We start from the raw sequence: 57,671 nt of genomic DNA, 5'->3' as shown, positions 1-57,671 counted from the left end.
TGGCGTTGTGTGGCGACGCGAGCAACGCACCGACCGCACCACCGAGTGCTGTGGCCTCCCGGTCAAACGGGTTGGGACCGATTGGGGCTGCAGCCTGGATGGCGAGGTCTTGTTTGCAAATTGCTGTCTTCGGCGAGAGCCCAGCGGGTTGTTCACGAAGCCGGCTCCGAACCGTCCGGACGGCGTCACGAAGTTCGTCACGTGACTCCGCTCGAACAGTGATGAACATGCCTTGCTCGAACACCCGACTCCCGTTCTCGACGCTCTTGTACGTCGAGAGCGCCTCGTTGGCTCGCTCCTGAAGATAGCTCCCGCGAACAGTACTCTCGAGGTCAGCATCGGCCTGAAGGTCGTCGGCCACTCGCTGGAGTTCGTCTCGAGCTTGTTGCTGGCTCTTCGGAGTGATATGGACCGTCAGATCGAACTCAACGTCCGTGAGCTCGAAGAGTTCGGTCAGATAGCCGTCTTTCGGGTAATCCGGATAATCCGCGACGTAAAGCGTGGACGTCCACTGATCGCCGACGCGAGCGGTACGTGTATCCCACTCGATCGCCGCCGGCGCCACGACGTGTTGATGGTGTTCGGCGATGTGGTCGAGGATCTGACCCTCTTCGAGGCCGTCTTCGACGGTCGTCTCCTCGAGGAGATCTGCAAGTTCGACTTCTTCGACGTCTTCAGCTCGCCAACGATCCCATCCCCACTTCACGAGAAGTGTGAGCAATGCCGTTGCACCGATGTAGAGGGCAAGCCCAGCCTGTGTCCCTGGATCAGGGAGTGCCTCGATCATTGATCGACCCTCCGTTGATGATCGACGACCGGACGATCACGGATCGCATCGGCTCCATCTCCATACTCGTGTTCCTCGCCGTTCCAGAAGTCCATCGAGAGAACGAACAGTTCGACCGTCGTCAGTCGATGAGCCGACCAGCCTGCTGCCTTCTGGATGAACTCCGTCTGGAGACCGTGACAGCGGTTCTCGAGTTTCTCGAACATGGCCGCCCGGATCTCCGCGTCGGTCATGTCGTTGCGACGGGTCACGAACGGGTTGAACAGGAAACCGACCACCGGAAACGAGGTGAGTTTTTCAGCGGGCGACTGTTCGTCCTGATACCGATCGTAGACCTCGAAGGGATCGACTTCGACGCCGATGAAATACCGTACCTGTTGAGTCCCCTCGAGGTCTCGCGGACGTTGCTCGCGATACTCCTCAAGTAGCTCTTTGAAAATCGGGTTCTGCTTGACATCACTGTCAGTGAGCCGCCCATCGATTCGCTCGATCAGCTTCTCGACTGGGAACGACCGAGTCGTGGCGTGGAATTTGAGCGTAAAGTCGAGTTCCTTGTTCGCGAACTCCTCGCCAAGTTGCTGGATCTGTGCCCAGTCACCGGACATCGCGAAGTCCATGTTCCCGGGATCGATCTCGAGATAGGCTTCCATCGCGCCATCCGAACGCTCAATTGCCCCGGCACCAGGCCACGCTCGCCTGATGTTCGTGAGATCCTGTGTTCGCTCGTCCGGTTTGAACGGCGTGTAGCTCACGAGTCCGCCTTCGGTACTCGTTTCAGTGGACTCTGCTGTGGTCTCCGTACTGTAGGTGAACCGAGGCCGCTTGCAGTAGTGGCGATAGACGTCACCCAGCCACGTCGATGCCGGGAGATGGTTGGGTGACGCGTAGACGATCGATCCACCAAGGACGACACCAAGTAGGACGAACGGTAAGATCGCACCATCGAGTCCCGTGAGGCCACCAAAGAGGAGACCGGCAATCGGGAAGCCGAGAAGCACGTAGACGTCTCCCTCCCCGATGTTCAGGATCGGTATGCGACTCTCTTCACCCAGTTCGTCCATGATTCGACGGCCCGCTGCATCGTGATCTCGTGTCATTCAGTAGTACCCCGGATCGTTCTCAGTTCGACGGTACGCCGGGACGCCTTCCTGGCCGTACGCGTCTGTCGCAACGTTATCGTGGTCGGTTCGTCCTCCGCTGCCGCCGCTCGAGTTTCCAGACTGTTGGGATGAGCCACCGCCTTGGCGCATCTTCGACGCAGCCGTATAGCCAGCAGCCGCTTTCGGTCCCCACGCCGCAGTCGTGGCTGCTGCAGCAGGGCCTGCAACAACACCGGCCCCAACGGCTGCGCCAGCTGTTACTGCGCCCTTGGTCGTCGCTCCGATGATCTTCGTCGTCATCGGGCTGGCATACTTGAACAGCTTCCAGACGATGAGGATCGAAAGGAGTGGCAGCGTAACCGCGATGAGGTAGCTCAGGAACGAACTATCCGGAACGAGCGCCGAGTCCGTCCCCTCACTGAACAGGAGTTCATACCCTTTGAACAGCAGCGCCACCGGAAGCGGCATGATCGCAAGCGGCACGAACTTCATACAGACCGTGCGGGCGATGTGAGAGACGACGGGGAGATTCCCATAGGCCAATGCGATACCGATTGGCATCGCATAGATCAAAATGTACAACAGAATCTCCCGAAGGAAGAACAGCGCCTGCAAGATCCACATGGCGACAGCTCCAACTCCAGTGAGGAAGAGAGCAAGCGCTGGGTTGGAAACAGTCAAATAAAGCAAGTCGACCATTGTATCGGTTACCGTCGAGACGTCTGGGAGAAGGGCAATGGTGAAGCCGTCGACGAGATAGAGCGCTAACACAGCGACCCAGTACCACGTTACAATCAGGAACGCACCTGTCCAGGCACTGCGCTTCGTCTTTCGCGTCTCGTACGCACTGCCGATATTGAAGATCCGGATCGTATGCCTGCCCTGGACACACATCACGAGCAACAACAGGGAAACGAGCATGATTTCCCCAGCAACGAGATTACTGTGAATCTCTTCCCACGGTGTGTTCGACGGTTGACCAAACACGAAGGCGCCATCCGTCTCCGGTGTTGGCGTGCCGAAAACCTGTGCCGTGACGGCCTCATAGCCATCTGTCAATCCCTCCTGAAACCATTCGATGAGCTTGTCAACCGCGTCTTCGAACCACTTGATCCCGATATCAGAAAGTGACCACGACATTACGAGGACCTCTCAATTTTGATCCCACAATCATCGGGAGAGGAACCGAGATAGTGGATAACGTAGTCAAGAGTGAGACCTATGGCATGGCTTGTAGAGAGGCGGACAGTGAACTGACCGTCCTGTCCAACCGAATCGCATTTCGATCGTGTACCCGCTGGCGAAAAGGGTCGCGTGTTGCTGTAGATCAGGACTGTCTCCCCTGCAGGGAGAGCTATTGACTCTGCATCCGCTCCAAAGTCGCTCTCCGGATCGTAGATACCACTCTCTCCAGCCTCATCGTAGCTCTCGTGTGTCGGGAACGGGACATCACCTTCGAACCGAAGCGCGGTAGCTGCGGTTGGTCCAGTTCCCCGATTCGTCACAGAAAGTATCGCCTCTGCTTCCGTACTCGAGTCACTCGCACCCTCGTACATCTCCTCGGGATACTCTCTGGCCAACCGGAGCTCCGTTAACTCGAGATCAGGCTCGAGAGTAACTGTCGTTGTCTCGACTGTCTCGTCGTCGTTGAGACCGAGGAGTTCGTACTCTCCTGGTGGATAGTCCGTTCCAACCTCGATGGTCGTGTGAGACACCCCTGATTCAATCGTTCGCTTGGCAAATAGCTCACCAGAGGGGGCGACGACGTTGAGTTGGTCGATCGCGTCTCGCTCGAGGTCAATCACTAACTCGACCCCTTCGACCGCAACGCTCTGGAGAATGTCTCCACCGGTGTCTGTCGATGGGTCGTCATCAGAAGGACTCAACGCAGAACAACCAGCAAGTCCAGTAGTGATCCCGACGAGTATGCTTCCGAGAACGGTGCGTCTATCGAGTGGTGTCTGTTGAATTGTCATAACGTATCTCTCATTTTCAAGAAAGAGCCGATCCGCTTCGCTGCGTACAGTGCGACAGCAAAGGGAATCGCATACCGGATAAGATCGACTAACAGTGTGAACCAGCCTGTTGGGGTGGCTAACGGATGCCACGTTTCTGTGACTGTATCACCGATATAGGCTGGATTGTGCGAGCGCCACGAACCGGGATGGTACTCTGCGGTGTAGATGCCCGGCTGGTGAACAGTTATCTCTGCGATGCCAGCTGCGTTCGTCCGCACCACCTGATCGCCGATTGTGATGTAGCCCTCACGCGAAGCAGCGCCAATCAGTGAGAATCGAGGATTGTCGAACGGACTCTCGAGCATGATCGGCGCCCCCGTCTCAGCATCACGAAGCTCGATCTGCAACGTTACTGCAGTCGCATTCGATTCGATGATTTCGACAGAGAGGTCACTCTCGCGTATCTCTCGTTCCGACCCTCCATCGGGTTCAATGATTTCTGCTGAGACACCGCGAACAATCCCGTCGACCCTGATAGCATCTCGATCGATGCCATCGTACCGGAGAGCAAGACCGGAAGAACGGGTATAGGACTCGGAGACGACGTCGATGTCGACGTTCTCGTGAATCGAGGGTTCTGGAGACGTACTCTCTGACCCCCAGACCTCGAGAATGTTGGGACCATCGCGGATGGGTTCTGAACGCGGGCCTAGCTCGGATGGATACGCGTGGACGTATACGGGTAGAGCGTCGGAGTGTGTCGTCTCTTGGCCATCCCGGCTTGAGTGTATGAGATCGTCCCAGTTGGTGTCTCGAGCCGTGTAGTATCGCCACACACCACGGACGTTCGCCTCACCATCATCCGAAAGCGTGTACCCATGCCACGGCTGGGTCTGATAGATGGCAACACCGCTGTCGCCGTTTGGATACGATGCGTGGTAGATCGACGCCCGCAGATCGTAAACCTCCACATCGAGGTCCTGAGAGACGGTCACCTGGTCGGTGATGACCTCCGTCTCGTTGCCACGATCGCGTTCGACTCGAGCGCTGATATCCGCCTCGAGTGTGAGTGTTGCCGGGCCACCACGATCGAACGCATATTCGAATGTCGGAGTGTGTGTCCCTCCTGTGGTCTCGACCACGTCGCCATCGTGTAAGAGGCGGACTTCGTCGATTTCGTGGTTCTGGATCGACGAGTTGCTGTCGAGGCGAACGCGATAATCGACGAATCCACTGAGTTCGCCTTCCGGTGCGATGTAGTGAACGGTCCTATTTTCGTCTATGTGTGTTCTCGTCGACGGCTGGATCGAGAACGTCGTCGCATGGGCATCGGCGATGAGGACAGAATCCGAGAGTTCTGCATGTGTGGGATAGATCGAGGTTTCTGTACTGCCACCCTCGAGTGACTCGTAATCGTATGCCGTCCAGCGTTCAGCAGTATCTGGGGGTTCTTTGAACGTGATATCCGTGCAGTTGCCGAGTACCTGCATGGCCGTTCGCTGCTCATCGTATCGTTCCTCGTACTCGGCATCACTGAGACACTCATTCGGAGCTTTCGACCAGAGCGTCGCCGTCTCGTTAACGTCTAACTCACTGTCGTCAGTGCCCGGTCGTGGTGGAGAATCGGCACTCACGGCAGTCACCCCTGCAAACGCGAGCGTGACGGCAACGAGAGCGAGCACCGCAACCATGTGAGGACGAATGTGATGCACGAGCGGAGTGAATCAGAGACGATCCAGAGTGTAGCGTTGAGTTACCACGGGACGAGGTCGACACACTCAGCGAGTGGAAGCCCCATCGCCGATCCAGCAACCGTATACAGCGGTCCGAGGATCACGAGGATAACTGCAGACTTCATCGCCGTCCGCTTGTGCTGTTTGAGGCTCTTTTTCTGCTCGATGTTCATCGTGAACATCTCGACGAGTGAATCAGCCTGCCATACCACAACCAATCCCATAATTCCGAGCGCAGTGGTAATCTGGAAGAATCCAGAGATCATATCTGGCAAGCCTTCAGCGTCACACACGACGCTGTCTTGAGCCAAAACGGGGTCTACAGCGACAAGTGAAAGGATAAGGAACGAAGCGAATCCGCTACGTACCACTCGCTGTCGAAGGGCAATGGAATTCTGTTGTTCACCAGTAGGACGATCTCTTGTCGTCATTGGGAGAGCAGACCTCTACTAGATCTGTATCGGGCCATCTCGCTGTCCGGATTTGCGGTGAAGCCACTGTTCAACGGATTGTATCGACTGCAACCTGTTCGTGAGAATTTTCGATTTCGGTTCCTCGAGTCGCTCATTTATTACCAAACGCTAGCCTGTCGGGATAGGGCATATATCTTCTGTATTTCTTAAATGTTTCTAGAAATAAATTGTTTTAGAAGACATTCTTCTATCCCTGTTTAAATATACAGGGAGTAATGAAAGTCATGTTCTCATATGAAATTCGAGTTCAAATGATGCAACGCACTTTGAAACTCCGGAATGGATACTAAGATCGGACTATCCGGACTAATCCCATCGATCTGGATACTGATGATCGCCTCAATATTTGATAGAGGTCCTCAGCGGGCCAGCTTTGATCTCAAAACCGCTCTGGCCGAGGGATATGGACAGCCAGACAGCTGTAGCTTCCTATTCAGAAATATCCTCTTCGTCGAGTTCTTCATTCACAAAGTCGATCAGTTTCTGCAGTCGGTCGTTGAACTCATCCTCAAACTCAGTGTGGAGTGCGTCATCGTACATCTGAAGAGTTCGCCCTAACCCAATCGCAGCGAGCCAGTCTCGGAACTGATTGCTGTTCATGTTGTCGACGGACATACTCAACGAATCCGTGTTCGATCTGGCTGCCCAGAGATGAAGCAGATCGAGATCATTGACCATTGCAAGACGAGCGAAATCCGCAAACGCAGCACTCACCTCTCGGGATAACTGCGTGTAGGACACAGAATCATGATCAAGTTCTCGCTCTCCCTTCAGTAGCTCATTGACGTATGAGAGCGATCGCAGTGACAGGAATCCTTCCCTATCGACCGCCATCGGTGGATCGCTCTCTGACTCTGCAATCTCGGACAGCACCTGTCCACAGGATCCGCAGTAATGGTGGACCGCCTTGACTTGGCTACCACAATTCGGGCAGTAGGGCATACTGTGAGCTACAATATGAATGCTATAAGCCGAATGGGGGGCATGACAACATTCTATCTAAACGATGAGCCAATCGAACCTAAATCGCTCAAATCATCGGAACAGCGACTTTGGGAGTTTGAGCGTGAATGGTTCTTACCAGTTGTTGGGCTGGTGCTCCTCTGGATCGGATTCACAGTGCAATTCATGGCGGCTGTATTCCTGTGACGAGATCAATCGAAAGCTGCGATTGATCAGCTGACTTTCATTCAAAATAATATCATTAACCAACGCTAAGGGCACCTACCATCCTCTGTTGGTTAACCCTTTGCCTTTAACATTGATTTGGCTGTTCGATTCAAAGATTCGCACCGGAACGGCCATAGGCCAGTAGTTTACCGGGAATGGGGTGGCTTCAGAACTTGACGATGAATCTGGAGGGAACAACAGTTAGCCGCTCGCCCTCAGCCTCTTCAACTTCCGGAATATCATCGAAAACCGTTGTGACGCTTGGATCATCCAGCGCATTGATGACTCGAACGACGAAATAATTGCCATGCTCTTTCTGGGCGACCTGATGCTCATGCCTTGTCATTCCAAACTGGCGGTCCTGTCGTTTCGTTGCCTTCACTTCGATACAAGCCTCTAAGCCGTCGCCAATTGATTCTACTGCGAGAGTGTCCCCATTCCAGACAAGAGCAGCACCACCAACGTGAATATCATAGCCACGCCCGCGCTCGCGCGATACATCACGAATCTTGACGTTACATCGCTCGCAATCGTACTTGCCTGAGAGTTTGATGACGGACGATGATTCGTCGACTGTTGGTTCGGAGTCGAAATAGTCCGTAATGACCCTTTTCAAATGAGTCATCGCAAAGGCCTCACCCTCATCTCCAATTTCGTTGGCTTGTCCCCCACCTCCACCGGGCCACCCGCCATGGGATCCGTTCTGTTTTGCCTTTGCCGTGGTTTTTCGGTGGTTTCTGGGCTTGTTCTTCGAATTACTTGTATGGGCTTGTTTTGTACGAGTTGAGTCACCCGATGACGATGGATTCCCGTCTCGTTCAGTCTGAGATGAAGTCGAGTCCGCTCCCTGAGACTGGCGCAGAGACGACCTCTTTTCTCCTGTTCTTCCGTTCGTGGAGGAATGTGATTCCGGCAAACTGGAAGACAGTCCCGAACCAGTTGCTCGATCGTTTGTCGAACTCGGCTTCTTGGATTGGTTCAGAGAACTGGTTGGTTGTGGCTCAGAACCTTGTCTATCATTGCTTGTTCCGGCTTCTGAATTATCTCCATCATTCTGGTTGGCATTCTGCGTATCCTTCACACTGTTCTCATCAGGCGTAGTTTGGGGGGAGCTATGACTCTGAGAGAGTGCTGGATAATCATCCACAATCGAAGAATGTTGAATCGCTTCTCCGTCGAGATAGGCTTCGATGAGTCCTTCTGGTTTACCGATCGCCCCCTTGGATAACTGAGTATACCGATTTTTGTCGGCACCAGTGAGGTCGAGAGAGGCGGCCAGCGAATCGATGAGATCGAGCTGTGCGACGTCCTCGTTCGCAAGGAGCACATGCTCGGCATCTTCATCGATGAAAATCGTTTCTTCGTGATTTGAGACTGCTCGCCGCCCATTGAGATAGTAATTACATGCAACACGTGATGGACGTTGAACCGTGTACATGGAAGTCGATGCGAGTAGATCCGCTGCGGCTCCTTGTTCCCTGGATTCTAGAACGCTGTAGCCAACATCGAGAGACTCCTTAAATTCGTTATATAGGCACTCACCACCGATTTCGTATTCCGGATATGCGACCTCCTGTGTCAGAGCTGTCTCAAGTGGTTCAGCATCGAGAACCGCCACTAACCGATTGATAGCTTTCCCACGGCTGTATCGAGCGTCATACCACGGGAAGACTACTTTTGCCGCGATTTTATTCGGTAGCATTTCTGTAAACCCTGGTCCTCGCGCAACGAATTCAATGTCGTCGTACTGGACAAGTTCCTCGTTAGCATTCGGAAGTGCATCGGCTGCAGCAAGCTCATTGGCGATGTCGTCTAGCTCGCGGTCTATTGACTCGTTGTGAGCGACTTGATTCACGATAGATCGCCATGCCTCTTCGACGGTGCTCCACGCGTCGTCATCTGCCTGTGCGAGAAACTCGATATACGTTTCCAGTGCAGGGTCAATTCCGATATCGAAAATGTCGACGAAGAGGTCCTGGAATCCTCGATACTCGTCTTTAATCGGGACGACATAGTCGCCTAAGTCCCCACTCCATGTGACCTCAGCGGGTGTTCGGAACGCAGGATCGGCATTTGGGATGTAGATAAATGCGCACTCTCGAAGACGATCAATTACCTCGTTTCGCTTTCCTTCGGGTGCGGTCTTGATCTGCTTCGCAAGCGAGTGCAGGTGGGAGCGAATCTCCCGGTTCAATTCGTCGGCATCACGTTCCTTGCGAGACTCGACCAGTCTTTCAATACCGATTTGGTGCTCCGTAATGCCGACATCATCACGAACTCCAAGTGTATTGAGAAGATCCGCCGAAACAGATTCGATTACTTCGGCAATGTGAGTCACGTCAGCCTCCTCGGTGACAGAATTCCGTTGAAATAGATGAGCTGGTCGATGGAGTTCTCCATCGCCTCCCGGAAGCCATGAGACGGATCGAAGTAGCTGCCCAAACGTCGTCGGGCATGCACTGTCCTCAGTTTTTACCTCATACCCGTTATTTGGAATAGAATAGCAGTAGTCGCGATAGAAGCAATCGCTGTAGGTGTCTTCCCAGTACGTATCGAGCATTCGGGCGAACTCCCGACCAAATCCAGTGTTTGTCTCGGTTGCGTCTCTGAACGCTTGTGTAACCTCCTCGTCCAAGGCGTAGTCGACGAGTCCATGCTGGGCATTCTCTCGTTTCATCCAACTGCATCCTCGGCCATTGTAGGGCGCTAGATCGGTATCGATTCGAATAGCTGTGCCCTCATCGTCATGCTCGTCGAGGAAATCCTGGATCTCCTCCTCAGAATCAAAGGTAACTCTATTGCAGTGTTTAGGGTTCTTATGGACGTGAATGCAGTCTTGGACACCAAGTTCTGCAAGAAACTCACGCCAAGATTGTTCACCGCCATCCACGCCACCGCCGGTGTCGTCACCATCGATATACGAGGGCGTTACCGGTGTTTTAGAGGTGAGCGTGCCTAAGACAAGACTTGAATCGTAACGGCCTTCGTTATACTCCGAGGGGAGATAGAGGTCCTCTGGTCGTGCGTATTCGCCATCCTCTGTTCTGAGCTGAATCTTTGCGATCTCGGTTAGGGTTCCGGATCGTTTCTTGATGTATCTGAGATAGTCATCCAGAAGCTCATTTCGGTGGGCTTCTGGCTCCGAGTATGCCTCATTGATGACATTACGTACAATATCCCTGTGTTGGAGGGAATCGATTCCCAACCGCTCCGAAAGGAGATCCTTTGCACGTCCGGCTGTGGATTTAGAGACCGTCTGGGTCGATTCCAACTCCGCTACGAACTCGCCACTCAGTAGGTCAAGATCCTCATAGAATGGTTCGTATGCAGATTCGTTCTGTTGCGCTGGAAGGTAGATGTTGTCTCCAACATCCGTTAGTGCTTCCCGGACACCCGGTTCATCTCCACCTTGGAACGGGAAGATTGCAAGTGATCGGAGTGCTGACTCGATGCGCTTGATTTCCTTTCTCTCCTCGGTAGACGGATATCTCGAAAACGAATTCCCACTAAGATATTCCTCGATTGCCCCTAGCAATTTGATAATCTCTGGAATTGTTAGGTCATCGAGGACGACCATATCCTGAAGTTGTTCGAGCGTCTCGGCAACAGAGAGGTCTGTCGTCCCATCGAGAGCACAGAGTCGGTCGTAAATCTCGTTACCTAGGTCGGGAGTCGGATGAGCGTCGACATCCCCATATGCATTCGCGAACTCCTGTAACGGAAGTACCGACCGTAGTGCCTCCGGTAGAATGACGATCTCTTTTGGCTGAAAGAGGTCCCCCGACTCATTCGGGACGATTGCCTGCCCCTCTATCTGCGTGTAGGCATGGTCAAGAAGCGGAGTGAGATATGCAGGGCGATCTTGCGCCGGATTTGGGTCCGGAATAAGTTCGAGGATCGTCTCTGAGGCGACCTGTTCGGCATGGAACGTGGTAATTGCAGTGTCGAGTATCTCGCCTGCAGCTCTCAGGAATCGGTCATTCAGTGGATGTCCCGGCCGAATCTGTTGGCGGTTAGACTTCAAGAGGAAATCCGCCTGCACATCGAACGGCAATCCAGTCGTTTGACTCGCGGGGAAATAACAGAAGAGTCGGCTATCAGAATGGGATATCGGTCTTCCTGACTCGTCGACAGGGATCGCGATAGACACTGTAAGTTCAATGGATCGGTCGTTGAGATCCGCCGTTTCAAAATCACGTTCCTTGGCGATCATCTCGAGTGTCTCCTTATCGGAGTCTAAAACGGTAGTAAACAGCCGATACCGATCGATACTCGAAGACTCATCACTATTTGGTGAGGATTTCCGTACCTCGTGGACGTTCTTCTGGGTCTCCCTGCGTTCGTAAGTAGTCGTCTCCCCCTCAACCTCGACACGAATCGTTTCTAGATTGTTCAGGAATGGGAGTAACCGTTCGATCGATTCCAGCTTTGATTTGAGTGCCTTCCTGCGTGTATCTGGGAGGTCCGGTTTGAACGGAAGTCGAACCTTGGTTCCCTCGAACGGGAGGTCGTCACCGGGTTGTTTTTGAGGCAGTTCCGGGTCATCCCTGTCATACTGGAACGCGAAATAGCCTGTCTCAATTTGTGGATTGTCGGTGACGCTGAAAATCGTCTTGAATCCAATTCCGAAGTGGCCAATATACGAGAGGTCGTGCTTCGTACTTGCTGTAAACTCGCCGAGTGCGGCGACTTGGTCAGCCGTCATCGGCTCCTTGTGATTCTCGATGTTGAACTCCTCCTCCGTGAGGCGAAGTGTGGCTGCAGTACATTCACCACCGACGTCATCAGCATTCTGGAGGAGTTCAGGGACGACTTGGGAGGCATCATCAAGATTCTTCAAGATCTCATCACTCATCCGCCGTAGCTTCTGCTGTTGGTCCGTCGGCGTCTCCGCTTTCAGATGCTGTTGGCGTTCCTGAACCCGTTCGAGAATCTCTTGGGCCACTTCCTTGGATTCTGGAGGGGCATTTTCGAACTCCCACTTTTCCGTCGTACTGCTCATTGTACCTGTCAATGTACTCTCGATTTTTAAACCCCCCTACTATCGCGGATTGGGGTCTAACATTTTTTTTTGCTCGGCAAATCAGAACAATAGGAGCAACTGTAGCTGCGAACGACATGGAACATTCACGACCTTCATTTAGTACTTTCAGTCTGAGTCATGTTAGGAATCTCCCAAAAGCACTTATCCGATAGATGAACAGTATCACAGTAACCATATGCCGTATGATAAAACACACCCCCCGACTTCCCCAGAACAAGAAAAAATATATCATGCATTCTATGAGGTCGTTGAACTCTGCTACCCGGATTGCCGGTGGATTGATGATTCCACCTCTGATAACATCCACGTCAAATTTTTTTCTGAAATCCAGATAGAAGAAGAGGAAGGGACGGACAAGGAAGGGAAACGTGCTGGTGCTCTGTACGGTGGCTTAGACTCTGGAATCGATGATCTTCATTTACTAATTAGCATTGAGAAGTGGAGAGCAGTCTCATCAGAGGTCAACCTGCTCCTGCTAATTCACGAGGCAACACACATCGAGTATCGAGAACACCCAGATGACTTCTGGGAGACCCTGGTGGAGAACATTCAGACGGTCCTAAACAAAGGACAACAATACAATTCACTACCTGAATATACTGAACGTGATCTTTGTATCGCAGCCGTTCATCATCCGAATCCACACAGTTGTGATGGGGACTGGACGATGTTCGAGCGGAAGAAGTGGATGATGAATCAGTTACCCTATTCTCAGGCGGACTATGAGAAGTTCGAGGAACTTGCACATCCGACCAGCGACTACCCCGAATTTTGTGAATTTAGACAAGTCTTCGAGCAAATTATCGCATCTAATTCCGAAAAGAAACCTGCTATCGCCTTCCTACCCGTCCGAGATGGAAAATCTACGAACATGTCGATCCCCCCAGTATATATTGAAGACCCAAACATACCTGACCTCCAATTTAGGGCATTTCTCACCGATCTCGGTGAAAAGGGCTATCCACCTATTCCCGCTCCAATCGTAGAGCTACGTCCGTCTGGTGAGTATCGCATTGTTGATGGAGAACTAGCTGTCGCGGTTGCTCAACGAATCGGATACCTAGAGATAGGGGTAATAAATACTGACCGAGAATATAAAACAATTGATGAGATAGAATCGGAACTGCCAGCAGGGGTTTAGCTCATCGGGCACTGGTAGATCTACTCGGAGATCTGTAAACTCGCAGTAACTGGGAGATCTCGTGAACGCTTCCGGCGTCATTCACAACTGACTACGAGAGTAGCGTTGCGAACGACAGAATCTGTGCACGGGATACATCGATACACTGACCGATGGGGGACGAACAGTCCCCCGAGTGGTCACAAATCGGTCAGATTGGGTCGCGGCTGCTGAAGACAGCCGCGACCCACGATCCGTTGATGAGCGCCTCCAAAATAACGATTCCCTCTCAGGCGGTTGGCATCCGTTGACCAAGCAGGCCGCAGAGGTCGTCGACGAGACGGCCTCTGCGGTTGATCTCGTCTCTCATCTCGATCTCAGTTCCTACACACGAGACGACGCATACCCAGAGTGGCACGAGTCCAAGCCGTTCGAACCAATGCTTCGGACGGTTCTCCTCCGTGAACTCGAGGACGCGTCCGATGCTGCCGTGCATCGGACGCTTACTACCGATTCGTCGGTCGCCATTGCGCTTGGATTTGATCCGACTGATATCCCTGATCGAAGCACGATCACGCGTGCGCGACAAAGCCGTTTCCAAGGGTTACAGACGACGATCGCGGTGTGTGTACGCCAAATTCGGACACTTGCCGCTAGGCGAGGCAGTCCGATCGGTTCGCCATACACAGAGGACGCTTGCGAGGAGCCCGCGGGCTCCTCGAAGCGTACGGTCAACCGACTCATTCGAGGAAAAACTCGCGAACTCCTCAACGAACTCACAACCGTCGTGTTCCCAGCGTTCGACTTTGACCGTCCAAGCGGATCTATCTACGACGACGAGGAATTGCTGCGGTTAGAGACGTTACTCGGGATCACAGGCACCGCCGCCAACGGCGGTGCCGAGACCTACGGCGATCAGGTTAATCCTGATCCTGACCTCGGCGATCCGTTCTTCGAGGATGGACCGACTGGAGAAACCCTGTTAACGGCGATTAAAGACCTCGAACCGTCGGAGATTGCGGAGATGGTCAATCACGGCTTGACCCGCGTCTTGACGCGGGCCAAGCCATCTGTTGAGTTCGAGCGGCCGATCATGCTCGCGATCGATATGACCTACGTCGCCTACTCGGGTGAGCGCGAGGAACTGGTTCGAGTGCAAGGAGCGCCCGAAGATAAGGAGTACGACTGGTGTCACAAGTTCGCGACTGCGAACGTTGTCGGGGACAACGTTCAGTTCGCGGTCGCGATGGTCCCAGTCGGGAACGCCGATAATCACGATCCTGAAGCGTATCCTGGCGAAGACAAGTCTCACCGAGCCGGCGGGATCGTCCGCCGGCTCGTGGACATCGTCGAAAACCGAGCTCGTCTTAGCGTGTGGCGAGTCTATGCAGATCGGTGGTTCCACGCGACAGACGTCGTATCGGCGCTTGAGGAGCGGAACCTCTTCTATGTGATTCCAGCCAAGCGCGATGACCGCGTCAAGCGGTTCATCGCGCGAATGGGCGACGAAGTCATGGTGAAAGAAGAGCACGCAATGCACGGTCCAGTGAAAAATGGAGTAACCAATAGCAGGGCAGAGACGACGTTGGTTGGACTGCCACCGGACGAGGATCGTGATGAGTGCCAGGTATTCCTGACCAATCTCGCCGTGAACGACGAGATTGGTCTCGATCGTCGCCAGACTCGCAAGAAGATCAAACGATATACCCGGCGGGGCGGAATCGAAAACGCCTACAGCAGCATCAAAGAGTTCGCACCGTGGACGACTTCGAGGAACTTCTCAGTGCGGTTGTTCCACTTCGGCTTCGCCGTCCTGTTGTACGATATGTGGCTGCTGGTAGACTTCCTCGTTCAGACAGTACTCGATATCGTCGAGTTCCGCACGAAACCGCGGGTCACGGCCCCGCGGTTTCGTGGCTTTCTCAATCGGAGGTTGATTGAATTGCTGTGAAACCCACTCCGTGTCTGCCCCTTGTGAGAGGCATCGCTGTCCAAACGACCAACTTTCTTCAGAATTCCTCACACAACTGCCACTCGACAAATGAGTGGCAGTTGTGAGTGTCCTATTTGTGTTCGAAATCTAGATGTAGACCCAGATTAGCGGAGATCTCGTGCACAGATATGGGAGTATTCGCAACGCTCAACGAGAAAAATAGTATAGTGGCATAGAGTTTATTCCCTGAGAGCATCAGAGTCAGGAATTTTGTGTTGTTGTGGTTTTCTGGACTGGAAAACAACACCACACAAAGTATAAGTGGATAAGGAGTAACGGTGTATCCACTGAGAACACCCGGCTTAGAATCAGGGGTGCACGCAGCGAGTCGCGTTCCCCATCGCGGTTTCACTCGTCCAACTGAGAAACGCGGACACTACAACATTCGATTCAGCGCCCCGTCAGGACCGCAATCACCCATGTCCACAGAAACTACCACCGACTCACCACGCTACAGCACGATGGATCTCGAGGACTGCGAGACCTTCTACCAGGAGGAAATCGTCCAAGAGATGCGGGCAGATGGACTCGACCCCGACTGCGAGACACCGACCTACGCGTGGCTCAGTGACCACTATCGGGGCTTCATCGCACATCTCACCCGGAACTTCGACCTCTCACCCGGGGACTTCTACGCCGAGATCGGGGTTCCACCAAACGACGACGAAGATAAGAGCCCCTTCGCGTTCGTCGACGATCAGGATACACGCCAAGCACTCGAATCCTACCTACGTGAGCTCTGGGACCGACAGGGGCGTGCCGAATCAACGGTCGCGACCCGGCGCTCGGTCCTTCGCCGCTACATCGAGACCTACCAGCAGGTGAACGACACCGCCGATCTGCTCTCACCACTCCAGTCTGAACAGGGAAGTTCCGAGGAAAAAAACCGGGTCGCGGACACATTCGACGTCCTCCGACGGCTCGACGAGACGCTGAACACGCACGCGTCGCGACGAAAGTACGTCCAAGAGGTCCGGCAGTTCTACCAGCACCGCGTCGACTTCGGGAGAGCTGACTACGACCCGACGACGCGGCTGGAACGTCGATTTGGGTGGGATTCAGCACCCGACTGGGATAATCCTTCCCTCGACGCCAACCAGATTCAATCGCTCTACCAGACCGCCGAGACGCCGGCTGACCGCCTTCTCGTCGTTGGCGTCTGCGGGTGGGGACTGCGGCCGAGCGAAATCTGTGGCCTTCATACACGCCAACTCACGCTCACACCCGCTGAGGACGACCCCGAGGGGCCGGACCCGTACATCGACTTTGGTGAGGATGACCGCAAAAACGGACCAGGAACGGTCGCGTTGCTGGTCGGCGTCGAGGAACTCGAGTCGCGGATCGACGATCTCCACGACGAGCACAGTGACGACTGGAACGGCTACCTACTGCCATCATCCTCGTCGAAATCCGGTCATATATCAACGGAGACCGCCCGACGGCACTTCCGCGATCTCGCTGAGGAAGCAGGGGTTACCGTCGACGGGACAGCGCCGACGCCGAAGATGGGGCGTCGATACTGGTACACGGCGTATGGGGCGGCGGTCAAACGGGTGGCTGAGCGGTTCGAGGATATCGCGGAAGAGCAGGGATCGAAATCAGCCGAGGTTGTCCTCGATAACTACCTCGCGAAGCCGGAGCGACGTCGCCATCGACGGGATGAAATGCGTGATGACCTGGTCAGGCTCTTCGATTCGTGATACTCTATCGCTCCCTTACTGGATAACAGTCCCCAGTACAGTCAGTGAGAGAGCCAGCAACAGGGTGGTTCATCGGTCTGTCGAGAGTTACTCGTCGGCGATGTCGGAGAGCCGATCCTGGATTTCGTCGGCGTCGGCATCTGAGAGCGCTTCGAGGCCGAACTGGACGAGTAGGGGGTAAAAATGCCGGTTCTTCTTGAATTCGTTACGACCTGCTTTCCGAAGTTTTAGCTGGGATTCGAGGTACGTGTCCTCCAGGTCGTCGAGGATACCATCCGGGATGTAGATGGTCCGGCCGTTCCACTCATCTTTAATGTTCGTTTTGTTCGTTTCCTTCGTTTTGTTCGGTGAACTCGTTTCCTGTGTTACAGTCGATGAACCGGTTTCAGTCGTCTTGGTCACTTCGCTCGTCTCGTTCGTTTCCTCCGCCTCCTCGTCGTCATCGTAGTTACCCTCGATACCCGAGGCGCTTCCCCAATCATCGCTCATGCTTCAACCTCCGTCGGCGGGGTTTTCTCAAAGGTCTCGTCAAGCAGGTCAGCGATGTCGTTGAATAGCGAGCGGGCGTCTTCGACCCGCTTGTTCTCCTTGCTGAAGCCGAAGATTGACACGCCTTCACCAATCGATTGTGAGAGGTCGGTCCGCTTCGGGATCTCGAAGAGAGGCAACGAGTAGGCAGATTCAATTTCCTCGATCGTTCTCCGGTGTTCGGCGTTCTGCTCGACCCGGTTGCACACGATCGCGAGGCGGTTGACGTCTCCGTAGGCTGGTTCGAGGGACTGGAGCTGTTTCGCGAAAATCTGGAGACTATTGGCGTTGAGCTTCTCAGGGAGTACTGGGATGATAACGTTGCCCGTCGCGACGAGAGCATTATCGGTGAGAACATTGAGCGACGGAGGAGTGTCGACGACGATGTAGTCGTAGTCCTTGTCGAGTTCGTCGAGAGTCATTCCTAGACGCTCTCGACTCTTGGGCGCTTCGAGCAACGTCTGGATGTTCTTATTGTTAGCGAGCTTCTCACTGGCGGGGAGAATATCGAATTCCTCGTGCTCGACGGTGATGTCGTTCACCGACTCCATCTGATCGAAGTCCAGCACATCAAATAGCGTGGTTCGGTCGGTGTTGTAATACAGATCGCTGTAGCCAAGCGAGCATGTAAGTCCACCGTGATAGTCGATATCGACGAGGAGTACGTCGTGTCCTCGCGCGGCAAGTGCGCCGCCAGTGTGGATGACGTCCGTTGTTTTCCCCGCACCACCTTTCTGATTCGCTACGGTGATTCGTGAAGTGTTCGTGTCGCTCATATCGTTCGTGCCTTGTGGTGAGTTCGTTTTGTTCGTTTCGCTCGTTATGGTCGGTGCGTTCGGTGCGAGTGTTTCGCTCGATGAAAGGAATACCACCCTGTTAAATCCCACCGTTCGTTATTCTCACTGAACGAAACTCATTCGTTTTAATCAATGCGGCCGTTACGCTCGTTTCATTCGTTTCTTGTGAGGAAGAGCAAGTCAGCCGTGAGATTCACTAAACTCGTTTCCCGGTGTGTTCGTTTCATTCGTTTTGTTCATTTTTCTCGGTGCGTTCGTTTCTGTCCAACGAGTCGACGTTCCGGTATGCCACTGGTCAATCTCAGCTTTCGGAAGTGGTGACTCCACCCGCTGCGTCGCGCAGCACCTCCGTACACACTACGAAACGGTCAGGTAGGCAGTCAACAAGCTCGAAGAAGCAGGATACGTTCGCTACGACGATGGCCTCGCGGTCAGTAGGCGATCGCGTGCACGACGCAGCGCGCAAACTAGTACACCACTCGCTATGCTCAACCGGACGTACGAAGACCTCGATATTGGCATCGATTATGGATAAAGCGAGTGGGTGCAGCCATGAGTTTCAGCAATCGGAGTGGCGTACTCATCAATACTAAAGGAACTGGCCAAAGGCGATCACTAAATACGTTCTAGCGGTCATAAAAGAGATCAGTTTGGAGAGATTCACACTCCTTTGTAGCGAGAAAACGAGCTTTGGGCGATAAACTGGTGGCAGCGCAGCTATTAACCAACATCTCGTGAAGTCATCTGTTTTGTTGGTTAATTTCTACCGCGAACCATACAGTTCGAGGGCATAATTCCTAGCCGCGATCAAGAAGCCGATCACGAACACTCGGCTGGAAAGTATGTAATCCTCGTTATACAGTTCTCGCCGTTCTAGGGCACCAAGAGCTCACGCCATATGTTAAACCAACTCTTTGATGCAGTCCAATATTTCCTTGTCCCCCAGTAACCCAATGGCGATCATAAGAACTTCTTACTGTCACCAGCTAGCATCCAATTTAGAATGTGTAAGAATCGGAGGTTGGCGGAAATTTGATACCAATCGGCCGTAATAGTCAGATATCGTGGTTACGGAACAGATTTCAGCAGCAGATATTCGGGCCTGGAATTCACTAGATGCGATTGCAGATTCATTAGTTGGCCGTGGATTGGAGCTAGTCGATCGCTCCGACGAGAAGGTTGAACTTGCGTTTACCGGAGACGCCACAGCTTGCATTATGGGTGTTGAGGAGAGTCAATCACCCGAATCAGTACTCTCGATAGACGACCTCACTGAGCAGTTTGATCTCATTGTAGTGGCCACATGGAATACTGGAAGATTTGACCTATACTCAAAACCAGTCGCCACAACAGGGCTCGGTCAGACCACAATAGTTCACCTTGGATTTGAGAAATCGGATTTGGATACAGAAGCTAGAACATCTCGACGGCTGGTAGAGCGATTAAACCAAATCGATGGCTATGACTCTAGCTCTCTTTCCGAAATGTTTGATGATGAATATATTATTGAGAGTTTTGCAGCCCGTTATCAAGAGCTGGTAGATACCGTAGCTGAAGCAATTGACGCAGACCCCGACGTCAGTGTGCAAGCGCGTCGTCGCTACGGGCAACGGCTCATCAATCGCCTCGTCTATCTTTACCTGCTCCAGCACACCGGCGTATTACCGGAGACCTATCTGGAACAACAGCAGGGACCAGCGTCTGTGGCAAGACAAAATGTTTACGAGGAGTTCTACTCACCCCTTTTTGACGGCGATATTCCAGAAGGAGCTCGTAGTGATCTACGTCCATATCTGCAAACCTTCCTTTTCGAAGAGACGCCTAGCGAAGCTGCCGATCAGGTGAGGCCCCCAGCGTCAACTCCTGAAGCAAATAAGTTGTTCTCTAACATCCTCAAATTCTTGGCAGATTGGAACTGGCAAGTTGGCAGCTCTTACGATATCCGGCATACGACAAGCGTGACACCGCGTGTCATCGGACACGCGCTTGAGCGCTTTATTAATAAACAACATACTGGAGCATATCACACCCCAGATCAGCTCCGACATTCTCTCGTCATTAACACACTTCGTGATTCACTTCTTAAGAACCTCAATCGAGAGGCGGATGTAGAATATGAATCACTCGATCAACTCTTCGAATCGGATCCAGATGATTCTGAACAGGATCCACATCTGGACGCTATCAACCAGTTGTATTTTGAAGTTCTACCCAAGTTTCGCATTATAGATCCAGCAGTGGGCAGTGGCTCCTTCATCCAAGAGGCACAAGCCTACCTATCGGACGTTTACACAGAATGCCTCCAACACCTATCTCTTGCCCAAATAGACGCTCAGGCTGAATTACCGGCATTCGATACTGCTAGTGAGCGTGCACAGTTTACCCGCCTACTCGCGACCCGTCGAAATTTGTTTGGAGTTGATTTGAATCCGGAAGCTATCGAACTAACACGGTTTCGACTGCAACTATCCGTTTTTGACAGTGATAGTGACGAACCACTCCACGAACTTCGTGCAATAGAATACCATACAGGGCTAAATTTCTTTAATGGGAACAGCTTGATTGGATTTGTAGATAGACCAAATAGGCGGCCTGATAGCACTCAGATTAATCTATCAACGTTCTCCAACTTGGATGAAGAGTATCGAGATCTAGTTTGGGAATATCGGCAGGCTGTTCGGGGAGATATAGCGGAAATAAGGAACAGCATCAAAGACAGAGCTACTGAGTTCAACAACGAACTAACAGAGGCACTTTCAGAACAGTTTGCATCCTTCCTAGAAGAAGAATCTCATACTGTTCGGATAGCGGATGAAATAACACCGTTTCACTGGTGGGTCGGATTTCCTAATATCATGGCCGATGGGGGATTCGATGCAGTCATCAGTAATCCACCGTGGCAGACTCTTCAAGAAGTTGATAGTGGTACTCAGGGAAGTTCGTCTGCAGGGCGCATTACAGAGGAACTTGATGGTTCAACGGAAGGCGAAAGGGGGAGCATCGATCAGCAGCGAATATATTTCGAACACACGTATGAATTCGGAGGCAATCGGAAGCTGAATCTAAGCGGGCTCTTTATCGAACGGGCAATGGAAATTGCGGCACCAACCGCAATTGTTTCGATGTTGACTCCAGGGGCACTATTCCGAGAGCATTCCTTTAAATCGACTCGTCGATCGCTCGTTGAAGAGAAGGAACTGCAGCAGATAATTGGGTTTGAAAATCATGAGATTTTTCCAGATATCCACAGACGGTATGAGTTCGGTCTAATTCAATTCAATAATTCTGGTACAACAGATGCATTTCGATCGAAGTTCCGCCAAACTTCTCTTAAGGTCCTCTCTGAAGAGGAGTCATCGTTTCCGGTAGTGCCCCGAAATCTGCTCGACGCATATTCACCGTCACTACTGGCATTTCCACCAGTAGAAACACAAGACGATGTTGAAGCGTATGAGACTATTGTCCAGCATCAGCGCCTTGACTCTGAAAATGGATGGGAGTTCGCTCCTTCCCGAGGCATCCACCAAACGCGCCAGAGCGAGACTCTGCTTGAAGAGCCGGGTGATTATCCAGTTTATCGAGGGCGAAATATCTACCAATATACATACGATTCAACCTATTTCGACATTGATTCTCCGAAGTACTGGGGAGTCAACGAAGGGGATGACCGAGCAAGCGCTAAAAGCAAAATTCGAAATCGAGAGATTCGAGGACTGACCCAACGATATCCCGTAAACAGAGACAGAGATATGATCACTTTCGAGGACGGAGAGACGATTCCAGTCACAGATGTCCCGATGCCTTATGAAGAGTATCGAATTGCATATCGGGATATTGCGACATCGTCTAATGAGCGAACAGTAATTGCTGCCGTCCTCCCACCGAATGTTCTCAACGTTAACACGATTCACACGGTCCATCCATACACCTGGCAGGACCCAGGGCCACAACCCGATGCTGCGACGAAACCAGCACTCTTTGAGCCACGGTACAATCTGAAGGAGCTCTTCTGTTTACTTGGAATACTCAATAGCACCCCCTTCGATTATCTACTCCGATCAAAAATTGAGACGCACCTCTCGAATTACCTAGTTACAGAATCCCAAGCGCCAAAACCACCTGTCGAGAGTGATATCGGAGAGGCCATTTGGAAGCCCGCTGCTCGGCTCAATTGCTACGGAGAGCACTTCCAGCCGGTTCGTGCTGAGCTCAATATCAACGTGATTGAGGACGTTGAAACGCGGGCAGATGCACAGGCAAGTATTGATGCGGTCGTGTTCCACGCGTATGGGTTCGAAGATCCAGAGGCAGTGTGGTCGGTTCTTGAATCTCTACCTCGAGTACGAAACCCACGCATCCTCGATGAAGAATACTTTGATACGGTAATCCGTCAATTCGAGCAGTTCCGGGGTGATTTCTGATGGGGGCTGAAGAACTCTCTCTTTCAGACTGCGTAAAGCGGGCCGTGGAGTTATTACCTGAAGACGATGAGCCAATGGTGAGTACCGGGGCTGACGAATACGCCCTCTTTGTACGACGGATTTGTGCTGAAAAACAATCGCCGAAGCAAGACGAGACTGTCGAAGAACGACACATTGCGGACGTCGTAGATCAAGCTCTCAGTCGGGCCCAATACGAAGATGACGAATTTGCTGCCTTTCAGCGCGAGTTCGGACGGTTATCCAACTCGAGTGACCAATACCAGTTTCGGATTCTCTTTCCGCTGAATATGCGTGCAGGGCGTAGTGAGAGTCCGCCAGAAACAATCGAAGCCAATAGAACCATAATTCGAAAGATAAAGAGTGAGAAGTGGGAGACTGCCGTAGAGGCAGCTCAAAGCGCGGACATCGAATCGACATCCACAGTTCCAGAGATCCTCCAAGAAGATTCTGAGACGGTACTCAGTACTCGACAACACACGTTCTACGTCTTCGAAATAGAGGCAAGAGAGGCAGCGCTAGCTCACTCAATGCTACAACGGGATTTAGACATCATTCTCGGAAAACTCAATTTCACCGCCGTAGATTGGCAATTAGAGAAGGATACGATGGATGAATTGCGGTCGCTTACACGGACACCACCGGATGCGATCAGCCGCCCACCAGTGTATCTACTATTCAAAGAGGGAGAGTATGATACCTTCCAGGAGACTCAAGTTACTCTCTCAAGTACAGGGTTCAGGTTACCACGGGGATTTAATGCTGATTTCAAGCGAATTCGACGGTTTCCACCCGCTGGAGTCGGAGAACCATGCGATGGTGAGTTAAGTCGGGGGTTCCGAGCACTCCAAGCGGGGCTAACGGCTGAACGAAACGAAAGTGCTTTTCTCTACTATTGGCGTGGTATTGAGGAGATTACGTTCCACGACCGCGGTGACAGCTCAAAAAATGCACTCGAACGTAGTCTTCCTCTAGTCCACGACTCGTTCAATCTCACGATTCTGATGTCTGTTCTAGAGAGTTTAGCTGACAAACGGAATGATATCGTCCATAGCGGGATTGAGTCACCAGTCTATGATCGAGACGTTATTTTACTTCGGCAGATGTTATATCACTCCCTCAATGAAATGTTAGGATTACGGGAAGATAATTACACAAAAAATGAGATTATTGGTGTGTTAGACTATGGACTCCATGAGACAGGTAGTTTAAACCAGAAGGAATTTAGTCACAAAGAAGACTACTCTAAGTTAGAGGATTCTCTCGAGGAACTGGAAGGGGCTCGGCGGTGGCGCAAAGAGCGGGCTTCGTTTGAAGACGTACAGCGGATCAAGCAATACTCAGATTAATTGAGTCATCGCATGACGATAGAAACGTATTAGGATCGCTGGTGGAAGGATTGTTATTCGGGGATTTGAAAGATTAGATCTTCATGCTCGACAGTCCACTGAGCCAATTTTTCAGTCATATACTCTGTAGCCTCTGTAACGGAGAACACATCACGATCAATCAAGTCACCGACAATCGATTTCAACGCCCCGAATTCGCCCTGAATGTAGCCATCATTAATTGGTTTGCCGTCATGCCAACGGACTGTTCGGAGCGCGCCATTGCCGACGCTCTGACTTTCGGTGATTGATTCACAGTCGTATTCGAGTCCAAACCATAGAGTTCGGTATGCAGAGATATCGAAGTCTGGATTGACAACATAGAGTGCTTCGTAGTGTAGAAAGTCAAGATGAGCCATCAGGAGATCCTCAAAGGGAACGTTGCACGCGAGTGGGTCGAGTTCTACCGCAGTTCGAGAGAGGTTGTCAAATGACAGATTCGAGTCAAGGTTAGTTCCGTTTTCCATATCTAGTAGTTCCGCAAAATATTCGTGGACGTCATCTGAACCCGATTCTTCTCCAAAGGGTGTTTCAGGCGTGAGTTCGCACTTTAATCGTAAGTGGAGTCCACCGTTGTGGCTGTAATGAATGTTGTACTTCCCATTCGGCCGTTCGTACGCAATGAGTGCTCTATGTCCCATTATTGAAATCTACAGGACTATTGGTCCCGCACCCATCAGGGGCCATAAAAATTCCTCAGAAGTGAAGACTCAGTGTAGATGTATCGGGACTATTCGGAAGGAAACAAGCTGCGGATCTGTGACTTCACGTTCTTAAACGTCGTTTCGGCCGTTTCAAGATCTGGACACCCAGTGAGGACGATTTTCCCGGAAGCGAACAGCAATACGACACACGGTGCATCGGGTGGGCGGAAAATCAAGCCCGGGAACTGCTCAGGTTCGTATTCAGTCCGTTCAAGACCGAGGCCGATTGCGAGCGCATTCAGGTTGAGCGATCGGTCGAGGTCAGCAGTGCAGACGAAGTTCTGGAGTGAAAACCAGTCATCATCTGGTGTATCGAGTATTCCCGTCTCTGCAAGCAGCTCCAAAAATCTCGCACGGATAACTGACGCGTCATCCTCAGAATCTGCACCAGTAATGATGTACTTGCCTGTCCGATAGAGAGTGATAAGTGATGTAACATCATCTAATCTGAAGTACGCACCAGGATATTTGTCTGGGTCGTAATCGACAACGTCGTCTAACTCCGTCGCAATTGCTTTCAGATCTAGTTCCACATTCAGCGACCCAGAAGCGACGACGTTGACGATCTGTACCATAGACACTCTATGGAGAACAATTCGGCGTCTTCAGTTATAGCCTTCCGATAGCCGCTCTTCGGAGTCGGGAACGAGAATTTATATTCGGTGTCGGCTGGCATGTATCGACAACCAACGGGAGCGTGTAATGGAAATAGTGAGCACAATGGGGAGTGGTTCGCTCGGTCGTGAGATAGATCTGGAAGTCCTTGTCACTGAACTCGAAAACCATCTAGACGTCTCCGTCGAACCGAATTTCCACACGACAGCAATGGTCACCGTGCGGCTAAAAGAAGGCGGCCCAGCGTACACAATCTACAGAACAGGGACGTTCCAAGTCCGGGGTGCTCCAACAGAAGAACTGCTTCATACCGCTGCGGAGAAGTTTCGAGAGGTTCTCCAAGAGATAGGGATGGACATACCCAAGTGCGAGTTCAAGCAGGCAACAGCGGTATTCATGGAAGATCTCGACCGTGAGGTGAACTTAGAGGTCCTCGTGATTGCACTGGGGTTGGAAAAAACAGAATACGAACCAGAGCAGTTTCCAGGGCTCATTTATCGGCCTACTCAATTCGAAGTTACTCTCCTGATCTTCGCCAGCGGAAAGGTGATTATCGGTGGAACCTCTGACCGTAACGAAGCCAACAAATCGATACAGCACCTTCGAGGGGAACTCTCGGTTATCGATGATATCTGAGCGACCCGGGTTTTTATGTAAATATTGAAGTGGGTCAATTGCGCAGGTTATCATGTGAGCATTAACGGCGACGACGGGGAATTCGAGGAAAGCCTCTGGCAGTCTGCAGAGGGGCTTCGTGGCCCGGTTGAATCTGCGGAGTACAAGCACATCGTCCTCGGTCTGCTTTTTCTGAGATATATGTCAGATGCGTTCGAGCAGCGGCGTGCCGAGCTGCACGAACTCACCAATGAAGAGGGGACAATGTACTATGCTGAGGATGACGAAGAGCGCCAATTCATCCTCGAGGACAAAGACGCGTACCACGAGAAGAACGTTTTTTACGTTCCCGAAGAATCGCGCTGGGAACTCCTTAGGAAGAACGCAACGGACCCCAACATCGGCTCCCAGATCGACGATGCGATGCGAGCACTGGAGAACGAGAACCAAGACCGACTTGATGGGATGCTCCCCAAGCGGTACTCCCGAATACCGCAGGACACACTTGAGGGGCTTCTCAACGATTTCTCCGAACTTGACCTCGGGAACGGCGGAGATACAGAAGATGAGGACGTCTTCGGGCGGGTCTATGAGTACTTCATCAAGGAGTTTGCTCGCCAGGAAGGGCACCGCGGCGGCGAGTTCTACACACCGAAGCACGTCGTCGAGTTACTCGTCGAGATTCTAGAACCGTTCGAGGGGCGGATCTTTGACCCATTCTGTGGCTCCGGGGGGATGTTCGTTCAGAGCCATAAATTCCTCCAGCGGAAGGGTGGCGACGATAGCAATATTTCCATCTACGGCCAGGAAGTCAACGAGGCGACTTTCAATATCTGTAAGATGAATCTCTATCTTCGGGGTATCGACGGGAATATTCAATTAGGGGATAGTATACGGAACGACCAGTTCTCAAACCTCGACGGTGGACGAGTGATGGCAGACAAGATCATCACAAATCCGCCGTTCAATATGAGCGAATGGGGGAAACAGACTGTCTCTGATGAGGATCCGCGATTCGATTACGGGATGCCTCCGTCAAACAACGCGAATTTCGCGTTCATGCAGCACATGCTTTATCATCTCGATGAAGATGGCATGGCTGGGACTGTAATGGCGAACGGGTCAATGTCAATTCAAGGAACAGAGGGAGACATTCGCGAGGAAATTATTGAAGATGATCTTTTAGATGCAATCATCTCTCTACCACAAGATCTCTTCTATACCACCCAAATTCCTGTTTGCCTTTGGATTCTGAGCAAAGGCAAGGACTCTGATCAGTACCGAGACCGTAGCAACGAGACCTTATTTATAGACGCTCGCGATCTGTACAAGTCCATTGATCGGACAACTAATATCTTAACTGAGGATCATATTGGGAGAATCTCAGACACAGTACGTAGCTATCGTGGAGAAGACGACGTCGGTGATTATGCAGACGAAACAGGTTACTGTAAAGCCGTTACTACGGAGGAGATCGCTGAGCAGGAATATGCGGTGACTCCCGGGCGCTATGTTGGTGTTAATCACGAGGAAGTCAGTGATGTTCCGTTTGAAGTCCAAATGGAAGAGGTTTCTGCGGAGCTCCGAGAACAGTTCCAACGATCAAATGAGCTCCAAGAAAAAATAGAGGAAAACCTCCAGGAGGTTGGATTTTGAGCGAACAATTTGACCTCTCTGAGTTTGACGGAAATAGTGGCCAGGAAAAAGACCACAAAAGGTTGAAAGAGGATTGGGAAAAGAAGACATTCTCAGATATCATACAAATAAATAATTATCCAAGCCTCGAAAAAGGAGTTGAACAGACTCATGTCGGAATGAGGCAACTTGGAGAAAATGTTCGGAAAGTACAGGCAACAACAAAAAAAGAATATAAGTATTCTAAGCCTCGATTTCAGAATGGAGACACTCTCTTTGCACGTATAACGCCATGTCTAGAGAACGGAAAAACGGCCTATGTTGATTTACTTGAAGATGGGGAAGCGGCAACTGGATCTACTGAGTTTCTGGTAATGTCATCAACAGAGGCAACTATTCCAAAATTTGTGTATTATACTGCTAGGAGACCAACTATCCGACAATTTGCTATTAAACGTATGACTGGATCGTCTGGCCGACAGAGAGTCCCTACAGATATATTTGACAATATAGAAATACAGGTTCCACCGAAGGCAGAACAAGAAAGAATCGTAGATGTTCTAGACTCTTTCGATAGCAAGATTGAGTGCAATAATAAAATGAGCGAATTACTTCATGAAACTTGTGACACGATATTCAACAATGAATTTGAAGGTGCAGTTGAATATATACGTGGAAATAGGGACGAGCTAGAGGATTACGAGATAGAAAAGTTGGGAGAAATCACAGAGAATTACGATAGTGAACGAGTTCCTCTTTCTCAGGCAGAACGTGATGAAAGGCCAGGAAAACATCCATATTATGGAGCAACGGGACCACTTGATCAAATTGACGACTTCAAATTTGATGGTAAATATATACTAGTTGCGGAAGATGGGCACAGTGTGAAAACTGATAAAGGGTATCCATATATACAGTTCTTAAATAAGAAATTTTGGCCTAGTAATCATGCCCATGTTCTTCAGGGCAAGGGAACTGTATCAACGGAATACATCCGCTGGGCACTCTCCAAAATAAAAATAGACCCCTACATCACTGGATCTGCCCAACCAAAGTTATCCCAAAGGAATTTGAATTCAATCGAAATTCCAGTACCTTCTAAAAAGAGGCTAAATGAGTTTACTGAGACGGTACGGCCAATGCATAAGCAGATTTGGCACAATGAGCGTGAAAACGATTCTTTGGCAGATTTGCGCGATATGCTTCTACCAAAGCTGATGACCGGTGAAATCAGACTTGACGCATAAAGACACAAGGTTCTGTACTCCGTCCGACAGACTAAATGGCGCTTAATGAACAAGGTCTCGCCGAGAAGCCAGCTATCGAAATTTTTCAGGATCTCGGCTACGACTACATATCTGCGTCTGATCTGAGCTCTGAACGGACCTCTACCTCCGATGTCGTTCTTCGAGATCGACTCAAAGAACGTATCCAAGTAATTAATCCAGAGATTCCCGAGAAAGCACGAGAAGAAGCTTTTCAACAGCTTATCAGAACACAGTCCCCCAATTTGCTCGAAGACAATCGACGCCTCCACAAACATCTGGTTGACGGTGTTCAAGTGGAATACGAACAGAACGGCGAGCAAGTCGGCCGATTCGTCGAGCCTATCGATTTCGATACGCCCGAGAACAATGACTGGCTTGTCACCACTCAGTTCACTGTTCAGGTCGGCGATAAGCCGAGTCGTCGCCCCGACATGGTCGTCTTCGTCAACGGTCTCCCTATCGGTGTCCTCGAGTTCAAGAGCCCCACAGATCCGAAGGCAACGCTGGAGAACGCCTATGAACAGGTCAACAACCGCTACCGGAACGATATCCCTCCTCTCCTCCGATATAACGAAGTCATCGGGTTGACAGACATGAACGAAGCCCGCGTCGGCTGTCTCAATGCGGGCTGGCAGTGGTTCCGACCGTGGCGGTACATCCAGGAAGAGGGTCACGCACCTGACCTCCCGGAACAGGAAGTGCTCCTCCGCGGCGTATTTGAAAAGGAACGCCTGTTGGATTTGATTGAAAATTTCGTCGTCTTCAGTGAAAAAGACGGGCAGCTGGTGAAGATGCTGACTGGCTACCACCAGTTCTACGGCGTCCGTGAGGCTGTCGAGAGTGCCAAAAATTCGATAGGGAGTGAACTCGGTCGTATCGGTGTTTACTGGCATACTCAGGGCTCGGGTAAGTCACTCTCAATGGTCTACTTCGTACGGAAGATCCGCCGTAGCGACGCGTTTGGGAATCCGACGTTCGTCGTCGTTACTGACCGGAACGAACTAGATGAGCAGATCGTTCACACGTTCAGTGACGCCGGCTACAACGTAAGCTGGGCAGACAGTATCGACGACCTTCGAGACGAACTCAGCCGGGAAAGCGGTGGGCTCGTCTTCACTACCGTTCAGAAGTTCCAGACTGGTGATAACGAGCGAGACCACCCCACAATAAACGAACGCGAGGACATCATCGTGATGGCCGACGAGGCACATCGATCACAGACGGAGAGTTTAGGGCTGAACCTGCGAGATGCCCTCCCGAATGCATCGTTTATCGGCTTTACTGCGACACCGATTCACGACGGAGACAAAGCCACTCGGGCAACATTTGGACAATACGTTAGCCAGTATACTATCGACCGCTCCGAAAAGGATGGCTCCACCGTTCCGATCTACTATGAATCTCGCTTTGCGAAACTGCAACTCAACAAGGAAGCGATCACGGACTCGGTTCGTGAACTCCTCGATAGCGGGTCAGAGGAACTCGAGAACGAACTAGTCGAGAAGTGGACGAACCTCCGGCGTATTATCGAAAACGCTGATGACCGCCTCAAGAAGATTGCTGACGACATCGTCACCCACTACAACGACCGTGAAATCGAAGGGGATGCGATGGTTGTCGCTATCAGCCGGAAGGCCGCTGTCAAGTACAAACGCTACATCGAGGAGCAGCCCGATGCGCCAGAAGTCGGTGTTGTGATCTCGGAGCCCGAGGAGTATATCGACGACCCCACGAGAGAAGGTGAACTCAAACGCCGGTTCAAAGATCCGGACGACCCGTTGAAAATTATTGTCGTCTGTGACAAATGGACGACAGGGTTCGACTGCCCACCACTTCACACGCTCTATATTGACCGGCCGATGAAGAACCATAACCTCCTACAAACAATCGGCCGCGTGAACCGGGTCTACAAGGATAAGCCCGGTGGACTAATCGTCGACTATATCGGAATCGCTGAAAACCTACGCCAAGCCCTGGACAAATACACGGCCGATATTCAGGAAATGGCGATGGTTGATCTCGAAACTGCCGTCGAAGTGATGTGGCAAAAATACCATCGAGTAACCCGTTTCCTCACGAAAGTGGATTACGAGGGATGGCAAACCCTTAGTGACGCAGAGTTACCCCGATTGATCCATCGAGCCGAGAGTGAGGTACTCGAAACAGAGGAGAAAAAAGAAGAATTCATGCAGGCCGTTGCTGAGCTGAAGCGTGCATTTAGCCTCGTGACACCGCATAACGCCGCCGGTGAGATTCGGTCGGATATGCTCTTCTTCGAGGCAGTCCGCGATAGTCTTCGGTCATTGGAGGTCGACGGTTCGCGGACGAACGAGGAAGTCGATTCTGCGATGAAGAAACTCATTGCCGAAGGGGTGACGGCTGACGATGTCGTGTCGATCGCGGGCTTCGACGAATGGAAATCAGAGAAGCCGATCGTCAGCGACGAGTTCCTCTCTGACGTTGATCGCGTCGAAGAACCGGAGCTCCAAGCGAAGATGCTGGAATCCTTGCTTCGGAACGAGATATCAACACGGAAACAGCAGAATCTCGCAAAGTACGAATCCTTCGAGGGAGAGATGGAGGAAACGCTTAATGAGTACAATAACCAGTTCCTGACGACCGAGGAGGTCATCGATGAACTCAGAAGTTACGCCGATGATCTCCAACAAGAGGACCGACGGAAGGAGCGCCTCGGGCTCACGGAAGAGGAGTTAGCATTTTACGATGCTGTCGCGACGAACACCGAATCGGAAATCTCGGACGAGCAACTCCAGGAGATCGCAGCGGAACTTTGCGAGATGTTAAAAGAGAATGTCAATATCGACTGGACCAATCGAAAAGCTATGCGTGCTAAGCTAAAGATCCGCGTGAAGGGCCTCCTTCGAAAGAACGGACTTTCACATGGAGATTATGATCCGCTGATCGAGCCGATTGTTCGTCAAGCCGAAGCACTCTATGGCAACGTGAACGCATAGCACATCGTATTCAGGACGTCAGGCATCTTAACGGTGAAGTCAACTCTTTCTTCGGTGTTCTCCGCTCAAAACTCGGCCAACAACAAAGAGCTCTGACTACGGTTCGACCGCCGACGCGGCGTATTTCTCCTTGAGCGCCTCTTTCATCGCAGATTCTCGTCGCTCGACGAATTTTTGGTAGTTTTCTAGCGTCGGGGTGATGCCCTCGGGGTAGCGATTCACAATGCGATAGTGATCCGCTTCGGCCTCACCAAGTCCGCTGAGCCATTCTTCGGGGAGTGTATCGCCCTTCCGACGGTTCTCTGCAGCGTCGAGGAGCTGAAGGTTACCAATGCGGTGGATCTTGACGCTGTCACTATCGGAACCCACCGTTGGGATATCATCAGCACATGCTTGCGGATAGATATGATCCACGCTGAGCCGCTCAATATCAAGATCAGCGTGCCCTTCATCAAGCAGCGCGAGGATTGCCGCGACGCCTTTGTGGGTGAACGTATCACCCTCGCTCGCCCCATTGTCGTAGCGTGCGTTCTCGACGGCTTTGTCGACGTGTTCGGCGGTGAGGTGGAGGTCAAGATCATCAAGCAATTGGTCACCTGGGAAGGTCTCAAAGCCGTCTTCCGGCCGAAGGTCAGACAGTGATTGGGCCATAGATCGGGCTTGTGAGCCGGTTAACGCATTGAGCAGCTGGGACTTGGCAACAAAGAGGAATGCAGCTCGTTCGTTCGCTTCGTTGACTTCGGCGTCAGGATTCTCATAGTAGAATTTTGCCAGGAGGGCGACGAGAAGTATACTCGGCATCGACTTTGGCGCCAGTCCTACGTTACCGACCGTTTGAAACCCTCTGTCGATGGCCGTTTCGAAGCGGCCGTGTGGGTTCCCCATGTCATCGGGGGCGATCCACTTGTTGCGCATGTCCTTCACCTCCTCGTCTTTCGAGAAGGCTTCGACCGTAGTCTGAAGGAGATCTTCGTTAATCAGATAAATCAAGCAGCGGGTGAGGAACTGTCTCGTAATCTCCGTCTCGAAATCAGGATGACGGTCGGACAGTGTTTCGATATGTGATTTTAATTTCTCGCGTGGATGGAACGCATCTTCTTCAGTGTACGGACAGTAGGTGGCTAGCAACGATTGGGTGTACTGGTAGGGTTGGGGACTCTCACCGGCTAAGTTGATACGCGAGAAGATCGTATGAACCTCCTGAGAGGAGTACTTGACCGTCGTACTCGGAAGTTCGTAGCCCAGCACATTTTGGCGGAATTTCGTGACGACCCGTTGCGCCACGCGGTGCAGCGCCCGCCTCTGTGGTCCCGTTGCACTCAGTTCTAGGTTCTCAATCTGTTGTTCCACTTCGTGGTCCACCGTGCTTGTCTCCCGTTCCGCGCCACCCTCGGTGACGAATTCGTGAACGGGAAACCACAGACGATGGATGTCACCGTCGCTCATTGACATCTTTTCGTAGCCGATCTCGCTTTCGGGATCTAGAGCATCCGTCGCCCGGAATTCGAATTCATAGTCTCCTGCGAGCCCTAGCCCATCGGCGTCGTGGTACTCGGGGCTGCCGAGTAGGTTGATACAGAGAAATTTCTCGCTCCAGAACCGTTCGTCTGCCCGGCTGCCGGCACTCCCACCCGAGTACGTGTACAACGAACCACAGAGGCCAACATATGCCGAATTAAGCCGCTGTTGCCCATCAATGACGAGATAATCGCAGATAATATCCTCAACTGCAACGCGCTTGTTATAGCGTCGGGCGTCACGGTCGCGAACTCGTCGAGGTACCCGTCCATCGCCATCAATGTACTTACGAATGAATTCGTACGTGGTGAAGTTGTCTTCAGCACTATCGATATCCCATAGGGTTACCTGACCGACAGGGTACCCGCGGATGAATGAGTCGAACAGCATTGCAATCTGCTCTTCGTCCCAGACGAACTCTCGCTGCAGGCCTGGAAGAAACGCCCGCTCGTTAAGTTTTGAGACAAAGTCCTCAAGCGTCTCCATCATATGTACTGTCAATAGAATCTATTGAGATAAAACTTTCATACTATGTTATAGGTTGAACAGCAATCAAACGAGCGCTTAATTAGATGTCGATAGCAACCCCCCCATCGGCATTCCAGTTACTCCCGACACTGGGTCAACGATGATACCTCACTCGTACGTGTTCACCCCGAGGTTGCAACAGCTGGCACGGCGTGAGCCCGTGAAATCATCTCGTTGTTCCGAGCGACTCGCTTGAGTTCATCGTATGGATTGCGTCCCTGCTGGCGACTTGGAGCCAGCAGAGACAGCAGTGTCTCGTGAACAAACATACCCCCGGTCGTTCCGAAGCGTTCCGATGAGCTTCCGGAGGACGATCGGTTCACGAAGCGCGTTTTCGGCAGCGTTGTTCGTTGGAGAGACCGCTGGCTCACCGACAAAGGTGAGCCAGTGGTCAAGCCCTCCTTCAATTTTTCCGAGGAGTGCTGCCACTGGTCCGTCGTAAACTGAGCTATCAATCAGCGATTCAAGCTCTCTCCGTCCTACACGCTGTAGTTCTGCTCGCTCGCACAGTGTCAAGTCGATCTCCAGCCGAGTCTGGAGAGCAGTGATCCGCTCAAGCAATTGCTCCACTTTCTCGTCAGTGACCATCACAACTCCCCCTCAACCAGTGCAGACGACACGGGACGGTCTCCGGCAGGGAGACCGTCCCTCGGAAAACACCCTGTCGTCTGCATTGCTATACCATCAGGTCAGGAGCAACTTACGAGAGAGTGGCGAAATCGTTCTGGGGGTAAACACGTACGGCGATGGTAAGGGATTTAGATCTACTCCAACTTTGGGCGGCTGGTTCAACTTCTACCGCATTAGACACGCCTGTTGAAGATATGAACAAACATCAGTTCCGCGACTGGCTGGCCGCCATTGGTCTTTTTCGCACCCTACGAATGTACGACGAATCTCTCCACACCGAGTTGGAAGACGAACTCAACGGGCGACTCCAGAAGCTACTCGAAATTGCTGAGGAGGAACTCGATAGTTAGGATTATACCTTTCAGGTAAGTCAACCGCAGATTTACATCAAAGAACCAACTACGCACCCATAGATCAGATGGCTTCACTGGCGGCACAGGCGTATCCACATATTCGTGACGCGGTTGAGTCTTTCGTCGCGGACGTTCAGGACTACACTAAGGATACCTACGACCAACACCCCACAACGACAATCACCGAGTCCAATACGTTTCGCGACCGGAAATACGAGTACACCGTCGAACAGCCCTCGAAGATTGTCCGTGACACGAACCGATTCAAACACTTCTATTTCAGTGATCTAGCCGGGTCACTCATCGACGACGAACTTTCATTTTGTCCGCATCGTCGCGACGACATCGAACAAAGCCTCCACCGCAAACGCATCTTCAAACTCGCGAAGCTCACACTAGATTACGCCGGCGCCGTGACGTTCGACGAAGACGCATTTGACACCGCCTACGAGGATCACTTCGCTCCGCTCTACGAGAGTACCCACCTCCACCGAGTCGTGTTCCCACTCCCGCGAGTGATTCTGCGACCCAACGATTTCAGAAATAGATTTCAGCTAACGCTTGAACCCCTCGATGACTCGATCGATAACGGCGAGTATGTGGCGTCCCTCACCGACGATCTACTACTCTCACGGATCTCTGACTTCGAGATGACGGCGATGCAGACGTACGGCACGCCCGGTATGATTACTAGACCGGATCAAACCCAGAAACGACTCGGGTGGGCAACGACTCTCGAGGTTGAGTTCGAAGTCACCTACCGTCCCACGAAACACAACTCCGAGCATACGGGCCTCGACCTCAGCTGGACTGGAAACCAAGCGCTTTCCGAAGCAGCCGAAATCGCGAAGCAAGTCGTCACAGCGCTCCGGCTTTGGGCTCCGAAAGACTACGCCGGGCTTGGTCCGGGGTACCTCCTCCGTGATTCTTGGAAGACGTATCGCGGTATCAGTGTCGACGTCGATCGGGTGATCATTCCAGATTTTCGGCAACGCGGAAAATCTTTTCATCGTGACCCGGTCGAACTCCCGGAAGCTGAACAAGATGCTCTCCGTGAGCATTGGCAGCAAATCGGGCCGTACTGTACGTTGGAAGGTGAGATGGCTAATACGCTCTATCGGTGTCTCACTCGATTCAACCGAATGTACGAGCGGTCGTCGTCCGAAGACCAGATCGTGGATGCTTTTCTCGGATTCGAGACCACGCTGATCCGGGGTGATCCAGCCTTAGCTCTTCCGAACCGAGCTGCAGCTCTCCTCCGTGACCAGGACGATTGCAACCTCGATGAGGTGCGATCGTTCCTAGAAGGAGTACGGCACATCCGAAATCGAATTGTCCACAACGATACGAGTCTTTCGGAGGAGTTGTCTGTAGACCACCCTGGTCCGGATAAATCTCGAGCGTATCTCAAAGACGTTCGTTGGTACTTGGCGCAGGTTATCATCGCCTATTCGGCGTTACTTGACGCACCCAACGACTCAATTCAGACTGTCAATCAAACGGTAATCGATTCCAGGGTTGACGAGATGGTTTCTGGTGATTAGAAATCAGCTCTGCGTACGTTCCTTCGTTCGTTAGTTGGTCAATAGTACTTTAGTGATTGCTCAATATTACAATTCGGGCTCACAGTACGCGATGATCTTACCAAACTATTCGGAACAATTTTTATATTTGTTTTGATAGGATTGCGAGTACGAGACATTACAGAATTATGTAGGGGTAGTGAGGAAGCCTGTATGAGAACGAGTGTATGAATGATCGGAATTGGGGAGGAATGCTCCTGACATGGGCTCACCCTCTCATAGTTCGATATGCCCTCCTTGCACTAACTACGGCTGCGGTGTTCGCGACGCTGGCTGCTCTCCTCAACCCCGCTGTCGAAAGCGAGAATATCAGAGCATTGCTGACCACCTTGGCGACGGCAGAAGCCTCAGTTCTGGCAATCGTATTCTCCGTGACCGTCGTCGCCCTGCAACTCGTTGTAACGCGGTATTCAGCCCGCCTCACCTCGCTGTTCGTCAAGGAGCCGTTGTTCCGCACGACGTTCGTGCTCTTCGTTGGCGCCATCGCGTTCAACCTCCTCGTCGTATATCTGCTCCCGGTACAGAACAGCCGCCTAATGAACGCAGCCGTCGGGATCGCATTTGCGCTTGCTGCCGTCTCAACGTTTGCGCTCTACCAATTCATCCAGTTGATGATCCAGCGCAGTTCTCCCGACGATCTCATCTCGGTGTTGGTTGAGCGGGAACTCGCACCGGACGAATACCTTCCAGCGACGGCTACGGCGTTCACCGAAATCGAGGTACATCCAATTCGGCCACTGTACCGAACGATTGCTCGAGCCATCGAGCTGGGCGAATACCAAACCGCAGAACAAGGGATCGACGGACTTCGGACGGTTCTCACCCGGACGTTCGGGTACCTCGAGGGTGAGCACTCCGAGGAAGACGCCGCCCAGTACGCATCGGCCGTTTCGACCGAGGTTCTCACGGAGTATGTCCCGCCGATCTTGGAGCAGGCATACACTCACGAGCAATACGATCTGATTTCGGATGCTGTCGACGATGTCGAGGCGGTCGCTGTCGACGGGCTCGACCGCGGCTTTACTGACATCGCCAAGGACACTGCTGAGGGACTCGGAGACGCGTTCGATGCGGCGCCCCTGACATGGGAGGGAAACCGCCTTCGAAGTCCGGTCAAAGAGTCACTGCTCGAACTAACGAAAGCCACAGCAAGCGACGCCGATAATTCGACATTTCGAGCGGTCTTCCATCCACTGAATTTCCAAATGAAGCTCCTCTTGCGACGCCGGCCGGATTCGAACGTGACTCACCACGTCGTTGGAGACTACTACAGCCGAGAAATCGTCGAAATATTCGAAGCTCTTGTCGACCGGTACGGCCCCGCTGTACAAGATCAGAACATCAATTGGATTTCCCCAACTGAGGGACGGAAGTGGACGCTTCCTGATGAAGCGGAACCTCTCCGGCACTGTTGGCGTGAATACGCCAGCTTCACAGAGACGGTTCTGCGGTATCGCGTCTCGGAAGAGGAGTACCCGTTTGTGGAGGGGTCAATCGACGACGGCTGGAAGCGGATCACGCAGTGCGCTGCTGATGCTGGTATCGACAATCTGGCAACGCTCTGCAGTATGACGACGATTCAGCTCGCGTATCGCGTTGACCAGCTCGAGGACGGCCGTCTCGGGATGTGGACGAACAATCTCGGACGTCTCCGACTGGACTACGATCCGGCCATCGTCGATAGGGCATTCGAACTCCTGAAGGCGGGCGAACAGCCGGAGGGGCAAAACATCTCGGTCCGGACCGTTGACCCGTCGTCGACAGATACAGATGAGGGATTCATTGAACGGTTCCTTAGCACTGAAGAGGAAGACACGCCATTCGAGGAGTGGCTCGTCGAGTTCGAGGAAGAGGTCCACAAACGAACGGAATACCTTCGAGAGCGAGAATGACGGACCATCAGTTCGAGGAGGGTAACCGTGTCCGAATCGATATACCTGATGAGACGGATCCGGACTACAACCGGTTCCACGGGCGACACGGCGAAATCGTCGCTCTCTTCGATGACGACGCCGGCGCGTTTACGAAGTACGTCGGGAAAGTCGCTGGCAAAGACGATTTCAAGATTAGAGGGATCGAAGTCCGGCAGCGATCAACCCCGCCGTTCATCGAGGACGTTTAGCGGTCCTGTCCCGAACGGTTCGATGCGACCCGGTCGCCGGAAGCAGTGCTCGACTGTCTCCAGGACGCCATCAGACGACTCCACGCTGGAACAGTGCCAGTCAAGGAACTCGTCGAACGGAATCGTGTCTCCAAACCACTCGAAGGTTACAGCCAGAACACGCAGAACGTGCGGCGCTGAAACGAGCCCACGATCAAGACCTCGCTGTCCATCCAAGACAGGACATCGAGTACGTGGTCGTCGACGACGAGAAGGCCTCGCAAGAGCGGGGTGCGCTGGCCCACGAAGAGATTGATTCGTACGATCCATCATACTACGAGACGGAGCCCGTCAGAGCGATCGAGAGCATACTGTTTCCCCTTGACTGGAATCAGAACGACATCCGACGTGAGCTCAATGGAACATGTGTAGTCGGTATCACGGACTGGGCCTTACGAACCCCCTCCCCCCTTTTTCGAGTTGTAAACTCGTGACGACGGGGAGGGGGTGAACAGGAAGAGGGACTGCAAAACAGCCGATTATGGCATATACACGCGATAGAAGACCTGAACATCCCCTTCTATAACTTACAACTAGGAATGCGAAAGTTTATATTGAGCGTTATCTAACCATATCCGTATTAGAGACAAAAGAAAGGATTCTTCTATCTCAGTTAAAAGATTAAAATCTCTAGGTATAGAGATTTCCCTAATTTCGCACATGGTTCCGATCCCGGGAATTACCACGTTTCATCACCTCTACGTCCTATTTTGTGAATTCCATTCTCACTCCATGGCGTCTGGAGTGGTCTGTACCCGGCGACTTACAACTCGAAAAAGGGGGGAGGGGGTAGAATGATCGAGTACACCACACGAACTTCACCAACCATCGTATTTGTAAACCGGTATTACTCTCATTCGTGAACTGCTCCTACGAGCGTTGCCCTTTCACGACAATTCTGGCGCTTACTACTCGAAAACGGAGGGTGTGGGATACACCGTTTCACCCTAAGCATCATTCGCAAAATTCAGACGATACTGATTTGTTTCTATACTCTGTGCGACTCACTGTTACTTACAACTCGAAAATGGGGTGGGTGGGAGAATCGAACCAGGTGTGATGACGCTCCTCGAAGTCTTACAACTCGAAAACAGGGGGTCTGGGTCATCGAGGGAGTTCGACGATAGAGATTCCTGGCGATCCCTTACAACTCGAAAACGGAGGGTGTTAGATGCCGAAGACGGTATCTGACTCGTTTCGGGAATACACGGCTGTAGTTGTTAGATAGCCTGTTTTCATCCGGTTACAACTCCACAAGGGTCCACATTTTTATACCCAGAGTTCGAGGGGGTTCATAATGGGACGAAAGGGACGTAGAGCAGGTTCGAATCATCCAGAAGGTGAAAAGGATCGCAAATCCTCCTCTGCTGCTCCTGATAATCCCGAGTCGATGGGTGAGGAGATAGATACGTCACAGTCGACGTTTGAGGATAGCTCGGAACTCGCCGATTCTTCTCAAGAGGCAACAAACGGTGGTGGCATCTCAATCCGGGATCGACTACAAACTGAGTCGTCTGGGGGGGTCTTCGCGAACAAAGACCTCGTTCGATCAGATACCATCATCGACGAGGATCGTATCGTCGGTCGTGATGACCAACTGGGCCGTGTCGTCGACAATCTGAAACCCGTGCTCCAGAACGAAGGCATCCCAGATATGCTTCTGAGTGGTCCCTCTGGAACTGGGAAGTCGCTCATCATTCATGCAGTCTGCAAACAGATCGTCGAACTGTGTGAATCTCAAGGCAAGACCTTCGGGGTCATTTCAATCAATTGCGAGGGGCCGAAGACTGCAGATCGGGCTGTCTATCGGTTAGTTAAAGCTGCTGCCGACGATCTCGGCGTTGATCCTGGTGTTCCCCAAACCGGAGTCTCAACGGATCAGAAGCTGGAGCGACTGTACGAACTGATGCGCGAGTACTACGACGGTGTCATCTTCATTCTCGATGAAATCGATATGCTCGAGGGACCGTATCAGGAAGCAGAGTACAATTCTCTCATCTACCAGCTTTCACGGGCTCGAAAACTCGCCGATTTTGATGGGCCGATCTCACTCACGACTATCACGAATTACGCCGATTTCATGAAGGACCTCAACAGCCGCGCACAGAGTTCTTACAACCCTGACGATATCTTCTTCGACGATTACGATGCGAACCAACTCCGTAGTATTCTCCACAACCGACGAGACGCCTTCAAGCCAGACTCACTCACAGATGACGTCGTTCCGCTTGTTGCTGCGTTCGGATCCCAAACGCATGGAGATGCACGGAAAGCAATTGATCTCCTCAGATGGGCTGGCGAATTAGCCGAGCGGCGTGGAGCTGACACTGTTACCGAGACTGATGTCCGTGAAGCCCAGGAGAAATACACCGAAAATCGCAAACTACGCCATATCAGCGGGATATCCACTCAAAAGAAACTCTCCATCTACGCTGTGGCGGCTACTGCCCACTACGCAAGAGAACATCCTGAGTGGATACCTGCTGGACCTACGTTCAAGACGTACCAATTCATTGCTGATACGATGGATTCGGATCAGTACAGTCGCGAGACGTTCGTAAATCACGTCACAGAGCAGAGTACGTACGGGGTATTGGACTCCGAGCGTCGAGGCAAGGGGCGAGGCAGAGGAGTGCATATGTATTTCTCCCTCTCCGAGGACCCGGAAACGATTATGGAGACGATTCGTGAGGATTCCCGGTTCGAAGATCTAGCCCACGAAGAGGCGACTATCAGCGCGGTTGTCCGCGAACGGCTGAAGCAGTTCCGGAGCAAGAACTAATCTCGCTCAGATTCTCCCTGCACTTACTACTCGAAAACGGGGGGTGTTCGCGGCCCGGGTGATGCTTACAGCTCGAAAATGGGGGATGTCATTTGTCGGGGTGTCTCGTTACTACTCGAAAACGGGGGGTGGGTGACCTTAGAGATACGACGTTCTATAGCATGTTGATGTGCTGTCTCCTCTCCCTCTCCGATTTACAGCTCGAAAATGGGGGGTGGATCTCACGATTTTTAATCGTCGTCGGTCTCCTCGATGAGGACGTCGTGGAGAAACCTCCTGCCGTTCGGGGACTTCTGGTATTAAGAGCTTCTCAATCACGGCACCCCTGGTGGTAGACCATTCACACTGAGGGGTGTCGGTAAACCGATCCCATTCACACTCTGGGGGGTGTCGTCTGCTGAGGGTTCAATGGTGCTGAAACAAACCTTCGGCTCTGGTTCAATCTCGTCTACTCGTCGGGACTGACGGGGCCTTTATATTGAGATCGGATTTTTTCTCCGTCTCGCCACTGCCAGTAGTAGTAGCGATTGTCATTGATTTCCTTTATCGTGATCGTCGCCTTTGCAGGGACGTCGTCTGGAAGGTCTTCGGGGCGGTCATCGACCTCCTCATCCTCTTCTTTTTCAGCTAGTCGTGCTTCTCGCTCGCGATGTTCGGCAAGCTCCTCGGCGAATCGAGCGATTTGCCGAAGCACCTCTGGAGATTGTTCCTCGAGCTTCGAAGCGATGTCAGGTGGGACTTCGCGAGGTGGGTCTGGTGGAGAGTATGACATGGGTCACGGCTCCGTTAACCAACATTGTTGGCCGATATCTTAGAACTGTTGGTTAAATCTCTCATCTACTGGATCGAGAACTCCTCCATAATCGCCGCCGTGGCTTCGAGTTCTTGTCGTCGATCCTCTCGTTCTTCAATCTCTTGGTCCAACTCATGAATTTCCGCTGCAAGTTGTTCGACCACATCCATCGTCTTCGGGAGACGGCCATCGGGACGAGGCACGTTCCCACTCCGAATTTCGAGATCGGTTCGCCGTAGATGTTTACACCCACCGCTTGGATTCCGCTTCATGAAATCTGGACACGTACACGTCTTACTCGCGACGTCGACCTCGTAGATGTTTCCTGACTCCGCTTGCACCTCATAGATTCCTCCCTTCTGCAGCAACGAGACATCCATCTCTTCGGTTCGAGCTCGTTTTGTGCGGGGCTCGAGTTCCTCCTGACACGGGTCTTCGCCAATAGGGGGTTGCTGGAGAGCTTCAGCAGTTGTCGAAGCTGCTGGAGTCGATGCTATAACTCCACCATCTGTTGAATACACTCGCTCATCGTGTTCTGTTTCGTCTTCGTTCTGTATCTCGACGATGTCAGTTCGTTCGGTCATGATTTCAGCTGAATCGACGTGACGAGTTCGCGCACGCCGTCGCCCTTCGACGGCGTGAAAAACCGTTTATACCGCACTTGGAACTCAATTAGCTCTGACTGTGAGTACTGCTTCAGAGGTTGTCGGAATCGTCACTCCTCGAGTGACCCAATTATCTCCTGAGCGGTGGAACTGATTCGGCCGAGGCGCTCTTGAATCACCTCCGAGTCATCGCCCTGCCACGCAGCGAGATAGAACGCAGATCCGCTCGTGTCGAGTCCGAAATACCGACCGAAAATGTACGCGACGGCTTCTGCTTCGACTTCTCGTTTTGCCCGTTCGGGTTCATTCTCGATATCGAAGTGGAGCAGCGCGTGGGCGTACTCGTGAATCAACGTGACGGCGAGGTCTGCTAGGTTCGATCGGGCTCTCGCTTCGACGACTGGCTGGAGGTCGTGTAGGCTCCGGTACTTACAGACCCCCTTCGCGTCGCCATGGTCCCAGTCGTCAGCATCGACGATGCGTACCTTCACACCGAGTTCATCAGCTGCCCCTTTGAGCGCTGGCACCAGGTCGTCGGCGTCGCCCATCGCTGCAGTCTCCAGTTCGGGAAGCGGCTCTCCTTCCGTTTGGGACACGTCGAAGACTGGCGCTGGTTTGAACCCGACGAGTCCTTTCGACCATTCATCCGGCGACGTCTCGTTGTACTCACAGCCGATTTTCTCGTGGTAGCTGGGCGAATTCTCACACTCGGGACATCGCTTGGTGATGATCGGAGCCCAGATCCAGATGGCCTGTTCGCCTTCCTGGACATGCCGATCGAAGTCGTTTCGCCATGTGTTGTAGCCAGCAACCTTCGTTGCCTCTGGATACTGCAGTTTGATGAGGAGCGTATTTCGGTGCGAATAGTCGTGGAAGCGACTCTGGATGTCTAACCACTCCTGAAATTCCTCACTTGCTTGTGCATCGTCGACGCGGTCGACGAGGTCGTCGATCCACTCTTCGATGGTACTGTGCATCTCGTCGTGTCGGGTGTCGGTCTCCTCGAACGAGACCGACGAATCACTACTCGTAGCCATGGTTTTCAGGACTTGAATTATCGCAATTGCGCCGATTCAGATCGCGCCGCACCCCTTCGGGGCGCAAAAAACAGTGCTATCTGGCGGAGGGCTTGTTTCTTCTCCGCAAAGCCGAGCGTGGTGAGGTATTCGAGAAATGCGTCGAACTGCTCGACGTCGCTGGGCACGTCAGTCGCAAGGTACCGTGTCCATTCGATGGTCTACTGGAACGTGGGATCGGATTCGTTCTTGCCGTGGATGTACCACTGCTGAGCCGCTTTAAAAGCGATGAGTAGGTTCGTCGGTGGCTGTTCACCGGCGATCCCAACCGCGATCGATTCAATCTCTTCGGGCACTTCGCTGGGATTTACCACCCCTGACTGTGTGTTTGCGATATCGGCTGGAATCTTCCCGGTCGAGACACCAGTCGCACGCTGTCACTGACTCACGGAAAATCACCATCTTGGAGAACTCGATTTAGAGCCTTCGCCTCTCTGGGGGCGCGAAAAACCACTCGTAGCGGAACAGCGGCAGGTGTGGGGTGCCACCCTACAAACCATGCTTGATACGTTCGAAGAGGGGTACTGATGCAATTACTGTGCGTGTGATTGTAGGGGATCAAGTTGAGGACTTCGTACTTAAATGAAATGTTGGTAATTTTACCCAAATCGACAGACTGCGTCCGATTTTGGAAAATAGGGAACCCTATGGGGTATGCGGGAGTAATTTGTCATATGGCTGGCGACCGGACGCACTCGACACCACTCACCGAGATTGCTCGCCACCAGTTAGCGCTGTTCGAGTCAATATCGGAAGATGACAGAGAGCGAATCATCCCCTTCAGCACTCTGGAGACCCAGCACTACTGCGAGCAGAAAGCACAGTTTGAGCGTGCTGAAATCCCGAATGAGGAATCCCTCCCAGAGCGACTTATCCGTGCACAGGAACAACATAACGAACTGATCGAAACGACGGGGACCACCGATAATGAGTACACACTCGCGGACGCCTGGGACGATATTCAGGCAGGCGATGTCTCATTGATCTACTTCCCACTCGCTCATGAGATCGTGAACATGATTTTGGTGGGGCGGCCGACCTTTCTTCGGTTCGTAGATAGTCAACCGGTTCAACTGACGCTCGTTCGTGGCGTAACCAAAGACCGGTATCTTGACCAGCTCTTCCCGAATGAGAGATTCCTCTTATGGTGTCACGGAAACCTACTAGATCGAATTGGATTCGATGTCTCAGACCTCTCTACCCGCTATCTCAAATACCCGCAGTCCAAATTCAACGCCGTCGAGGTGAGCAGAGCACAACTCCTGCTCGCAGCCGAAGACGGCGACGATATTGCGGTCAAACTCAACGAGAAGTCAACACTCCACCCGAACATCCGCCAACATACGCTTGCTTACGAACGGGACATTCAGCAGGGTAGGCAACTCCGTGCATATGCAGCCTTTTGGCGTGACGGCGGCGAGCCGTCCGGTGCCAATCACTGGAAGAAGTGTGTTAGCTGTCGCTTCCGCTCTGGGTGTGACCTCGCGCTGGCCCAAGGAGAAGAACGGGGGTAACCTATTCATGGACAAGCTTATCATCGAACTTGACGCGCAGCCGAACCCAGAACTACCACGGACGAGAACCGTGCGGAACAGTCGATCCGGTGGCAAATCATGATCGGGTTGACGGTCTTGCCGGAGGTGACAATGCAGCGCTGTAGAGGGAACCAGCTCCAAGATATCGTCCGCTACTTCGATTCCGATGTCGTCTTCACCCCTCACCGAATCCACGAGCCGTTCCTAAGGGCTGAACTCGGGGACTCTGTACGGGTGATGACCCAACCGCTCAACTCCGGCAAACCGCTCGAAATAGCAAGAACAAATGACACCCAGTTGGTCTGGATTTCTACCCCCGGAGATCTCGAGACCGTCATTCAAAATACGAACCCAAAGAAAGGGTGTTCAGAGATATTCCTCCTCTCGGATCAGCTCGCTGTTTCCGTCGACCTCATCGATTTAGAGGCGCGACTTGACGGCCTTACAGAGTACCGGGCGGTGCTCGCTGAGCATGATGCCGTAGGCGAATTCACACACCTCACGATTGAAGCAAATCCGGAATATCGTGCGGAGTGGCAGAGCGTTGATGTCCAGGGCGTTATGCCTGGAGCGAATAAACAGCAAGGAACCATCCATGCCGGTCTCGCACACTTCGAACTCCAACCCGACGGCGTTGTCGGCGGGAAAACCAGAAAGCTGGAGCAATTCGGGCTGCAAGCCGTCGACCAGATCGGTGAATCACGGGTAGAGACGCTCTACCAGGCAGGCATTCACTCACGGCAAGACCTCTCGACATCGTCGGTCCACGAGATCTCGAAACTCTCCGGGTTGGGCCAAGCAACTGCCCGGACGGCCATCGAATCCGCACAGGTGATCGAGCAAGGCGAGGTGCGGAAGGCACCGGGCGCAAGCCTGCCAAAGAGCGACCCGATTTTTATTGATATCGAAACCGATGGACTCAATCCCACAATTGTCTGGCTCATCGGTGTCTACCTTCCAGCCCAGAACGACCGATACATGCCGTTCATCGAGACTGATCCATCAAAACCAGAGGTGGCGCTTGAAGCATTTCTGTCGTGGCTCGCTGAATTCGGGCGAGATCAGCCTATTGTGGCCTACAACGGCTGGAACTTTGATTTCCCCGTGATCAACGAACATATCGCGGACCATTGCCCCAGATACCTCGACTTCTGGGAAAGTACGTACCGGTTCGATCTCTACGATTGGGCGGTTAGAGAGAACAACGCGACACTACCTGGGTTGACGAATAAACTGGAGGATGTCGCGGAGGCGCTCGGCTGGGAACCACTCGATACCGGTCTGACTGGTGCTGAAGTCGCCCGATTGTTCCAACGCTATGCTGCAAACCCCTGCCCGGCTACCGAGTTAGATTGGGAGCGACACAAACGATACTGCGAAGACGATGTCCGGGCGTTAGCGCACATTTATCACAAAATCAATGATTCGACCAACCGAATGACCTCAAACAGTAGCGGAACTCGTTCGTCGAATAGGAACTCCACGTCCCAAGGAACCCTTAGCGATTTCTAATTCATGAGCCAAAACCCAACTCCGTCGCTTGACGCAGTCCTGAATATCGAAACACTCGAAGAGACCTTCCCCAACTACAAGGGGCAACTCGTCGACACAATAGCGGACCCACCACGAGCAGCAAACACAGTCCCAGCTACAGACGTGTTACCGGATGGGCTTGCAGACCACCTTGAAAATGACCTCTACAGCCATCAGGCTGAGGCGATTCGAGAGCTGCAAGCGGGCAATAATGCGACCGTCGCGACCTCCACCGCTTCGGGGAAAACCTGGATCTACACGATCTATTTCTGTCTCCTGAAGATTCAAAACCCGGACGCTCGCGCCCTTTTCCTGTATCCGACGAAAGCACTGAGCGCGGATCAAGAACGAGCAGTCAACGACCTGTTCAACCAGCTTGATATCGACGCTATCGCTGAAACCTACGATGGCGATACGAAGCAGGATCGGAAGAAACTCATCAGAGACCGCGTCGATGTTGTTATTTCGAACTTCGCAGGCATCAACCAGTATCTCGACTCCCACATGAAGTGGCGTGACGTCTTCCAGAACTGTGAACTCATGGCTATCGACGAGTGTCACACCTATACCGGAGTTCACGGGATGCACGTTGCATGGGTTATTCGTCGGCTCCGACGCCTGCTCGATCACTACGGTTCTGATCCGCAGCTGGTTTGTTCAACTGCTACGATCGGTAACCCTCGGGAACACTCCGAGCATCTGACCGGGGCCGAGTTCCAAGTTATCGACGAGGATGGTAGTCCTCACGGCCGTCGAGAGATCGGTTTCTGGCAGCCTCCGATCCAGGAGACGGACGAGTTAGTCAGCGAGTTGGATGAGGACGAGATTCTCCCCTCAATGCGAGAGAACGCAGATGATGAAGCTGCAGGTGCTTTGGTGCACTTGGCGAAAAATGATGTCCAGACGCTGATGTTCACCGACTCGCGCCAAGGCACGGAGATTGGCGTCAAGCGCGCCATCGAAGCCGCCCGGGACCATCCAGATGGGAAATATATCGACGTCGCACCGTACCACGCTGGGCTCAGCAAACAAAAGCGACGCGCCGTTGAGAATCAGTTGAACGGTGGTCAGGTTGACGGGGTAATCTCGACCAGTGCGCTGGAACTGGGAATCGATATCGGGTCAATGGATGCGACAGTACTCGCTGGCTATCCCGGCACCCGGCAATCATTCTGGCAGCGTATCGGCCGTGCGGGCCGGGGTACAACCGACTCACTGTCCGTGTTTGTTCCCCAATCAGACGCCATCGACCAGTATATTCTAAACAATCCCGACTACGTGCTTGAAGAGAACGTGGAGGATGCCGTCATCGATCTCTCGAATAACCCGGTGTACGCTAAGCACATCCTCTGTGCCGCATCTGAACGCCCCCTCACTGAATCGGACACCGAGTGGTTCGGCCCACGGGATCGGCTTGCACGAGCGATCGACATGTGGCAGGCTGCCGGGCAGATGGTTGGAGACCTGGACCGGGGTGCCCAGTACAACGGGACCGCCCGCCCACAGAGTGGAATTTCGCTGTACGCGACCACTGACGAGCAATACGATGTGAGGCAGGTGGACGGAGAGATCGACATGGAGCCCCTCGACAAAGAGCGTGTGTACCGAGAGTATCATCCCGGCGCGTTGGTGCTGTATGACGGGGACCAGTACGAAGTTCAGGAAGTCGTCGAGGACCGCATCAACCCGTACGTCACCGTCGAACGCTCGAATTCCACGAACTATACCCAGGCGATCCATGACAAACAGATCACCGACTTGGACGTTGAGCGATCATATGACCTAGACGGCGGCTATCAACTCTGTGCCGGCATGGGAACGGTGCATATCAATTACACTGCCTACAACGTCATCGACATGCACACTGGTGAAGTCGTCGAACCGCTGATTCCCATTGATCTTGATCCGATTTCCCTCCGCACGCAGCTCATGTGGATCGCATTCCCCCAGGAGATCGTTACTCGAGTGCTGCGCGAGATTCCGCGAAGCTCCTATCTTCAACCGGATGAGGGCGCAGAGTTCGCATCGATGGGTGAAGAAGAATACACTGTAGTTGGTGGGCTCCACGGTGGCGAGCATGGTATGATCAAGATGGCACCGCTGGAACTCCGGTTAGACAACAGCGACATGGGGGGACTGTCCACGCTTCGTCATCACGAAGTCGGAGCTCCGGTGTGGTTCATTCATGATGCGATCGAGGGCGGTGTCGGGTTCGCACACAGTGTCTACGAACACTTCCAGGCGGTCGCCCTGCGGACTGTTGAGCGCATTGATGGCTGTGACTGCGGGCGCGACGTTGGCTGTCCCGCATGCTTGATGAGCAGCCAGTGTGGAAATCAGAACGAGCCGCTTCATCGGCCAGCAGCGGTCAGCCTTCTCCGTGCTGCGCTTGAACAAGTTGAGGATGCAACTACCAACTAAATACGCGTACGCCGTGGTCTTTGTGAATTGTCACGATACCGGCGTTGATGAGGCGCGTGTTTGGGGCTCGAGACGCTGTTCCGGTGTCAGACCACCCGATTCAGATTGATCCGGAAAATCACTCACTGGTGTTCGCCTCCGCGCAATTAAGACGACGACAAACAGCACATGCTCATTCCCTGTCCGCCTCAACTTCGGCGATGTCCACTCACAAATATCGTCGCTGTTGCTGTCGCGGTGAGTGCAGTTTACTTCTGTTGCCGTCTGAGGAACTCGAGGAGCGTCTCGATGTCCTCAGCGTTGGCCGAGGATTGACCGAACATACTCTTGAAACGGTGATCTAACCCACCCTCTTCGATGAACGTTTGGGCGTCACTGAGCTGCTCACGAAGGGCATCAGCATCTCCACGATGCAGATGCGTCTCAACTATGTCAAGGTCGATTAAAGGAATCGCAGCAAGGACGTCAGCGAGATCCGTTTTTCGGCCACTATGGAGCTTGGCGGCAACGAGAACTTCTCCGTCAGCTGCTCGCGCCGTTGTCGACTGGGTCCCGCCTGAAATCGTCGTCGGGGAACTGTGCTCGCGAAGATAGTCGAACGACCACTCTGCTTCGGTCTGTCGGCAGCCGAGGCCGTTCACAAGGATGTCTACGCCGACCGGGTGAGGAAGCCCTTCGGTGCGCTCGAAGAGTTCGATTTCACGATTATAGATCGTCTCTTCCGGGGGAACTTCGAGATCAGCCTGTCGTTTGAAGCCGCGCGCTTCGAGAAAGGCAACGACTCCGTCGTAGTCGTCCGGGGCGATGACTATGTCGAGATCGGTCGAGAACCGCGTCTCGAACTGACTGATCGCGTATCCACCAACGAGGACGAACCCGATATCAGACTGCTCCAGTTCTTCGAGCACTTCGATGAGTGCTTCACTGCGGTCTTCTTGACTCATGTTCTGGCTGGCTCCATCCGGTAGGCCGCGTCAGTTTCGACGTCGTCGTACATCCGACCGAGCATGTCGAGTGCCGACTCGAAGGTCGCGTAGTACTCGTTTGCGAACGTCACGGTTTCCTGAAGCGGGATTACGGGCCGTCCGTCGACCATCTGGGGCTCGATCTGTGACCGCGGCTCCAGAACGACCTGGATGGCGCCATCGAGGTCTTCAGCGGGCTGGCGCTCCTCCGCAGCCGGGATTCCGAACCGATCGAAGAACTCCATCCAGGCGTCGAGATCGGACTCGTAGACGGCGATGAACAGCGGATAGTCCTCTGGGTCGCGAGCGACTTGGTAGCCACCGCGGGTCCAGACGTAGACCGCATCGATCGCAGTGTAAGCATACTCCATCCCCGCGAACTGTGGGAGGACATACGCCTCTGAAATTGCCGGTGGTGAGATGTCTGCTGATGCCGTCAGGAACTCGAGACCGGCGTCTCGGATTGTCTGATCGACGAGCTGGAGGCCATCATCGTACGCGACGTATCCCGCCTCCTCGATACGGTTCACGACGCGGCGGATTGTCTCTCGGTTCTCGTCGATCTTCCGCGCGACGCCCGAGATGGAATCGCCCGGGTCGAGCGCGAGGATGACCTTGAGTTCCTTCTCACCGCACACTTCGTACATCCTATGGTTACACAATTCTGTGCAACACTCAAAAGGATTACTAATTATGTGGGTCTGCTGGCTGGATCTGGCGAGCGTCTTCGGCGAGATCGTGGATGTACTTGCGGAGGGCTTCCATGTCCTCGCGGGCCTCTTCCAGTGTTTTCGCCTTTACTTTGGCTGTGAGTTTGTCCTGATCACGGGTCCCAGTGCCGCGAGTGAGCTTCACGGTGAGTGAGACGCCGACGTCACTCCGTTCGACGTACTCGCTTGGTACCTGTCGATCACTGCTTTGCGTCGATTCTGCGTTTGTACGAGGGTGCTGGGTGTGTTTTGACATGGATTGCTCTCTGTAGTCGTTAGTTGACGGACGGTGCGACCGGTTCATGGATTGTCTCGCGAAGTGTTGCGTCGATCTCGTGCCCTGTGAGTCGCCAGCAGCCGTCGGCTCCTGTACACTCCAACTGGCTCGCCACCTCGGTCTTGAAGGACATGTACTCCGCAAGTGCCACCCCCGCATCGTCGGTGTGATCGAGCAGAAGGGCGAGCGCGAGTTGTGCCGGGCCACTGCCCGTATATCCCCATTCAAATCCTGAGAGGCTGTGGTTCGCCAGTTCGAGACTCCGATCGGGTGTGAGCAGTTCCTGGTCGGGCCGTTTCTCGACAATGGCGCGACCTCGATGACGGTAGCCGACGTAGACGACATCGCAGTCACTTCTTTGATGTCTTTGTTGGAGCGACTGTGAGTCGGTGGTTCTATTCATTAGTCTGTTTGGAGGTACTCGTTTGAGCACCCCCGCACCCCTCAGGGGGCGAAAAACTTGCTGCGGTCGCTGAGTTGCAGAGGGCCTTGTATGTATTAACCAACAGTTTCGACCTCAGTCGGCTAGACGTTGGTTAACGCGTGATCGCTGGACGCTGTACTCGGACAGAAATCCTCAGCGTTCAGCGCCGTAGACGATTGCCGAGGGGCTTTCGTAGCCGCAGTCTCGACACTCGAACCACCGTTGTACCTTGGCGCCGTCAGCACTCTTCTGGCCGACAACGATGTTGTCATTCAGGCATTCGGGACATATGAGGCGGGGATTTGGACGTTTTCGGAGTTCATCACGAAGTGCATCGACCTCCTTCGTCTCGACGCCCCGCGACCACACTGGATAGTCGTCGACAAGGATCACCGCACGCCACTTGTAAACATACGAGTCGGGTGCTCGATGGAGGACTGCACGGGCGTTGGTTTCGGTATTCCGGTACTTGAGGCTCGGGACTCGGCTCTCTCGGGTCCATTTTGGGATTGGGGGCATCTCTGGGGCTCTTTAGAAGTGGACGTCCGCCGGAACGATCCAGAGGTCGTCACTCTCGTCGACGATGCGATCCAGCTGGCCTCGGTGGCGAATCCCGCAACCGTGTTCGTCGTACAGGAAAATCGAGGGACCGTCGTAGGCACCGACTTGATGGAAGGCATGCCGGGCGAAGTTCTCATCACGCATTATCTCATCATCGCTAAGCTCGTCGAGCGCCTCCTGTACTCGATTAAGATTCCGCTGGAACTCGCTCTTCGTCGCGTCCCAACCGCGCTCCAGGAGTTCCTGGCCTTGGTCAGAGTCTACGCGCGCTGCAACTGGGAGGTCGCCCCAACGGGCTTTCCCTGCCACCGTCGTGCCTTCTTGATCGAACGTGACGAAGTAGTCGAATACGGCGCCAGCGTGCGGATCGGCTCCAACCAGCCGATCGAACACTGCTTTGCCGGTGGCCACTGCGTCGTCTCGCGTCGATTCCTCTATCAGGGTGTAAATGACCATATGCATCGGTTTTCACCGTCGTCTGCCGACGCACGCGACTGCACACTGCGTCACTACGTGATGCGCCGGCACCCATCGCCGGCGCTCGAAAAACCTCTTCTCGCGGCAGTCGATTTTCAGGACTCGGCTGCTCTTTCAACAGTCATGATCAGGTCCCCAGCCTCGTAGTCCGCTTCGAAGTTGACTGCAAACACATCTGATTCTCCAGTGTCTATTCTGACACCAATTCAAGATTCGAACTTTAGACTATGTACCAATTGACAACGTTCACTTTCACTTTGGTTACAGGAGGATTAAGTATCTCTCTTGTAACTGGTAGCCTATGTTGCAGTTCGATAGTTTCGTACGATCCGACTGATCCAGTCGCTGCCTCTATTATCCAATCATGAATTACCGTTTACTCCACGCGGCCGACGTACACCTCGGTCACCGGCAGTACAACGTCAAAAAACGACAGGGCGACATGTTCCTCACGTTCCGGAAGACACTGCAAGAGGGCGTCAATAAACACGAGGTCGACGCCATCCTCATCCCGGGTGACCTGTTCCACTCGCGAGACCTGCGCCCGAGTATCCTCGAAAGCGCTGAGAAGGCCTTCGAGGTCGTCCCTGACGATATCCCCGTGTTGGTCTCGCCCGGGAACCACGACCAGAACCTCAATCGGCGAGCGATGACGTGGCTCGAGTACCTCCACCAGCGCGACGTGATCACACTCCTCCAACCGGACTTCGAAGGCGTTAGTGGCGGCGAACGGCCCGTCGAAGACCTCTTCCCCTCCCTGGCATCTGCAGAGGAAAATGTGGGGACCGGGGTCGACGGAACGGTTCCCGGATACGTCGATCTCGATGTCCCGGCCTTTGATGCCCCTGTCCGGGTGTTCGGATTGGAGTATCGGGGCGGGTACATCGATACGGCACTCGATCAGGCACGCACCGCCATTGAGGCGGTGAACAACCGGGCCGGCGAGCCGGCACACACTGTGCTGATGGCGCACTTTGGTGTCGTCGACGAGGTCCCGGATCTCGGTGCGTCCGTTCGATACACCACGCTCCAGCAGTTCGAGGGATTGGTGGATTACCTCGCGCTCGGGCACATCCACAAGCCGTACGAGGGGCCTGCCGACGAACCGTGGTTCTTCAATCCCGGCTCGCTCGAAGCTCACGACACGCAGGAGGCACGCTGGAACCTCGGGTACTACGTGACCGACATCGAGCGGGACAGTATCGAGCCACACCACCACACTAGCAAGCGACGACCGTTCTACTCGTACGACTGGGACGTGGACGGCTATGAGTCCTGGGCCAATCTCGCCGAGGCGTTCGACGAAGCGGTCGCCGATGAACAATCTGACGTGGTGGACTTCTGCTCAGCCGAGGAGTACGCGACGAGCGACGGAACCCCGCGTGCCCCAGTGATTGACTTCCGCATCCAAGGTCATCTGGAATTCGATCGACGCGACCTCGACGTGGATGCCCTAGAGTCTAAAATTGTCGACACAACCAACCCGATCCACGTCCAGACGAAGGTGAGTGTCACTACGGCCGAGATCCTTGACCTCGTCGAAGGGCTGGACGAAGACGCCGTGTTCACCGATACGGGGACGCTCAGGACGGAGGTACTGGAAGGAGAAGTGTTCACAACTGTCGCCGAGCAGACCCCGTACGCCGAGGATCCGGAAGCGACTGCGGAGGTGCTAGCTCGCGCGAAGGAATTGGTCATCGAGGAAGGCGCGAGTGGCGAGTCAGTCGCTGACTACCTCCAGCGGCGCCGTCAGGAAGTGTTCGCGGATGGCGTCGGTGCCGTCGACCCCGAGTTCGACGACGTAGCGGACCGGGCAGATGCGGGCGGGGTTGACGCGGAAACGTTCGCGGCTGTCCAGGCGGGTGAGAATGTCGACCCCGTCGAGGCCGCCCAGCGGGCGACCACTTCGGACACGGACGGCGACCCCGACCACGAGGGTGAGGACGTGACAGCCGACACTCCAATGGCGGCTGAGAGAGGTGAGGACTAATGCGGTTGACCGATGTTCGGCTCGAACGGATCAAGAGCTACGACGACAAGACAACTGTCGGACTCGGCGAGGGTGTGACGGCAATCCTCGGTGAGAATGGGGCCGGTAAATCGACTGTTGCCGAGGCGGTCGGGTGGGCGTTATTCGACTCACTACCATACAATCAAGACGAGTTCGTCCGAGAGGGGGAATCATCGGGGACAGTCTGGGTGAGATTCGAGATGGACGGACGGACGTACACGGTCCAGAGGGGAACGAGTGGGACCTACTCCGTAGTCGACGAGACCGCCGACGCGGAACTTGAGCTCGGCAAGAAGGAAGAAGTCGTCGACTGGCTCAGGAGAACGTTCGGGCTAGACGGTGAAGGTGACGTCGATTTATCGACACTCTGGGAAAACTGCATAGGAGTGCCACAGACGCAGTTCCTCTCGGACTTCCGGGCAAGGAAGGGGATACGGAAAAAGCAGTTCGATCCGCTACTTGGTATCGATGTCTACGAACAGGCGTGGAGTACCCAGAGCACACACAACTTGAAACAGCCAGTCGATGAACTGGAGTCCCGCAAGCAGACTACAAAGGAGCGGATTAGCAGGCTCGAGGGGGTCGTTGAGGATCTCCCAGAGCAGCGGGAGGCCGTCGACGAACAGGAGACGGAAGTCGAGAAACTCGGCGACGAACTCGAAGGGGTCCGGTCGAAGCTTGCTGACGCGAAGGAGGAGTTCTCGGAATTGGACGATCTGAAACAACGTCGGGACGAACTCGATCGAACCATCGAGAGCGCCGAGAGTCGGGTCGAGGGGAATCTCGGGCAACTCGATACGGCCCGAACTGATCTTCAAGACGCCCGGATGGCTGCCAAAGTCGTCGATGAGACTGCCGACTCCCACCGGCGGTTCCGCGAGGCGGACGAACGACTCTCGGAGTTACGTGAGCGGGAAGCGGAGCGTGATGATCTCGAAGCAGAACTGGAGAAGGCCGTCGATAGCTACCGCGAGGCTAAGCGTGAGTACGAAGATCTTCATGACCGAGCTGAGGCCGCGCGGGAGGCCGATGACAGCATGGCCGAGCTTGAAGCGTCCCACGAGCGATACGAGGAACTTGACCAGAAAATAGAGGAGGCACGAGATGCAGCCGAGCGGATCGAGGAAATCGACGTACGAATCACGGAGATCGACGACACGAATTTCCCCGAGGCCGAAGCGAAAGTTTCCGAGCAGCGTGATCACATTTCGGAACTCGAGAACAGACGGTCGTTCGCCGAAGAGGCACCAGAACTCGACTCGATGCGCGCCGATATGGAGGCGACCATCGAGACACGGCAGGCCGAAATAGAGGACCTGACAGACCAGCGTGATCGTCTGATTGCTGTTGATTTCGACAGGGATAGCGACGGCGGTTACCACGAGCACGAGGAGGGAGAAACCTGTCCGACCTGCGACCGGCCGCTGGACGCCGACACCCGAGACAGAATCGTCGAGACGATTGAGGAACAAATCACAGAGGCGGAAGCCGAGATTGCCGCTGCCGAGGCTCGACTGCCGGCTGTCCGGGCAGGGCTCGACGCGGCGAAGAAGGCTCAGCAGGCAGTCGCTGGGCTCGATGCGGCGCGAGATCGGCTCGCCGAGTTGGAGGATGCCGTCGACGAACTCGAGGCAGAACGCGGGTCCCTTACTGACGAGCGGGCTAAGCTAGAACCACTTGCGGACCAGTTGGACGAGCTTTGTGCCGAACGGGACGAAATCGAGGACGATCATGAGGCCTACGAACGGGCTCAGTTCGAGTACGAGAACAAACGCGAGGCGATTGATCAGATTGAGGACGCCCGTGAAGAGCTGTACCGGACTTCCTGGGAAGCTGCCCGGCTGGAGCGACGACTGGCGACGGAATTCGGTGACCTCAACGAACAGATTGCCGAGCAACGGGAGATCAAAGACGAGACCGAGGACGCACACGATCGCTACGTCCGGAATGAAGCGGAGGCCGAGCGCGTGGACGACCGTCTCGAACGGGTTATCGAGCTATACAAGGACATCGAAGCCGCGGAACGAGAACGCAGAGCAGCCGAAAGTGAACTGACGCGGGTCAAGGCTGAGTTCGACGCCGATCGGCACGCCGAACTGGACGACCGAGTTGACTGCCTCGATAGCCGCGAGACACAGCTCGACACGAGACTTGACGAGGCACGGGAGACTCTCGACGAACTCCGTAGCGAACTCCAGCGGCTCGAAACAGTTGCCGAGCAGCTGGAGCGGTGGAAGGAGACGCACGTGCAGTTGGAGCGGGATATCAAGTTCGCCAAGACGGTCCGCAATGGCGTTCGGGACGCCGGACCGAAGATGCGCGAACTGATCGCCAGTCGGATCGGCGAACGCGCTAACCAGATCTACCAGACGCTTCGGGGGACCGGTCGTGAGAGCCTGACATGGGACGAGACCTACCAAATCGTCGTTCAGGACGGCAGTCAGCACAAGCCGTTCGGAAACCTTTCGGGAGGTGAGAAAATGGCCGCTGCGCTGGCGGTGCGACTGGCGATCATGGAGCGGGTTAGCCCGCTCGACATCGCCTTCCTCGATGAACCAACTGCCAACCTCGACAGCGAGAAGAAGAATAATCTCGTCCGGCAACTGGAACGGCTCGACGTGTTCGAGCAGCTCTGCGTCATCTCTCACGACGATACGTTCGAGTCGATGACGGAGTACACGGTTAA

At 53.4% G+C, this 57,671-nt stretch carries 41 protein-coding genes and 2 pseudogenes (1 of these 43 running past the window's edge); 19 read left to right on the top strand and 24 right to left on the bottom strand.

Going from position 1 to position 57,671, the window contains the following annotated elements; translation table 11 throughout:
* The 8 genes from OB905_14180 to OB905_14145 all read right to left on the bottom strand — a co-directional run.
* Positions 1-787, bottom strand: partial view of a transferase gene (locus OB905_14180; GenBank protein ID MCU4927112.1) — the start only. Its footprint begins 1,352 nt before the window's first position; the window shows 787 of its 2,139 coding nt (coding positions 1-787); the start codon lies at positions 785-787; the stop codon falls past the left edge of the window.
* Entirely contained in the window at positions 784-1,884 is a 1,101-nt protein-coding gene (locus OB905_14175; GenBank protein ID MCU4927111.1) for a hypothetical protein, read from the bottom strand. The genes OB905_14180 and OB905_14175 overlap by 4 nt, the downstream gene beginning before the upstream one ends.
* Complete coding sequence (locus OB905_14170; protein ID MCU4927110.1) at positions 1,885-3,027, bottom strand: hypothetical protein; 1,143 nt, start codon at positions 3,025-3,027, stop codon at positions 1,885-1,887.
* A complete protein-coding gene (locus OB905_14165) occupies positions 3,027-3,863 on the bottom strand; it encodes a hypothetical protein (protein MCU4927109.1) in 837 nt (278 codons plus the stop codon). The genes OB905_14170 and OB905_14165 overlap by 1 nt, the downstream gene beginning before the upstream one ends.
* A complete protein-coding gene (locus tag OB905_14160; GenBank protein MCU4927108.1) occupies positions 3,860-5,536 on the bottom strand; it encodes a hypothetical protein in 1,677 nt (558 codons plus the stop codon). The genes OB905_14165 and OB905_14160 overlap by 4 nt, the downstream gene beginning before the upstream one ends.
* Positions 5,537-5,598: 62 nt before the next feature.
* The gene (locus OB905_14155) at positions 5,599-5,949 is read right to left on the bottom strand and encodes a hypothetical protein (GenBank protein MCU4927107.1); all 351 of its coding nucleotides are present in this window, start codon (positions 5,947-5,949) and stop codon (positions 5,599-5,601) included.
* Positions 5,950-6,480: 531 nt separating this feature from the next.
* Entirely contained in the window at positions 6,481-6,993 is a 513-nt protein-coding gene (locus tag OB905_14150; GenBank protein MCU4927106.1) for a zinc ribbon domain-containing protein, read from the bottom strand.
* A 394-nt stretch (positions 6,994-7,387) separates the two neighbouring features.
* Positions 7,388-12,223 (bottom strand): DUF3883 domain-containing protein, encoded by a 4,836-nt coding sequence (locus tag OB905_14145; protein MCU4927105.1) that lies wholly within the window; start codon positions 12,221-12,223, stop codon positions 7,388-7,390.
* A gap of 217 nt (positions 12,224-12,440) precedes the next feature.
* Here OB905_14145 and OB905_14140 point away from each other — a divergent pair, with 217 nt between their 5' ends.
* From OB905_14140 to OB905_14130, 3 genes are all read left to right on the top strand, one after another.
* The gene (locus tag OB905_14140) at positions 12,441-13,406 is read left to right on the top strand and encodes a hypothetical protein (GenBank protein ID MCU4927104.1); all 966 of its coding nucleotides are present in this window, start codon (positions 12,441-12,443) and stop codon (positions 13,404-13,406) included.
* Positions 13,407-13,692: 286 nt separating this feature from the next.
* The gene (locus tag OB905_14135; GenBank protein ID MCU4927103.1) at positions 13,693-15,336 is read left to right on the top strand and encodes a transposase; all 1,644 of its coding nucleotides are present in this window, start codon (positions 13,693-13,695) and stop codon (positions 15,334-15,336) included.
* Positions 15,337-15,797: 461 nt separating this feature from the next.
* Positions 15,798-17,078, top strand: a complete 1,281-nt coding sequence (locus tag OB905_14130; GenBank protein MCU4927102.1) for a tyrosine-type recombinase/integrase — start codon at positions 15,798-15,800, stop codon at positions 17,076-17,078.
* A gap of 87 nt (positions 17,079-17,165) precedes the next feature.
* Here the strand turns inward: OB905_14130 and OB905_14125 are convergent, their stop codons facing one another.
* Complete coding sequence (locus tag OB905_14125) at positions 17,166-17,567, bottom strand: hypothetical protein (protein MCU4927101.1); 402 nt, start codon at positions 17,565-17,567, stop codon at positions 17,166-17,168.
* Positions 17,564-18,382, bottom strand: coding sequence for a ParA family protein (locus OB905_14120; protein MCU4927100.1), 819 nt, complete (start codon positions 18,380-18,382; stop codon positions 17,564-17,566). The genes OB905_14125 and OB905_14120 overlap by 4 nt, the downstream gene beginning before the upstream one ends.
* 1,085 nt (positions 18,383-19,467) lie before the next feature.
* On the opposite strand from OB905_14120, the gene OB905_14115 reads away from it, so the two are divergent.
* Both OB905_14115 and OB905_14110 read left to right on the top strand, forming a co-directional pair.
* Complete coding sequence (locus OB905_14115; protein MCU4927099.1) at positions 19,468-22,824, top strand: Eco57I restriction-modification methylase domain-containing protein; 3,357 nt, start codon at positions 19,468-19,470, stop codon at positions 22,822-22,824.
* Positions 22,824-24,191, top strand: a complete 1,368-nt coding sequence (locus tag OB905_14110; GenBank protein ID MCU4927098.1) for a hypothetical protein — start codon at positions 22,824-22,826, stop codon at positions 24,189-24,191. The genes OB905_14115 and OB905_14110 overlap by 1 nt, the downstream gene beginning before the upstream one ends.
* A 53-nt stretch (positions 24,192-24,244) precedes the next feature.
* Here the strand turns inward: OB905_14110 and OB905_14105 are convergent, their stop codons facing one another.
* The gene (locus OB905_14105; protein MCU4927097.1) at positions 24,245-24,871 is read right to left on the bottom strand and encodes a hypothetical protein; all 627 of its coding nucleotides are present in this window, start codon (positions 24,869-24,871) and stop codon (positions 24,245-24,247) included.
* Positions 24,872-24,960: 89 nt separating this feature from the next.
* Positions 24,961-25,509: a TATA-box-binding protein gene (locus tag OB905_14100; protein MCU4927096.1), complete on the bottom strand. Its 549-nt coding sequence runs from the start codon at positions 25,507-25,509 to the stop codon at positions 24,961-24,963.
* Positions 25,510-25,636: 127 nt separating this feature from the next.
* Between OB905_14100 and OB905_14095 the strand changes: the two genes are divergently transcribed.
* From OB905_14095 to OB905_14080, 4 genes are read left to right on the top strand one after another with little or no spacing between them, the layout of a single operon-like run.
* Positions 25,637-26,185, top strand: coding sequence for a transcription factor (locus OB905_14095; protein MCU4927095.1), 549 nt, complete (start codon positions 25,637-25,639; stop codon positions 26,183-26,185).
* A 54-nt stretch (positions 26,186-26,239) separates the two neighbouring features.
* Positions 26,240-27,820 (top strand): type I restriction-modification system subunit M, encoded by a 1,581-nt coding sequence (locus OB905_14090; GenBank protein ID MCU4927094.1) that lies wholly within the window; start codon positions 26,240-26,242, stop codon positions 27,818-27,820.
* Positions 27,817-29,046: a restriction endonuclease subunit S gene (locus tag OB905_14085; GenBank protein MCU4927093.1), complete on the top strand. Its 1,230-nt coding sequence runs from the start codon at positions 27,817-27,819 to the stop codon at positions 29,044-29,046. The genes OB905_14090 and OB905_14085 overlap by 4 nt, the downstream gene beginning before the upstream one ends.
* A gap of 35 nt (positions 29,047-29,081) precedes the next feature.
* Entirely contained in the window at positions 29,082-32,042 is a 2,961-nt protein-coding gene (locus OB905_14080) for a type I restriction endonuclease subunit R (protein MCU4927092.1), read from the top strand.
* A 96-nt stretch (positions 32,043-32,138) separates the two neighbouring features.
* Here OB905_14080 and OB905_14075 read toward each other — a convergent pair whose 3' ends face one another.
* Both OB905_14075 and OB905_14070 read right to left on the bottom strand, forming a co-directional pair.
* Positions 32,139-34,049, bottom strand: coding sequence for a DUF262 domain-containing HNH endonuclease family protein (locus OB905_14075; GenBank protein ID MCU4927091.1), 1,911 nt, complete (start codon positions 34,047-34,049; stop codon positions 32,139-32,141).
* A 161-nt stretch (positions 34,050-34,210) separates the two neighbouring features.
* A pseudogene (locus tag OB905_14070) lies at positions 34,211-34,646 on the bottom strand (transposase).
* Positions 34,647-34,912: 266 nt separating this feature from the next.
* Between OB905_14070 and OB905_14065 the strand changes: the two are divergent.
* The 5 genes from OB905_14065 to OB905_14045 all read left to right on the top strand — a co-directional run bounded on the left by OB905_14065 (position 34,913) and on the right by OB905_14045 (position 41,597).
* On the top strand, positions 34,913-35,068 hold the full coding sequence (locus OB905_14065) for a hypothetical protein (GenBank protein MCU4927090.1): 156 nt from the start codon (positions 34,913-34,915) through the stop codon (positions 35,066-35,068).
* Positions 35,069-35,136: 68 nt separating this feature from the next.
* Positions 35,137-36,615: a hypothetical protein gene (locus OB905_14060; GenBank protein ID MCU4927089.1), complete on the top strand. Its 1,479-nt coding sequence runs from the start codon at positions 35,137-35,139 to the stop codon at positions 36,613-36,615.
* A 230-nt stretch (positions 36,616-36,845) separates the two neighbouring features.
* Complete coding sequence (locus OB905_14055; GenBank protein MCU4927088.1) at positions 36,846-38,546, top strand: DUF2254 domain-containing protein; 1,701 nt, start codon at positions 36,846-36,848, stop codon at positions 38,544-38,546.
* On the top strand, positions 38,543-38,776 hold the full coding sequence (locus OB905_14050; protein MCU4927087.1) for a hypothetical protein: 234 nt from the start codon (positions 38,543-38,545) through the stop codon (positions 38,774-38,776). Before OB905_14055 ends, OB905_14050 begins: the two co-directional genes overlap by 4 nt.
* Positions 38,777-40,205: 1,429 nt before the next feature.
* On the top strand, positions 40,206-41,597 hold the full coding sequence (locus tag OB905_14045) for an AAA family ATPase (protein MCU4927086.1): 1,392 nt from the start codon (positions 40,206-40,208) through the stop codon (positions 41,595-41,597).
* 448 nt (positions 41,598-42,045) lie between these two features.
* On the opposite strand, the gene OB905_14040 is transcribed toward OB905_14045, so the two are convergent.
* From OB905_14040 to OB905_14025, 4 genes and pseudogenes are all read right to left on the bottom strand, one after another.
* Complete coding sequence (locus tag OB905_14040; GenBank protein MCU4927085.1) at positions 42,046-42,369, bottom strand: hypothetical protein; 324 nt, start codon at positions 42,367-42,369, stop codon at positions 42,046-42,048.
* A 65-nt stretch (positions 42,370-42,434) separates the two neighbouring features.
* Positions 42,435-42,974, bottom strand: a complete 540-nt coding sequence (locus OB905_14035) for a hypothetical protein (GenBank protein MCU4927084.1) — start codon at positions 42,972-42,974, stop codon at positions 42,435-42,437.
* Positions 42,975-43,105: 131 nt separating this feature from the next.
* Entirely contained in the window at positions 43,106-44,032 is a 927-nt protein-coding gene (locus OB905_14030; GenBank protein ID MCU4927083.1) for an ImmA/IrrE family metallo-endopeptidase, read from the bottom strand.
* Between the two features lie 83 nt (positions 44,033-44,115).
* Positions 44,116-44,418 (bottom strand): annotated as a pseudogene (locus tag OB905_14025) (hypothetical protein).
* A 327-nt stretch (positions 44,419-44,745) separates the two neighbouring features.
* Between OB905_14025 and OB905_14020 the strand changes: the two are divergent.
* From OB905_14020 to OB905_14010, 3 genes are all read left to right on the top strand, one after another.
* The gene (locus tag OB905_14020; GenBank protein ID MCU4927082.1) at positions 44,746-45,585 is read left to right on the top strand and encodes a hypothetical protein; all 840 of its coding nucleotides are present in this window, start codon (positions 44,746-44,748) and stop codon (positions 45,583-45,585) included.
* Positions 45,586-45,684: 99 nt separating this feature from the next.
* On the top strand, positions 45,685-47,118 hold the full coding sequence (locus tag OB905_14015; protein ID MCU4927081.1) for a ribonuclease H-like domain-containing protein: 1,434 nt from the start codon (positions 45,685-45,687) through the stop codon (positions 47,116-47,118).
* Positions 47,119-47,121: 3 nt separating this feature from the next.
* Positions 47,122-49,560 carry a DEAD/DEAH box helicase gene (locus tag OB905_14010; GenBank protein MCU4927080.1) on the top strand — a complete coding sequence of 813 codons (2,439 nt, stop codon included), beginning with the start codon at positions 47,122-47,124 and terminating at the stop codon, positions 49,558-49,560.
* A gap of 248 nt (positions 49,561-49,808) precedes the next feature.
* Here the strand turns inward: OB905_14010 and OB905_14005 are convergent, their stop codons facing one another.
* The 6 genes from OB905_14005 to OB905_13980 form a co-directional block, all read right to left on the bottom strand.
* On the bottom strand, positions 49,809-50,504 hold the full coding sequence (locus OB905_14005; protein MCU4927079.1) for a nucleotidyltransferase family protein: 696 nt from the start codon (positions 50,502-50,504) through the stop codon (positions 49,809-49,811).
* Positions 50,501-51,172, bottom strand: a complete 672-nt coding sequence (locus OB905_14000) for a helix-turn-helix domain containing protein (protein MCU4927078.1) — start codon at positions 51,170-51,172, stop codon at positions 50,501-50,503. Before OB905_14000 ends, OB905_14005 begins: the two co-directional genes overlap by 4 nt.
* Positions 51,173-51,212: 40 nt before the next feature.
* Positions 51,213-51,491, bottom strand: coding sequence for a hypothetical protein (locus tag OB905_13995; protein ID MCU4927077.1), 279 nt, complete (start codon positions 51,489-51,491; stop codon positions 51,213-51,215).
* A gap of 19 nt (positions 51,492-51,510) precedes the next feature.
* Positions 51,511-51,915, bottom strand: a complete 405-nt coding sequence (locus OB905_13990) for a DUF6166 domain-containing protein (protein ID MCU4927076.1) — start codon at positions 51,913-51,915, stop codon at positions 51,511-51,513.
* Positions 51,916-52,089: 174 nt separating this feature from the next.
* Complete coding sequence (locus OB905_13985) at positions 52,090-52,455, bottom strand: hypothetical protein (GenBank protein MCU4927075.1); 366 nt, start codon at positions 52,453-52,455, stop codon at positions 52,090-52,092.
* Between the two features lie 12 nt (positions 52,456-52,467).
* Positions 52,468-52,959 (bottom strand): hypothetical protein, encoded by a 492-nt coding sequence (locus tag OB905_13980; GenBank protein MCU4927074.1) that lies wholly within the window; start codon positions 52,957-52,959, stop codon positions 52,468-52,470.
* Positions 52,960-53,338: 379 nt separating this feature from the next.
* Between OB905_13980 and OB905_13975 the strand changes: the two genes are divergently transcribed.
* Positions 53,339-54,964 carry a metallophosphoesterase gene (locus tag OB905_13975; GenBank protein ID MCU4927073.1) on the top strand — a complete coding sequence of 542 codons (1,626 nt, stop codon included), beginning with the start codon at positions 53,339-53,341 and terminating at the stop codon, positions 54,962-54,964.
* Positions 54,964-57,671: SMC family ATPase (locus OB905_13970; GenBank protein MCU4927072.1), on the top strand; the 2,708-nt coding region annotated here is incomplete at its 3' end. The genes OB905_13975 and OB905_13970, both read left to right, overlap by 1 nt.

The organism is Halobacteria archaeon AArc-dxtr1 (assembly GCA_025517425.1).
In the GTDB taxonomy this organism is placed as follows: Archaea; Halobacteriota; Halobacteria; order Halobacteriales; family Natrialbaceae; genus Halostagnicola.
The sequence above is the reverse complement of the archived record's forward strand: the minus strand, read 5'-3'. Positions and strand labels throughout refer to the sequence as shown.

Bases quoted from the DNA above. Each gene is read 5' to 3' on its own strand.
- OB905_14055 (MCU4927088.1), top strand. From the start codon at position 36,846: ATGCTCCTGACATGGGCTCACCCTCTCATAGTTCGATATGCCCTCCTT.
- OB905_13980 (MCU4927074.1), bottom strand. From the start codon at position 52,959: ATGCATATGGTCATTTACACCCTGATAGAGGAATCGACGCGAGACGAC.
- OB905_14110 (MCU4927098.1), top strand. From the start codon at position 22,824: ATGGGGGCTGAAGAACTCTCTCTTTCAGACTGCGTAAAGCGGGCCGTG.
- OB905_14120 (MCU4927100.1), bottom strand. From the start codon at position 18,382: ATGAGCGACACGAACACTTCACGAATCACCGTAGCGAATCAGAAAGGT.
- OB905_14095 (MCU4927095.1), top strand. From the start codon at position 25,637: ATGGAAATAGTGAGCACAATGGGGAGTGGTTCGCTCGGTCGTGAGATA.
- OB905_13995 (MCU4927077.1), bottom strand. From the start codon at position 51,491: ATGTCAAAACACACCCAGCACCCTCGTACAAACGCAGAATCGACGCAA.
- OB905_14010 (MCU4927080.1), top strand. From the start codon at position 47,122: ATGAGCCAAAACCCAACTCCGTCGCTTGACGCAGTCCTGAATATCGAA.
- OB905_14050 (MCU4927087.1), top strand. From the start codon at position 38,543: ATGACGGACCATCAGTTCGAGGAGGGTAACCGTGTCCGAATCGATATA.
- OB905_14080 (MCU4927092.1), top strand. From the start codon at position 29,082: ATGGCGCTTAATGAACAAGGTCTCGCCGAGAAGCCAGCTATCGAAATT.
- OB905_14160 (MCU4927108.1), bottom strand. From the start codon at position 5,536: ATGGTTGCGGTGCTCGCTCTCGTTGCCGTCACGCTCGCGTTTGCAGGG.
- OB905_14075 (MCU4927091.1), bottom strand. From the start codon at position 34,049: ATGATGGAGACGCTTGAGGACTTTGTCTCAAAACTTAACGAGCGGGCG.
- OB905_14035 (MCU4927084.1), bottom strand. From the start codon at position 42,974: ATGACCGAACGAACTGACATCGTCGAGATACAGAACGAAGACGAAACA.
- OB905_13975 (MCU4927073.1), top strand. From the start codon at position 53,339: ATGAATTACCGTTTACTCCACGCGGCCGACGTACACCTCGGTCACCGG.
- OB905_14105 (MCU4927097.1), bottom strand. From the start codon at position 24,871: ATGGGACATAGAGCACTCATTGCGTACGAACGGCCGAATGGGAAGTAC.
- OB905_14065 (MCU4927090.1), top strand. From the start codon at position 34,913: ATGAACAAACATCAGTTCCGCGACTGGCTGGCCGCCATTGGTCTTTTT.
- OB905_14060 (MCU4927089.1), top strand. From the start codon at position 35,137: ATGGCTTCACTGGCGGCACAGGCGTATCCACATATTCGTGACGCGGTT.
- OB905_14125 (MCU4927101.1), bottom strand. From the start codon at position 17,567: ATGAGCGATGATTGGGGAAGCGCCTCGGGTATCGAGGGTAACTACGAT.
- OB905_14020 (MCU4927082.1), top strand. From the start codon at position 44,746: ATGGCTGGCGACCGGACGCACTCGACACCACTCACCGAGATTGCTCGC.
- OB905_13990 (MCU4927076.1), bottom strand. From the start codon at position 51,915: ATGAATAGAACCACCGACTCACAGTCGCTCCAACAAAGACATCAAAGA.
- OB905_14170 (MCU4927110.1), bottom strand. From the start codon at position 3,027: ATGTCGTGGTCACTTTCTGATATCGGGATCAAGTGGTTCGAAGACGCG.
- OB905_14045 (MCU4927086.1), top strand. From the start codon at position 40,206: ATGGGTGAGGAGATAGATACGTCACAGTCGACGTTTGAGGATAGCTCG.
- OB905_14005 (MCU4927079.1), bottom strand. From the start codon at position 50,504: ATGAGTCAAGAAGACCGCAGTGAAGCACTCATCGAAGTGCTCGAAGAA.
- OB905_14175 (MCU4927111.1), bottom strand. From the start codon at position 1,884: ATGACACGAGATCACGATGCAGCGGGCCGTCGAATCATGGACGAACTG.
- OB905_14150 (MCU4927106.1), bottom strand. From the start codon at position 6,993: ATGCCCTACTGCCCGAATTGTGGTAGCCAAGTCAAGGCGGTCCACCAT.
- OB905_14145 (MCU4927105.1), bottom strand. From the start codon at position 12,223: ATGAGCAGTACGACGGAAAAGTGGGAGTTCGAAAATGCCCCTCCAGAA.
- OB905_14130 (MCU4927102.1), top strand. From the start codon at position 15,798: ATGTCCACAGAAACTACCACCGACTCACCACGCTACAGCACGATGGAT.
- OB905_13985 (MCU4927075.1), bottom strand. From the start codon at position 52,455: ATGCCCCCAATCCCAAAATGGACCCGAGAGAGCCGAGTCCCGAGCCTC.
- OB905_14040 (MCU4927085.1), bottom strand. From the start codon at position 42,369: ATGTCATACTCTCCACCAGACCCACCTCGCGAAGTCCCACCTGACATC.
- OB905_14015 (MCU4927081.1), top strand. From the start codon at position 45,685: ATGATCGGGTTGACGGTCTTGCCGGAGGTGACAATGCAGCGCTGTAGA.
- OB905_14100 (MCU4927096.1), bottom strand. From the start codon at position 25,509: ATGGTACAGATCGTCAACGTCGTCGCTTCTGGGTCGCTGAATGTGGAA.
- OB905_14030 (MCU4927083.1), bottom strand. From the start codon at position 44,032: ATGGCTACGAGTAGTGATTCGTCGGTCTCGTTCGAGGAGACCGACACC.
- OB905_14165 (MCU4927109.1), bottom strand. From the start codon at position 3,863: ATGACAATTCAACAGACACCACTCGATAGACGCACCGTTCTCGGAAGC.
- OB905_14140 (MCU4927104.1), top strand. From the start codon at position 12,441: ATGCCGTATGATAAAACACACCCCCCGACTTCCCCAGAACAAGAAAAA.
- OB905_14000 (MCU4927078.1), bottom strand. From the start codon at position 51,172: ATGTACGAAGTGTGCGGTGAGAAGGAACTCAAGGTCATCCTCGCGCTC.